The 56,628-nt window shown below is 72.3% G+C and carries 47 protein-coding genes, 1 tRNA gene and 1 rRNA gene (1 of these 49 only partly in view); 20 read left to right on the top strand and 29 right to left on the bottom strand.

The genetic code is table 11. The features are described 5' to 3' along the window. From ACWFQ8_RS23790 to miaA, 5 genes are all read right to left on the bottom strand, one after another. On the bottom strand, positions 1-729 hold the start of the coding sequence (locus ACWFQ8_RS23790; RefSeq protein ID WP_453788268.1) for a M1 family metallopeptidase. It extends 741 nt beyond the left edge of the window; 729 of the gene's 1,470 nt are visible here — the first part of the coding sequence; the start codon lies at positions 727-729; its stop codon lies off the left edge, out of view. Between the two features lie 180 nt (positions 730-909). Next, positions 910-2,991, bottom strand: a complete 2,082-nt coding sequence (locus ACWFQ8_RS23785) for a RelA/SpoT family protein (RefSeq protein ID WP_453788267.1) — start codon at positions 2,989-2,991, stop codon at positions 910-912. 140 nt (positions 2,992-3,131) lie between these two features. After that, on the bottom strand, positions 3,132-4,007 hold the full coding sequence (gene dapF, locus ACWFQ8_RS23780; RefSeq protein WP_453788266.1) for a diaminopimelate epimerase: 876 nt from the start codon (positions 4,005-4,007) through the stop codon (positions 3,132-3,134). Between the two features lie 167 nt (positions 4,008-4,174). Continuing rightward, positions 4,175-4,717, bottom strand: a complete 543-nt coding sequence (locus ACWFQ8_RS23775) for a hypothetical protein (protein ID WP_453788285.1) — start codon at positions 4,715-4,717, stop codon at positions 4,175-4,177. Positions 4,718-4,849: 132 nt separating this feature from the next. Next, the gene (gene miaA, locus ACWFQ8_RS23770; RefSeq protein WP_453788265.1) at positions 4,850-5,788 is read right to left on the bottom strand and encodes a tRNA (adenosine(37)-N6)-dimethylallyltransferase MiaA; all 939 of its coding nucleotides are present in this window, start codon (positions 5,786-5,788) and stop codon (positions 4,850-4,852) included. Positions 5,789-5,952: 164 nt separating this feature from the next. Here miaA and ACWFQ8_RS23765 point away from each other — a divergent pair, with 164 nt between their 5' ends. Together ACWFQ8_RS23765 and ACWFQ8_RS23760 are read left to right on the top strand one after the other, a co-directional pair. Continuing rightward, positions 5,953-6,156: a gliding motility protein gene (locus ACWFQ8_RS23765; RefSeq protein ID WP_453788264.1), complete on the top strand. Its 204-nt coding sequence runs from the start codon at positions 5,953-5,955 to the stop codon at positions 6,154-6,156. 23 nt (positions 6,157-6,179) lie between these two features. Then, the gene (locus ACWFQ8_RS23760; protein WP_453788263.1) at positions 6,180-6,425 is read left to right on the top strand and encodes an antitoxin; all 246 of its coding nucleotides are present in this window, start codon (positions 6,180-6,182) and stop codon (positions 6,423-6,425) included. A 57-nt stretch (positions 6,426-6,482) separates the two neighbouring features. Here ACWFQ8_RS23760 and ACWFQ8_RS23755 read toward each other — a convergent pair whose 3' ends face one another. Both ACWFQ8_RS23755 and miaB read right to left on the bottom strand, forming a co-directional pair. After that, positions 6,483-7,190: a hypothetical protein gene (locus ACWFQ8_RS23755; protein ID WP_453788262.1), complete on the bottom strand. Its 708-nt coding sequence runs from the start codon at positions 7,188-7,190 to the stop codon at positions 6,483-6,485. A gap of 190 nt (positions 7,191-7,380) precedes the next feature. Beyond that, positions 7,381-8,895, bottom strand: a complete 1,515-nt coding sequence (gene miaB / locus ACWFQ8_RS23750) for a tRNA (N6-isopentenyl adenosine(37)-C2)-methylthiotransferase MiaB (protein WP_453788261.1) — start codon at positions 8,893-8,895, stop codon at positions 7,381-7,383. A gap of 102 nt (positions 8,896-8,997) precedes the next feature. Here miaB and ACWFQ8_RS23745 point away from each other — a divergent pair, with 102 nt between their 5' ends. After that, entirely contained in the window at positions 8,998-9,993 is a 996-nt protein-coding gene (locus ACWFQ8_RS23745) for a TAXI family TRAP transporter solute-binding subunit (protein WP_453788260.1), read from the top strand. A gap of 13 nt (positions 9,994-10,006) precedes the next feature. On the opposite strand, the gene ACWFQ8_RS23740 is transcribed toward ACWFQ8_RS23745, so the two are convergent. The 3 genes from ACWFQ8_RS23740 to ACWFQ8_RS23730 all read right to left on the bottom strand — a co-directional run bounded on the left by ACWFQ8_RS23740 (position 10,007) and on the right by ACWFQ8_RS23730 (position 13,450). Continuing rightward, the gene (locus ACWFQ8_RS23740; RefSeq protein ID WP_453788284.1) at positions 10,007-10,990 is read right to left on the bottom strand and encodes an ROK family protein; all 984 of its coding nucleotides are present in this window, start codon (positions 10,988-10,990) and stop codon (positions 10,007-10,009) included. A 330-nt stretch (positions 10,991-11,320) separates the two neighbouring features. Continuing rightward, the gene (locus tag ACWFQ8_RS23735; RefSeq protein ID WP_453788259.1) at positions 11,321-12,733 is read right to left on the bottom strand and encodes a sensor histidine kinase; all 1,413 of its coding nucleotides are present in this window, start codon (positions 12,731-12,733) and stop codon (positions 11,321-11,323) included. Between the two features lie 12 nt (positions 12,734-12,745). Beyond that, the gene (locus ACWFQ8_RS23730) at positions 12,746-13,450 is read right to left on the bottom strand and encodes a response regulator transcription factor (protein WP_453788258.1); all 705 of its coding nucleotides are present in this window, start codon (positions 13,448-13,450) and stop codon (positions 12,746-12,748) included. 329 nt (positions 13,451-13,779) lie between these two features. On the opposite strand from ACWFQ8_RS23730, the gene ACWFQ8_RS23725 reads away from it, so the two are divergent. The 8 genes from ACWFQ8_RS23725 (at position 13,780) to ACWFQ8_RS23690 (ending at position 21,707) form a co-directional block, all read left to right on the top strand. Then, complete coding sequence (locus tag ACWFQ8_RS23725; RefSeq protein WP_453788257.1) at positions 13,780-14,565, top strand: amino acid ABC transporter ATP-binding protein; 786 nt, start codon at positions 13,780-13,782, stop codon at positions 14,563-14,565. 118 nt (positions 14,566-14,683) lie between these two features. Continuing rightward, complete coding sequence (locus tag ACWFQ8_RS23720; protein WP_453788256.1) at positions 14,684-15,520, top strand: glutamate ABC transporter substrate-binding protein; 837 nt, start codon at positions 14,684-14,686, stop codon at positions 15,518-15,520. An 84-nt stretch (positions 15,521-15,604) separates the two neighbouring features. Continuing rightward, a complete protein-coding gene (locus ACWFQ8_RS23715; RefSeq protein WP_453788255.1) occupies positions 15,605-16,279 on the top strand; it encodes an amino acid ABC transporter permease in 675 nt (224 codons plus the stop codon). Further along, on the top strand, positions 16,276-17,142 hold the full coding sequence (locus ACWFQ8_RS23710) for an amino acid ABC transporter permease (RefSeq protein ID WP_453788254.1): 867 nt from the start codon (positions 16,276-16,278) through the stop codon (positions 17,140-17,142). The genes ACWFQ8_RS23715 and ACWFQ8_RS23710 overlap by 4 nt, the downstream gene beginning before the upstream one ends. Before the next feature lie 1,860 nt (positions 17,143-19,002). After that, positions 19,003-20,580 carry an FAD-dependent monooxygenase gene (locus tag ACWFQ8_RS23705; RefSeq protein ID WP_453788253.1) on the top strand — a complete coding sequence of 526 codons (1,578 nt, stop codon included), beginning with the start codon at positions 19,003-19,005 and terminating at the stop codon, positions 20,578-20,580. 32 nt (positions 20,581-20,612) lie between these two features. After that, positions 20,613-20,699 (top strand): putative leader peptide, encoded by an 87-nt coding sequence (locus tag ACWFQ8_RS23700; protein ID WP_311318651.1) that lies wholly within the window; start codon positions 20,613-20,615, stop codon positions 20,697-20,699. Between the two features lie 79 nt (positions 20,700-20,778). After that, positions 20,779-21,321 carry a cysteine dioxygenase gene (locus tag ACWFQ8_RS23695; RefSeq protein WP_453788252.1) on the top strand — a complete coding sequence of 181 codons (543 nt, stop codon included), beginning with the start codon at positions 20,779-20,781 and terminating at the stop codon, positions 21,319-21,321. Further along, positions 21,318-21,707 (top strand): rhodanese-like domain-containing protein, encoded by a 390-nt coding sequence (locus tag ACWFQ8_RS23690; protein ID WP_453788251.1) that lies wholly within the window; start codon positions 21,318-21,320, stop codon positions 21,705-21,707. Before ACWFQ8_RS23695 ends, ACWFQ8_RS23690 begins: the two co-directional genes overlap by 4 nt. A 33-nt stretch (positions 21,708-21,740) precedes the next feature. Here ACWFQ8_RS23690 and recX read toward each other — a convergent pair whose 3' ends face one another. Then, positions 21,741-22,307, bottom strand: a complete 567-nt coding sequence (gene recX, locus ACWFQ8_RS23685) for a recombination regulator RecX (protein ID WP_453788250.1) — start codon at positions 22,305-22,307, stop codon at positions 21,741-21,743. Between the two features lie 3 nt (positions 22,308-22,310). Further along, positions 22,311-23,420 (bottom strand): recombinase RecA, encoded by a 1,110-nt coding sequence (gene recA / locus ACWFQ8_RS23680; RefSeq protein ID WP_453788249.1) that lies wholly within the window; start codon positions 23,418-23,420, stop codon positions 22,311-22,313. Positions 23,421-23,737: 317 nt separating this feature from the next. On the opposite strand from recA, the gene ACWFQ8_RS23675 reads away from it, so the two are divergent. Continuing rightward, entirely contained in the window at positions 23,738-24,211 is a 474-nt protein-coding gene (locus ACWFQ8_RS23675) for a helix-turn-helix domain-containing protein (protein ID WP_453788248.1), read from the top strand. Next, on the top strand, positions 24,208-24,624 hold the full coding sequence (locus tag ACWFQ8_RS23670; protein ID WP_453788247.1) for a VOC family protein: 417 nt from the start codon (positions 24,208-24,210) through the stop codon (positions 24,622-24,624). The genes ACWFQ8_RS23675 and ACWFQ8_RS23670 overlap by 4 nt, the downstream gene beginning before the upstream one ends. A 115-nt stretch (positions 24,625-24,739) precedes the next feature. Here the strand turns inward: ACWFQ8_RS23670 and ACWFQ8_RS23665 are convergent, their stop codons facing one another. Then, on the bottom strand, positions 24,740-26,041 hold the full coding sequence (locus ACWFQ8_RS23665) for a serine hydrolase domain-containing protein (protein WP_453788283.1): 1,302 nt from the start codon (positions 26,039-26,041) through the stop codon (positions 24,740-24,742). A gap of 209 nt (positions 26,042-26,250) precedes the next feature. Here ACWFQ8_RS23665 and ACWFQ8_RS23660 point away from each other — a divergent pair, with 209 nt between their 5' ends. Both ACWFQ8_RS23660 and ACWFQ8_RS23655 read left to right on the top strand, forming a co-directional pair. Continuing rightward, positions 26,251-27,444 (top strand): MFS transporter, encoded by a 1,194-nt coding sequence (locus ACWFQ8_RS23660; protein WP_453788246.1) that lies wholly within the window; start codon positions 26,251-26,253, stop codon positions 27,442-27,444. Positions 27,445-27,526: 82 nt separating this feature from the next. After that, positions 27,527-28,282, top strand: coding sequence for a Clp protease N-terminal domain-containing protein (locus ACWFQ8_RS23655; protein ID WP_453788245.1), 756 nt, complete (start codon positions 27,527-27,529; stop codon positions 28,280-28,282). Here the strand turns inward: ACWFQ8_RS23655 and ACWFQ8_RS23650 are convergent. Together ACWFQ8_RS23650 and ACWFQ8_RS23645 are read right to left on the bottom strand one after the other, a co-directional pair. After that, positions 28,236-29,324 (bottom strand): AI-2E family transporter, encoded by a 1,089-nt coding sequence (locus ACWFQ8_RS23650; RefSeq protein WP_453788282.1) that lies wholly within the window; start codon positions 29,322-29,324, stop codon positions 28,236-28,238. The genes ACWFQ8_RS23655 and ACWFQ8_RS23650 overlap by 47 nt on opposite strands. Positions 29,325-29,493: 169 nt before the next feature. Then, positions 29,494-29,688 (bottom strand): DUF3046 domain-containing protein, encoded by a 195-nt coding sequence (locus ACWFQ8_RS23645; protein WP_453788244.1) that lies wholly within the window; start codon positions 29,686-29,688, stop codon positions 29,494-29,496. An 81-nt stretch (positions 29,689-29,769) separates the two neighbouring features. Here ACWFQ8_RS23645 and ACWFQ8_RS23640 point away from each other — a divergent pair, with 81 nt between their 5' ends. After that, positions 29,770-30,741, top strand: coding sequence for a hypothetical protein (locus ACWFQ8_RS23640; RefSeq protein ID WP_453788243.1), 972 nt, complete (start codon positions 29,770-29,772; stop codon positions 30,739-30,741). Here the strand turns inward: ACWFQ8_RS23640 and ACWFQ8_RS23635 are convergent. From ACWFQ8_RS23635 to ACWFQ8_RS23625, 3 genes are all read right to left on the bottom strand, one after another. Then, on the bottom strand, positions 30,710-31,018 hold the full coding sequence (locus tag ACWFQ8_RS23635; RefSeq protein ID WP_453788242.1) for an AzlD domain-containing protein: 309 nt from the start codon (positions 31,016-31,018) through the stop codon (positions 30,710-30,712). The two genes, ACWFQ8_RS23640 and ACWFQ8_RS23635, sit on opposite strands and share 32 nt — an antisense overlap. After that, positions 31,015-31,716 (bottom strand): AzlC family ABC transporter permease, encoded by a 702-nt coding sequence (locus ACWFQ8_RS23630; protein WP_453788281.1) that lies wholly within the window; start codon positions 31,714-31,716, stop codon positions 31,015-31,017. Before ACWFQ8_RS23630 ends, ACWFQ8_RS23635 begins: the two co-directional genes overlap by 4 nt. Positions 31,717-31,831: 115 nt before the next feature. Then, positions 31,832-32,671 carry an AraC family transcriptional regulator gene (locus ACWFQ8_RS23625; RefSeq protein WP_453788241.1) on the bottom strand — a complete coding sequence of 280 codons (840 nt, stop codon included), beginning with the start codon at positions 32,669-32,671 and terminating at the stop codon, positions 31,832-31,834. An 80-nt stretch (positions 32,672-32,751) separates the two neighbouring features. On the opposite strand from ACWFQ8_RS23625, the gene ACWFQ8_RS23620 reads away from it, so the two are divergent. From ACWFQ8_RS23620 to ACWFQ8_RS23610, 3 genes are all read left to right on the top strand, one after another. Further along, on the top strand, positions 32,752-37,341 hold the full coding sequence (locus ACWFQ8_RS23620) for an ATP-dependent helicase (RefSeq protein WP_453788240.1): 4,590 nt from the start codon (positions 32,752-32,754) through the stop codon (positions 37,339-37,341). A 221-nt stretch (positions 37,342-37,562) separates the two neighbouring features. Further along, positions 37,563-38,357: an Fpg/Nei family DNA glycosylase gene (locus ACWFQ8_RS23615; RefSeq protein ID WP_453788239.1), complete on the top strand. Its 795-nt coding sequence runs from the start codon at positions 37,563-37,565 to the stop codon at positions 38,355-38,357. A 74-nt stretch (positions 38,358-38,431) separates the two neighbouring features. Then, a complete protein-coding gene (locus ACWFQ8_RS23610) occupies positions 38,432-39,202 on the top strand; it encodes an SDR family NAD(P)-dependent oxidoreductase (RefSeq protein ID WP_453788238.1) in 771 nt (256 codons plus the stop codon). Here ACWFQ8_RS23610 and ACWFQ8_RS23605 read toward each other — a convergent pair. The 9 genes from ACWFQ8_RS23605 to ACWFQ8_RS23565 all read right to left on the bottom strand — a co-directional run bounded on the left by ACWFQ8_RS23605 (position 39,150) and on the right by ACWFQ8_RS23565 (position 53,565). Beyond that, on the bottom strand, positions 39,150-39,431 hold the full coding sequence (locus ACWFQ8_RS23605) for a hypothetical protein (protein ID WP_453788237.1): 282 nt from the start codon (positions 39,429-39,431) through the stop codon (positions 39,150-39,152). The genes ACWFQ8_RS23610 and ACWFQ8_RS23605 overlap by 53 nt on opposite strands. A 166-nt stretch (positions 39,432-39,597) precedes the next feature. Further along, the gene (locus ACWFQ8_RS23600; RefSeq protein ID WP_453788236.1) at positions 39,598-39,978 is read right to left on the bottom strand and encodes a helix-turn-helix domain-containing protein; all 381 of its coding nucleotides are present in this window, start codon (positions 39,976-39,978) and stop codon (positions 39,598-39,600) included. A 109-nt stretch (positions 39,979-40,087) separates the two neighbouring features. Further along, positions 40,088-40,642 carry a CinA family protein gene (locus ACWFQ8_RS23595; RefSeq protein ID WP_453788235.1) on the bottom strand — a complete coding sequence of 185 codons (555 nt, stop codon included), beginning with the start codon at positions 40,640-40,642 and terminating at the stop codon, positions 40,088-40,090. Beyond that, positions 40,639-41,295 carry a CDP-diacylglycerol--glycerol-3-phosphate 3-phosphatidyltransferase gene (gene pgsA / locus ACWFQ8_RS23590; protein ID WP_453788234.1) on the bottom strand — a complete coding sequence of 219 codons (657 nt, stop codon included), beginning with the start codon at positions 41,293-41,295 and terminating at the stop codon, positions 40,639-40,641. Before pgsA ends, ACWFQ8_RS23595 begins: the two co-directional genes overlap by 4 nt. Further along, on the bottom strand, positions 41,292-42,788 hold the full coding sequence (rimO, locus tag ACWFQ8_RS23585; RefSeq protein WP_453788233.1) for a 30S ribosomal protein S12 methylthiotransferase RimO: 1,497 nt from the start codon (positions 42,786-42,788) through the stop codon (positions 41,292-41,294). Before rimO ends, pgsA begins: the two co-directional genes overlap by 4 nt. Positions 42,789-42,913: 125 nt before the next feature. Further along, the gene (locus ACWFQ8_RS23580; protein ID WP_453788280.1) at positions 42,914-43,810 is read right to left on the bottom strand and encodes a helix-turn-helix domain-containing protein; all 897 of its coding nucleotides are present in this window, start codon (positions 43,808-43,810) and stop codon (positions 42,914-42,916) included. 233 nt (positions 43,811-44,043) lie between these two features. Next, positions 44,044-46,866: a DNA translocase FtsK gene (locus tag ACWFQ8_RS23575; protein WP_453788232.1), complete on the bottom strand. Its 2,823-nt coding sequence runs from the start codon at positions 46,864-46,866 to the stop codon at positions 44,044-44,046. A 188-nt stretch (positions 46,867-47,054) separates the two neighbouring features. Further along, positions 47,055-47,735: a response regulator gene (locus ACWFQ8_RS23570; protein ID WP_453788231.1), complete on the bottom strand. Its 681-nt coding sequence runs from the start codon at positions 47,733-47,735 to the stop codon at positions 47,055-47,057. A gap of 274 nt (positions 47,736-48,009) precedes the next feature. Continuing rightward, complete coding sequence (locus tag ACWFQ8_RS23565; RefSeq protein WP_453788230.1) at positions 48,010-53,565, bottom strand: HAMP domain-containing protein; 5,556 nt, start codon at positions 53,563-53,565, stop codon at positions 48,010-48,012. Positions 53,566-53,731: 166 nt separating this feature from the next. Here ACWFQ8_RS23565 and ACWFQ8_RS23560 point away from each other — a divergent pair, with 166 nt between their 5' ends. Beyond that, entirely contained in the window at positions 53,732-56,314 is a 2,583-nt protein-coding gene (locus ACWFQ8_RS23560; RefSeq protein ID WP_453788229.1) for a SpoIIE family protein phosphatase, read from the top strand. 143 nt (positions 56,315-56,457) lie between these two features. Here ACWFQ8_RS23560 and ACWFQ8_RS23555 read toward each other — a convergent pair. Both ACWFQ8_RS23555 and rrf read right to left on the bottom strand, forming a co-directional pair. Continuing rightward, positions 56,458-56,530 (bottom strand) — tRNA-Thr (locus tag ACWFQ8_RS23555). Between the two features lie 5 nt (positions 56,531-56,535). Further along, positions 56,536-56,628, bottom strand: a 5S ribosomal RNA gene (gene rrf / locus ACWFQ8_RS23550); the annotation flags it as partial.

The following is a 56,628-nucleotide window of genomic DNA, read 5'->3' as shown; positions in this document are numbered from 1 at the left end:
GGGCACCACGTCGCGCAGCGGCAGGCCGTGCGGTCCGGTGCCGTGGACCACCGCGGAGCGGCCGATGGATACCTGGGCCAGTTCGGTGGCCATCGGGTGCACGGTCCGGTACGTCCAGGTGGTCCCGGCGGCCGAGCGGCGGGCCGGCAGCGCGGCGGGCACCCCGTTGGTGACGGCCGTGAGCCCGGCCGGGGCGGTGATGCGGAAGGTGAAGTACGCCTTGTCGGCGGGGTGGTCGTTGCAGGGGAAGACGCGGTGGGCGGCGTCGGCCTGGTTGGCCATGGCCAGGCCGTCCTCGGTGGGGACCCAGCCGCCGTCGCCGCGCCCGCGCGGGTCACTGGTGTGCCGGACGGTGATGCGCAGGGAGGCTCCTTCGGACACCGCGCGCTCGGGAGTCAGGACGAGGTCCTCCCCCGCGCTCTCGAACCGCGCCGGCCGGCCGTTGACCTCGGCGGAGGCCACGGTGCCGTGGGTGAAGTCGAGGTTGATCCGCTCCAGCGGGCGCAGGGTACGGGCGTCGATGACGGTGACGGCCTGGAGCGGGGTCCGGTTGTCCTGGTACGTGAAGGAGAGGTCGTACGCGAGGACGTCGTAGCCGGGGTTCCCGAGCTCGGGGAAGAGCCGGTCCCCGATGCCCAGGGGCTGCGGCGGGGGCAGCACGGCGGCGACGAGGGTGAGGGAGGCCGCCGCGAGCAGGGCGGCGCGCAGGCGGGGGGAGGTGAGCTGCATCCACCACCGCTACCAGCGTGGGCCGCGCCGCCGCGCACGGCGCGCGCCGGGGCCACCCGAACGGGGTCTTCCGGCGTTGACCCGGCGTCCCTGCGGCGCAGGCGCTCCTCCGTGTCCCGCCGCGGCTCCCGTGCGGCCGGCAGCCGTGCATCCGTGCTGCGGGCGGGCCCGGGTGCGCGGCTACGCCCTGCTGACGTCGTACACGCCCGGCACGTCGCGCATGGCCCGCATCAGCGCCGGCAGTCCCGCCGCGTCCGGCAGCTGGAGCGTGTAGGTGTGCCGGACCCGCTGTTCGACCGGGGCCTCCACGGTGGCGGACACGACCTCGACCCCCTCGCGGGCGATGGCCTCGGTCAGATCGGCCAGCAGATGAGGGCGGCCGAACGATTCAGCGACCAGGGTGACCCGGCAGTCCGCCGTCGCCCGCCAGTGCACGGCGACGGAGCCGCGGCCCACCGCGCGCATCCGGGCCACGGCCTCGCACTGGACCCGGTGCACGGTCACGGCCCCGCCCCTGACCACGAATCCGGCGACCGCGTCCGGCGGGACGGGCGTACAGCACCCCGCCAGCCGGACGGTGGCGTCCGGCAGGTCGGCGACGGCGTTGCCACCGCCGCCCCGGGCCCCGATCACGGAGAGCGGCGCCCGCGCGGCCGTGGTGGTGGCCATCGCCCGGTCGGGGTGGGAGTCCAGCCAGCTGCTGATGGCGATCCGGGCGGCCGGGGTCCGGGCGTGGTCCAGCCACTCGGCGGCGGGCCCCGAGGAGGCGTCCTGCGCGAGCAGGAGCTGCACGGTGTCCCCGTCGGACAGCGGGGAGGACAGGGAGGTGAGGCGCCCGTTGACGCGGGCGCCGATACAGCCGTGGGCCGCTGCGCCGTGCTGCGCGTAGGCGGCGTCGATGCAGCTGGCGCCGGCGGGCAGGCCGAGGGTGCCGCCGTCCGCCCGGAAGACGGTGATCTCGCGGTCCTGCGCGAGTTCGGCGCGCAGCACGCTCCAGAAGGTGTCGGGGTCGGGTGCGGACTGCTGCCAGTCCAGCAGCCGTGACAGCCAGCCGGGGCGCGTCGGGTCCACCCGCTCCTCGTACGGGTCCGCCGCGGCCTCCGGGGTCGCGGCGGCGTACGGATTGCCGAGCGCGACGACCCCCGCCTCCGCGACGCGGTGCATCTGCCGGGTCCGCACGATGACCTCGGCGACGTACCCCTCGGGGGTGGCCACGGCGGTGTGCAGCGACTGGTAGAGGTTGAACTTGGGGACGGCGATGAAGTCCTTGAACTCGGAGACGACCGGGGTGAAGCAGGTGTGCAGTTCGCCGAGCACTCCGTAGCAGTCGGCGTTCTCCCCGACCAGGACGAGGATCCGGCCGAAGTCGGAGCCGCGCAGTTCGCCGCGCTTGAGGGCGATGCGGTGCACGGAGACGAAGTGCCGCGGGCGTACCTGGACCTCGGCGGCGATGCCGGCCTCGCGCAGGACGGTCCGTACGGAGTCGGCGACGGCGGGCAGCGGGTCGCGTTCCCCCGCGTGGGCCGCGATGAGGGCGCGGGTGCTCTCGTACTCCTCGGGGTGCAGGATCGCGAAGACGAGGTCTTCCAGCTCGGTCTTGAGGGCCTGGACGCCGAGGCGTTCGGCGAGCGGGATGAGGACGTCCCGGGTGACTTTGGCGATGCGCTCCTGTTTCTCGGGGCGCATGACGCCGAGGGTGCGCATGTTGTGCAGCCGGTCGGCGAGTTTGATGGACATCACGCGGACGTCGTTGCCGGTGGCGACGAGCATCTTGCGGAAGGTCTCGGGTTCCGCGGCGGCGCCGTAGTCGATCTTCTCGACCTTGGTGACGCCGTCGACGATGAAGCGGACCTCGTCGCCGAATTCCTCACGGACCTGATCGAGGGTCACGTCGGTGTCCTCGACGGTGTCGTGGAGGAGGGAGGCCGTCAAGGTGGTGGTCTCGGCGCCGAGTTCGGCGAGGATCAGGGTGACGGCGAGCGGATGTGTGATGTACGGCTCACCGCTCTTGCGCATCTGGCCCCGGTGCGAGGTCTCCGCGAGGAGGTAGGCCCGCCGCAGGACGGACAGGTCCGCGTCCGGATGGTGGGCGCGGTGCGCCTCTGCCACGTGGCCGATCGCGTCCGGGAGCCGGTCGCGGGACGTGGGGCCGAGCAGGGCGGCGCGCCCGAGCCGGCGCAGATCGAGCCTGGTCCGGCCCCGTCTGCGGAGCTCTGGGCGCGCTTCGGAATGTGCTTCGGGGTTCGTGGCCTCTGCACTCATGGGCACCTCCGGCGGCTTCGACCGGCGGTGGTGGGCATGGGGTGAGCCCTCAGGGCCGGTGCCTGATGTTACCGACCCCACCACGTGGCGCAGTCCACCTCTCGCCGAGCGTGAAACGGATCACCCATTGGAGGGAAGCTTCAGCCGAAAGCCGTTTCGGTGAGCCAGGCCGTGTCGAACTGCCCGGCGGCCACGATCACGGCCGGTCCGGTCATGTCGATCCGCCCGTCGGGGTGCTCGGTGATGACGAGCGTCCCGCCCGGGAGGTCGACGGTGTACGTGGCCGGCTCCCCGGTCGCGGCCGGGTCGACCCCGTCCCGGCGGATGGCGGCCACGGCGACGGCGCACGCGCCGGTGCCGCAGGAGCGGGTCTCGCCGGAGCCGCGCTCGTGGACGCGCATGGCGACGTGCCGGGGGCCCCGGTCGACGACGAACTCGACGTTGACGCCGGTCGGGTAGGCGGAGGCCGGGGTGCAGGGCGGGGCGGTGAGCAGGTTGCCGGCGTCGTCGAGGCTGTCGACGAAGGCCACGGCGTGCGGATTGCCCATGTTCACGTTGCGGGCGGGCCAGGAGCGGCCGCCGACGCTGACCGTGACCTCGCCCTCGGGGAACACGGCGCGGCCCATCGAGACCGTGACGTCGCCCGTCTTGTCGAGGTGCACCCGCTTGACGCCGCCCCGGGTGGCGACCGCGAGGTCGCCGGGCTCGACGTGGCCCGCGTAGTGGAGGTAGCGCGCGAAGACGCGGACGCCGTTGCCGCACATCTCCGCGACGGAGCCGTCGCTGTTGCGGTAGTCCATGAACCACTCGGCCTCGGCGGCCAGGTGCGCCGCCTCGGGGTGCGCGGCGGACCGCACGACGTGCAGCACGCCGTCCGCGCCGATGCCGGCGCGCCGGTCGCACAGCTTCGCGACGGCGGAGGCGGGCAGCTCGACGGTGTTCTCGGGGTCCGGGACGATCACGAAGTCGTTCTCGGTGCCGTGGCCCTTGAGGAAGGAGAGGCTGGTCTGCGTCACCCGCCCATCGTAGCGAGGCCCTGCTCAGCGGGCCGGAGCGGTCCACCGGCCGGGCGGACCGGCTCCACGGTCGTACGGGCGTCACGGGCGTAAGGGGTCCACGGGCGTACGGGCTCCATGGGCGCCCGGGCCCCGTGGTCGTACGCGCGCCGGGACTGCGGGGGCGCTCAGCGCAGCCGGGCGACCCGGTAGACGGCGAGGGCCACGAGCGCGGCGGCCATCAGGGCGTACAGCGCGGCGATGCGCCAGTCGGGACGGCGGCCGCTGCCCCGGGCCGGGAGTCCGGGCCAGGTGTAGCCGACGCGGCGCGCCGCCATCATGCCCCAGCCGCCGGCGCAGCAGCTGATCAGGAAGCCGAGCATGGCGACGACTGCTCCGCCGTCGCCGAACTCGAAGGCGAGCGGGAAGGCGAACATCAGCGAGCCCGTCGCGGCGAGCATCACGATGGGGGCGATCTGCCACAGGCGCAGGCGGCGCTGCGGACGCAGCTCGACCTCGAACTCCGGTCCGGCCGCGGCCGCAGCGGAGTCCGGCGCGTCGGGACCGTCGGGAGTCAGGCGTGCGGGGTCGGCGGGCAGCCCGAGCCCGTCGGGCGTTTCCGGGGCGGCAGCCGAGTCCGGGCCGCCGGGCCCGCCGGAGCCGTCGAGAAGCGTCGGGTCCGCTTCTCGCCGGGTGTCGTCCCGCCCGGTGTCACGAGGGCCGGCCTCCATCGCCACACGCCCTCCCCACTTAGGACTTCGTACGCCGCGTTCACCGCCGGTGGCGTCACCGGCTCGAGTTTGATGATGGCACGTCGCCGACCCCCGAACGGGCGCGCGGGGCGTCCCGATGCCATCACGTGATCAGGCTGTGACCGCTCGTTCGACCAACGACTGCGCGAGTCCGGGGAGTTCCCTCCGGTCTGCGGCGGCGCCGCTGAGCCAGTGCACGCGCGGGTCGCGCCGGAACCACGAGTCCTGGCGGCGGGCGAAGCGCTTCGTGGCACGCACCGTCTCGGCCCTGGCCTCGTCCTCGGTGCACTCCCCCGCCAGCGCGGCGAGCACCTGCTGGTAGCCGAGGGCTCTGGAAGCGGTGATTCCGTCACGCAGGCCGCGAGCCTCCAGCGCGCGGACCTCGTCCACCAGGCCGTCGTCCCACATCCGGTCCACGCGCCGCGCGATCCGCTCGTCGAGCTCCGGTCGGGCCACGTCGACGCCGATCTGCACGGTGTCGTAGACGGACTCGTGGCCGGGCAGGTTCGCGGTGAAGGGGCGGCCGGTGATCTCGATGACCTCCAGCGCGCGGACGATGCGGCGGCCGTTGCTCGGCAGGATCGCGTGGGCGGCGGCCGGGTCGGCCGCGGCGAGCCGGGCGTGCAGGGCGCCGGAGCCGCGCAGGGTGAGCTCCGCCTCCAACCGGGCGCGGACCTCGGGGTCGGTGCCGGGGAACTCCATGGCGTCCAGGGCCCCCCGTATGTAGAGCCCGGATCCGCCGACGAGGACCGGGGTGCGGCCCTGGTCGAGGAGCTTGTCGATCTCCAGCCGGGCCAGGCGCTGGTACTCGGCGACGTTGGCCGTGTCGGTGACGTCCCAGACGTCGAGGAGGTGGTGCGGGACGCCGCCGCGCTCCTCCTTCGTCAGCTTGGCGGTGCCGATGTCCATCCCCCGGTACAGCTGCATGGAGTCCGCGTTGACGACTTCGCCGTCGAATTGGCGGGCCAGGGCTACGCCCAGGTCGGACTTTCCGGCCGCGGTGGGACCGACGACGGCGATGACCCGCGCTGCGGGGGCTGCTTTCCTCACTGCCCCAGTCTCGCAAACACCGGGGCGTGTACCCGATCGGGTGACGTGACGAGGTGGGGCCGGGTTCGTTGCCCTGGCGAGGTTCCGGCCGGGCGCACGGCCGGTGGAGGCCGGTCCGGTCAAGGCGGAACTTCACTCGCACGAGAAACGTTATGGGAGTAGACATGGGCGTTTTTGATCGGTTTTTCCGTCGTAAGGACGAGGTTGCGACCGAGGAGGTCGCGGCCGAGACCCTGACGGCGGAGTCCGTCGGGGCCGAGGGTGGGACGGTTGTCGCGGAGACCCCGGCGGAAGCCGTGGAGATCCCGAAACAGCAGTCCGCCGACGTGGCCGCGGACCGCGAAGCCGGCGAGGGCGCCCGTACGTAGGTACCGCGACTGGAAGGTGACCCATGGGTCTGCTGGACAATCTCAAAGCCAAGCTCGCACCGGCGAAGGGCAAGGTCGGCGACCTCGCCCAGCAGCACGAGGGCAGGATCGGCCAGGGCTTGGAGAAGGTGGCGAAGGCCGTGGACTCCAAGACCAAGGGCAAGTACAGCGGCCAGATCGCCAGCGGCGCGGGCAAGGCCAAGGATGCCCTGGGCAAGATCGCGCACAAGGACACTCCCGGCGGGCCGACGCCGCCGGCGGCCTCCTGACGCGGTCGAGCGAAGGGGCGCGGGATCAGCCGATCCCGCGCCCCTTCGCCATGTCCGTCAGGACCAGGCGGCGACGAAGTAGCCGACGCCGTACGGGGCGTCCTCGTACAGCAGCCGGCCCGCGAGGCCCGCACCGGACGCGGCTCCGGCCAGCACCTGCCAGGGGGCCCGCCCGGCGGCCATGAGCTCGGCGGCGAGCTCGGCGTCGAGGGCGGCTAGCGCGCCCGTATCGGCGGCACCGAGGGCGGCGGCGGCGGTCGCGTCGAAGGCGGCGGCGCGCTCGTCGAGGTAACCGGGGGCCTTGAGCGTGCGGCAGGCACTGCCGTCGCCCAGCACGAGCAGTGCGACCCGGGCGTCGCGGGCGGCGAGTTCCCGACCGGCCGCCAGGCACGCCTCGGTGTCCAGGCCCTCCGCGACCCCGAGCCCCTCGACCGGGGCGGAGCCCCAGCGGGCCCGACCGAGCAGCCAGGCGCCGACGGCGAGCGAGGGCGGCAGCAGGCGCGGCCCCTCCTCGCCCTCCCCGAGCCGTACGTCGGACTCGACCCCGAAGCCCCGGAAGCCGCCCCGGGCTCCCTGGGGGTAGGGCCCTTGGTGGTCCGGGTCGGCGGCACCGACGACGACCAGCAGGTCGGGTCGGGAGGCGGCGAGCACCGCCAGTGCGTCGGAGCAGGCGGTGCGGGCGTCGCCGAGTTCGGCGGCGGCCCCCGCGGCGACCTCCGGCACGAGCAGCGGCGGGGCAGGACAGACGGCGGCGGCTACGAGCATGATCCGCAGCCTAGCCGGACCACCCCCGCACCGAGACCCCAAGACGTCTTCCGACCCGAGGCGGAGGGCCACCCCGGGACGTCCCCGCATGCCGCCAACCCCGCACCGACCAGCAGCCCGGGTCCGACCCGCACCGACCAGCAGCCCGGGTCCGACCCGCACCGAGCCCAGCGACGGGGCCCCCGTCCGGTCAGGACGCCGCGCAGCCTGTCGTCGCCGCCGGCAGGGGCGCCGGGACCCCCAGCGTCGGAATGCCGAGCATGACACCGGCCGGCTGCGCCGGGGCGGCGTTGCGCTTCTCCCACGCGTCACCGGCCCTGGTGCGGCGCACGGTCCGGGTCGGCCCCTCCGCCAGCAGGTGGTGCGGAGCCGCGTACGTGATGTCGACGGTGACCACGTCGCCCGGGCGGACCTCCGCCTGCGGCTTCGTGAAGTGGACCAGGCGGTTGTCGGGGGCCCGCCCCGAGAGGCGGTGCGTGGCGCCGTCCTTGCGGCCCTCGCCCTCCGCGACCATGACCTCCAGCGTGCGGCCGACCTGCTTCTTGTTCTCCTCCCAGGAGATCTCCTCCTGGAGGGCCACCAGGCGCATGTAGCGCTCCTGCACGACCTCCTTGGGGATCTGCCCGTCCATGTCGGCCGCGGGGGTCCCGGGCCGCTTGGAGTACTGGAAGGTGAAGGCGTTCGCGAAGCGGGCCTCGCGCACGGTGTGCATCGTCTGCTGGAAGTCCTCCTCCGTCTCGCCGGGGAAGCCCACGATGATGTCGGTGGAGATCGCGGCGTGCGGAATCGCGGCGCGGACCTTCTCGATGATGCCGAGGAACCGCTCCTGGCGGTACGAGCGGCGCATCGCCTTGAGGATCGGGTCCGAGCCGGACTGCAGCGGCATGTGCAGCTGCGGCATGACGTTCGGGGTCTCGGCCATCGCCGCGATCACGTCGTCCGTGAAGTCGCGCGGGTGCGGGGACGTGAAGCGGACCCGCTCCAGGCCCTCGATCTGCCCGCAGGCCCGCAGCAGCTTGCTGAACGCCTCGCGGTCGCCCAGGTCGGAGCCGTACGCGTTGACGTTCTGGCCGAGCAGGGTGATCTCCGAGACGCCCTCGGCGACCAGGGCCTCCACCTCGGCGAGGATGTCGCCGGGACGGCGGTCCTCCTCCTTGCCGCGCAGCGCCGGGACGATACAGAAGGTGCAGGTGTTGTTGCAGCCGACCGAGATCGAGACCCAGGCGGCGTACGCGGACTCGCGCCGCGTCGGGAGCGTGGAAGGGAAGGCCTCCAACGACTCGGCGATCTCGACCTGCGCCTCTTCCTGGATGCGGGCGCGCTCCAGCAGCACGGGGAGCTTGCCGATGTTGTGCGTGCCGAAGACCACGTCGACCCAGGGGGCCCTCTTGACGATGGTGTCGCGGTCCTTCTGCGCGAGGCACCCGCCGACGGCGATCTGCATGCCGGGGCGCTTCGTCTTCATCGGGGCCAGCCGGCCGAGGTTGCCGTACAGCTTGTTGTCCGCGTTCTCGCGGACCGCGCAGGTGTTGAAGACCACGACGTCGGCGTCGCCGTCGGAGCCCTCGGGCGCCCGGACGTAGCCGGCGTCCTCCAGCAGACCGGAGAGCCGCTCGGAGTCGTGCACGTTCATCTGGCACCCGTAGGTGCGCACCTCGTAGCTTCTCTTCACGTCCACTGCCTGGCTCCGGTCGCTGCTGGTCATACGACAAGGGTAGGTGGTGCCGGGAAGGCCCCGGGCCCCTCGTGGGCCCCGCCCCCGCGGAAGGCCCGTGACAGAACGAGGGGCGGGTGGCAGGATCGCGCCATGCCTCTCGTACCGCCGCGTGTCAGCAGGCGCCATGCCCTGCGGGCACTGGTGGCGGTGCTCGCTGCGCTCGGTGTGCTGGTGTGGTGGCTGGAACCGTTCGCGGAGCCCGAGCTGGAAGGCGAGCTCGCCTTCAGTACGGGCGTACGGACCGGGGTGTACCACCGCTACGGGCAGCTGCTGGAGCAGGAGCTCCGGCGGGACATGCCGGGGATGAAGGTACGGCTGGATCCCAGCGAGGGTTCGCAGCAGAACCTCCAGCGGGTGGCGGCCGGGGAGGCGGACTTCACGGTGGCGACGGCGGACGCGGTCGCCAAGTACCGGATGGACGGCAAGCCGGGAGCGGGACGGTTGCGCGGGCTCGCCCGGCTCTACGACGACTACGTGCAGCTGGTGGTGCCCGCCGGCTCCCCGGTGCAGTCGGCGCGCGACCTGCGGGGCAAGCGGGTGGCGATCGGCCAGCCGGGATCCGGCGTGCGGCTGATCTCGGAGCGGCTGCTGACGGCGGCCAAGCTGGACCCGGCGCGCGACATCACCCCGGTGTCGATAGGGATCGACACCATGCCGACCGAGCTGGAGGCCGGGCGGATCGACGCCTTCTTCTGGTCCGGCGGCCTTCCGACGAGCGCCGTGCGCGAGCTGTCGGAGCGGTTCGACATCCGGCTGGTGCAGCTCGGCGACCTGGTGGAGCAGTTGCAGGGCGGCGGGAGCCCGGCGCGGTACTACCGGGCCGCGGTGATGCCGCAGGACGCGTACAAGCTGGCGCGGAACACCAGCGCGGTGGCGACCGTGGCCGTGCCGAACCTGCTGGTGACCACGGCGGGCACGGACGCCCGGCTGACCGAGCGGTTCACACGGACGGTGATCCTCAGCCGGGACGACATCGGGCGCCAGGTGCACGCGGCGCAGCTGGTGGACCTGCGGACCGCGATCTACACCGACCCCCTGGACCTGCACGAGGGCGCGGGCCGCTACTACCGCTCGGTCAAGCCCTGACGTTCCCCGCCGGTCACGAGGACAGCAGCGTCGTCGCGGCCGCCGCCGCGCCGATCAGGCCCGCGTCGGTGCCCAGGGCGGCCGGGACCACCGTGAGGTTCCGGACGAAGGACAGCGTGGCGTAGCCCGCGAGATGGGTGCGGATCGGGGCGAACAGCGTCTCTCCCGAGGCGGCGACGCCGCCTCCGACCACCGCGATGTCGGTCTCGACGAGGGTCGCGGTGGCGGCGATGGCCGCGGCCAGTGCCCGACCCGCGCGGTCGAAGGCGGCCAGGGCGATCGGGTCGCCGGCCTCGGCCGCCGCGGCCACGCCCGCCGCGGAGGCGTCGCCGGACCCGTCCGCCGCGGCGTCCGGGGTCCAGCCCCGGTCCGCCGCCCAGCGGGCGATCGCGGTGCCGGAGGCGAGGGACTCGACGCAGCCGCGCCCGCCGCAGATGCACGGCTCCCCGTCGAAAGCCACGCTGATGTGGCCGATGTGACCCGCGTTGCCCGTCGGGCCGGGGTGGAGCTGGTTGTTCAGGACGAGACCGCCGCCGACTCCGGTGGAGACCACCATGCACAGGGCGTTCGCGTGGCCCCGGGCAGCGCCGAGCCAGTGCTCGGCCGCGGTCATCGCCACGCCGTCGCCGACCAGGACGGTCGGCACGTCGGCGCCGCGCGCCGCGAGTTCCGCCGAGACCCGCTCCTGGACGGGGAATTCCCGCCACGCCCCGATGTTGACCGGGCTCACGGTGCCCCGGGAGGCGTCCACGGGGCCGGCGCTGCCGATCCCGCAGCGTGCCACCGCACCCCACAGCGGCGAGGCGGCCAGGTCGGCGACGACCTCGGTCACCGCCGCCATCACCGCGTCCGCGTCCGCGCCGCGCGGAGTGGGGCGGCGGGTGGTGGCCGTCATCGTGCCGTCGGGGTGCACCAGCGCACCGGCGATCTTCGTCCCGCCGATGTCGATCGCCACGCTCGGACCGGCCGCGGAGGCGGCGGCCCGCGGAGTGGGCAGGGGGGCGGTGGGGTTGATCACGGTGGCGGCTCCAGGGGGTTTCAGGATTCAGTATGCGCCGGTGGCGGCGCCGTCCTCCGGCCGGGCGGGAGCCTGGCCGCCCGCTCTCCCGGACCCGGGCGGCACCTGCGGGACGGCCCTGCACCTCCCGGCGGTACCGCGCGCGGCCGGGAGCGGGCGGTGGCTTCGAGGTCCGCGCCGGCGACGAGGCGTACGCGCTCTCGGCGCCGGCGCAGGACGACGCTCTCCTGCCGAGCGGCCACCGGCGACCGGTCCTCGCCGAAGCCGGGAAGGGTCGGCCGCCGCTCGCCCGCGTACGGCCCGTGCCGGTCAGCGCGCGTGGGGTTCGGTGCGCGGTACGGCCACGGTCACCCGTAGCCCGTGCGGCGGGTTCGTCTCGTACGAGAGGGATCCGCCGCCCGCGGCGAGCAGGGCCCGGGAGATCGACAGGCCCAGCCCGGAACCCTTGACGTTCTGGTGCCGGCCGCTGCGCCAGAACCGGTCGCCCACGCGCAGGAGCTCCTCCTCGGTGAGACCGGGGCCACGGTCGGCGACGACCACCTGCACGGTCCGTCCGGCCGCGACGACCGACACCTCCACCTCCTCACCCGAAGGGGTGAACTTGAGGGCGTTGTCGATGACGGCGTCGAGCGCGCTGGACAGGGCGACGGGATCGGCCCAGCCGGCGACGGCGGTCCGGCCGGTCCCGGTGAGCCGTACGCCCTTCTCCTCGGCGTAGGGGCGCCAGGCGGCGATCCGCTCGGCGGCCAGGTCGCCGATGTCGGTGAGGCTGATCTCGGCGGAGGTGTGCTCGGCCAGGGCCAGGTCCAGCAGGTCGTCGAGAACCTGCGCGAGGCGCTTGCCCTCGGTCCGCACGGAGGCGATCTCCTCGTTCCCCTCGGGGAGTTCGAGGGCGAGCAGCTCGATCCGCAGGAGCAGCGCCGCGAGCGGGTTGCGCAGCTGGTGGGAGGCGTCCGCGACGAACGCCCGCTGCTGTTCCAGTACCTCTTCGACGTTGTCGGCCATCTCGTTGAACGAGCGGGCCAGCCGCTGGAGTTCCGGCGGGCCGCCGCCGGCCGCGACGCGCGAGTTCATCCGCCCGGTGGCGATGCCGTGGGCCGCCGCGTCCAGGGTCCGTACGGGCTTGAGCACCCAGCTGGTGAGCCGCAGGGCGGCGCCGAAGGCCAGCAGCATGGCGGCGGCGAGGCCGCCCGCGATGACCAGCCAGCCCTCCAGGATCCTGCCGCGCATCAGATCGGTGGGTGATTCGGTGGCGACGACGGCGACCACGTCCCCGTCGAGGACCACCGGGGAGACGACGAGCAGTTTGCCCCGGGTCTGCCAGGGCCAGACCTGGGGCGGATCGTGGCTGCGGCGCCCCGCGAGCGCCTCGTCGAAGGCCTCCCGGCCCTCGCCGGACTTCGGGAGCTCCCACCAGCCCGGGGCGCGGGCCATCGCGTCGTCGTCGCGGAGGAAGATGCCGACGCGGATGCCGTAGAGCTCCTGGTAGCGGGCGAGTTCGTGCTGGAGGGTCGCGCGGCGCTCGTCGGCCCCGCTGGAGCCGGATCCCTCGGCGTCGACGACGAACTGGGCCAGCGCGGCGAAGCGGGCGCTGTCGTCGATGCGGTCGACGACCACCCGCTGCTGCTGCGCGGCGGCCAGGCTCGCGGCGAGCGGGAAGCCGAGTGCGAGCAGCACGCCCGCCATGAGGACGACGAGCAGGGGAAGCAGCCGGGCGCGCACGGTGGGGGGCCGCTAGGGGGCGGCCGGGGTGACGAGCCGGTAGCCCACCCCGCGGACGGTTTCGATGAGGGCGGGCATGCGCAGCTTGGAGCGCAGGGAGGCGACGTGGACCTCCAGGGTGCGCCCGGTCCCCTCCCAGCTGGTGCGCCACACCTCGCTGATGATCTGCTCGCGGCGGAAGACGACGCCGGGCCGCTGGGCGAGCAGGGCCAGCAGGTCGAACTCCTTGCGGGTGAGCGGCACGTCGGCGCCGTCCACGCTGACCCGGCGGGTGGGCAGCTCGATGCTGACCGGACCGAGCCGGACCAGGGCGGGGATGCCGGTCCCGGTGGCGGAGGTCTCCTCGGAGGCGCCGGTGCGGCGGGCGACGGCGTGGATCCGTGCGAGGAGTTCACCGGTGTCGTACGGCTTGACGACGTAGTCGTCGGCGCCCATGTTCAGGCCGTGGATCCGGGACCGCACGTCGGCCCGCGCGGTGACCATGATGACGGGCGTGGCGGTGCGCTTGCGGATCTTCCCGCAGACCTCGTAGCCGTCCTGGTCGGGCAGGCCCAGGTCGAGCAGCACGACCCCGAAGGGCGGCGCGTCGGCGGGCAGTAGGGCCTGCAGGGCCTCCTCGCCGCTGCGGGCGTGGGTGACCCGGAAGCCGTGCCGTGCGAGGATCGCGGACAGGGCGGCGGCGACGTGGTCGTCGTCCTCGACGAGCAGCAGTCTCATGTCGTCCCCCTCTCCTTTCCTCTTCGGTGACTTCTTCGGTGACTTCTTCGGCGGTTTCCCGGGTGGTTCCGTACGCGGGGCCGCCGCGCGCGGTCGGGGGCCACCCTGCATCCACGCCGATACGGACTCCCACGTCAAGAGGGTTCCGGCCCGGCGCGGCTTCCGTTACGCACCCGGTACGACCGCACCTGCGGTCCGGGCGGTGCCGCGCACGGAGCGTATCCGCAGGAGGCCGGATCGTTATGCTCAATTCTCCCTCAGATGTGATGACGATGTGCGCGCCACGTCACTACTGTCCTCCCAACCGAGGAGGACGGAGCAAGAAGCCGATGAGCGGAGTATCAGTGACCAAGGACGTGCAGGACGCGGCCGGTGCCGCGGACGACCTGGTCGTACTGAGCAACGTCAACAAGCACTTCGGCGCGCTGCACGTGCTTCAGGACGTCGATCTGAGCATTGCCCGCGGTGAGGTCGTCGTCGTGATCGGTCCCTCGGGATCGGGCAAGTCCACGCTGTGCCGGACGATCAACCGTCTGGAGACCATCGACTCGGGCACCATCACGCTCGACGGCAAGCCGCTCCCGGCCGAGGGCAAGGAACTGGCCCGGCTGCGTGCGGACGTCGGAATGGTCTTCCAGTCGTTCAACCTCTTCGCGCACAAGACGGTGCTCCAGAACGTCATGCTGGGCCAGCTCAAGGTCCGCAAGACCGACCAGGCCGCCGCCCGCGCGAAGGCGGTCGCCCTGCTGGACCGGGTGGGCGTCGGCTCGCAGGCGGACAAGTACCCGGCGCAGCTCTCCGGCGGTCAGCAGCAGCGTGTGGCGATCGCCCGCGCGCTGGCCATGGAGCCGAAGGTGATGCTCTTCGACGAGCCGACCTCGGCCCTCGACCCGGAGATGATCAACGAGGTGCTGGAGGTCATGCAGCAGCTCGCCCGCGAGGGCATGACGATGGTCGTCGTCACGCACGAGATGGGCTTCGCCCGCTCCGCGGCCAACCGCGTCGTCTTCATGGCCGACGGAAAGATCGTCGAAGAGGCCACGCCCGAGCAGTTCTTCAGCAACCCCCGCAGTGACCGCGCCAAGGACTTCCTGTCGAAGATCCTGCACCACTGACGGTCGCGTCTGGTAGGCATCCGGTGGCGGATCACCACCGCAGCCGTTCCTGTCCGCGGTTCATCCGCCGCAGTCGTCACTCGTCAGCCAACACCGTCTCATCCGAGGGAAGTTCACCATGAAGATCTCCAAGGCCGGTGCGGCCGCGGCCGTCGCCGTCGCCCTCGCCCTGACCGCGACCGCCTGTGGCGGCGGCGACAAGGGTGCCACGGGCAGTGGCACCAAGGACAAGGTCGTCATCGGCATCAAGTTCGACCAGCCGGGTCTGGGCCTGAAGACCCCGGACGGCAAGTACACCGGTTTCGACGTCGACGTCGCGACGTACGTGGCCAAGGAGCTCGGCTACCAGCCCGACCAGATCGAGTGGAAGCAGGCCGTCAGCGCCGAGCGCGAGAACCTGATCTCCAACGGCGACGTGAAGCTGGTCGTCGCCACCTACACGATCAACGACAAGCGCAAGGCGAAGGTCGACTTCGCCGGCCCGTACTTCCTGGCCCATCAGGATCTGCTGGTCCGCGCTGACGACAGCTCGATCACCAAGGCCGAGGACCTGAACAGCAAGAAGCTGTGCTCGGTCGCCGGTTCCACCTCGGCGCAGAACGTCAAGACCAAGCTGGCCCCCAACGCCGACCTGCGCGAGTACCCCGGCTACAGCGAGTGCCTCACGGGCCTCGAGAACAAGTCCGTGGACGCGCTGACCACGGACGGCTCGATCCTGGCCGGCTACGCGGCGCAGGAGAAGAACAAGGGCAAGTTCAAGCTGGCCGGTCTGAAGCTGAGCGACGAGCCCTACGGCATCGGCCTGAAGAAGGGCGACACCGAGCTCCAGTCCAAGGTCAACGCGGCACTGAAGAAGATGGTCGCGGACGGCTCCTGGCAGAAGGCCGTGGACGCGAACCTCGGCCCCGCCGGCTACAAGGCCGAGCCGGCCCCGCAGATCACCGAAGGCAGCTGATTCATCGGTGAGGAACGCCGCCGCACGCCCGTCACGGGGCGGCGGCGTTCCTCACCGGCCATCCTGGGGAGAGCGCAGGGCAACGTGTTCGACTTTCTTACTTCCGGGCAGTACGACGTGCTCGGAGCCTTCTGGGTGACAGTGCAGCTCACCCTCTACTCGGCGGCAGGCTCCCTGATATGGGGCCTCATGCTGGCCGGGATGCGGGTCAGTCCGGTCCCGCTGATGCGGACCTTCGGCACGACGTACGTCAACATCGTGCGCAACACGCCGCTGACCCTCCTCATCCTCGGCTGCTCGCTGGGCTTGGACCAGACCTTGGGCATCACGCTCGGGGGCGGGACCTCCAAGGAGATCGGCTTCAACCTTGCGATCCTGGGCCTGATCGCGTACACCGGCACGTTCGTCTGCGAGGCACTGCGCTCGGGCATCAACACCGTGCCCGTCGGCCAGGCCGAGGCCGCCCGCGCTCTGGGTCTGAGCTTCTTCCAAGTGCTCACCCTGGTCGTGCTCCCCCAGGCCTTCCGGGCGGTCATCGCGCCGCTCGCCAATGTGCTGATCGCCCTCACCAAGAACACCACGGTGGCGGCCACCATCGGCGTGGCCGAGGCGGCCCTGCTGATGAAGGAAATGCTTGAGAACGAGGCGGACGCGCTCTTCGCGGTCTTCGCGGTCTTCGCTCTCGGCTTCGTTCTGCTGACCCTACCGACCGGCCTGCTGCTGGGCTGGGTGGCCAAGCGAGTTGCGGTGAAGCGATGACCTCCCTTCTGTACGACACTCCCGGCCCCAAGGCCAAGGTTCGCAACTGGATCTACACCGGCGTCTTCGCCGTACTTGTCGCGCTGGCCCTGTGGTGGATCCTCGACCGCATGGCTGAGAAGAACCAGCTCGCGGCCGACAAGTGGTCCCCGTTCGTCACGGACAGCCAGATCTGGACGACGTTCCTGCTCCCCGGCCTCGTGGAGACCCTCAAGGCCGGCGTGATCGCCATGGTGATCGCACTGCCGCTCGGCGCTCTCCTCGGCATCGCCCGGCTCTCCGACCACACGTGGGTGCGTGTCCCGGTCGGCGCGGTCGTGGAGTTCTTCCGCGCCATCCCGGTCCTGATCCTGATGATCTTCAGCTCCGCGCTGTACGTCTTGCTCGGCACCGTCAGCTCCGACATACGGCCGCTGTACGCCGTGGTCACCGGACTTGTCCTGTACAACGCCTCGGTCATCGCCGAGATCGTCCGGGCCGGCATCCTGTCGCTGCCCCGCGGCCAGACCGACGCGGCCCAGGCCATCGGTATGCGCAAGGGCCAGATCATGATGTACGTCCTGGTCCCGCAGGCTGTCACGGCGATGCTGCCCGCGCTGGTCAGCCAACTGGTGGTTATCCTCAAGGACACGGCCCTCGGTGGCGCTGTCCTCGGCTTCGCCGATCTGATGTCGATGAACCGTCAGATCTCCGCCAACTACAGCAACACCATCCCGACCATGGTCGTGATCGCCCTGCTGTACATCGCGGTGAACTTTGCCCTGACCTCCCTGGCCTCCTGGCTGGAGAAGCGCCTGCGAAAGTCGAAGAAGGGCACCGGCGCCGTGGTCGGCGCGGCCGACCTCGACGACATGGCCACCTGAGCGAACAGAGCCGGCTGACGCGGCCCTCCCCATCCCGATCGAGGCTCCTGCAGGCCTGACGTGCGGTCAGTCGTAGTGCCCAGCCCGTGTGGTGCGGCGGAACCCTTCCGCCGCACCACACGGCGTTGTCCTGAACGGCGGCGCTGACACGGTTGGGTTGCTTCGGGTTGTCGGACATCTACAGATCTGGCGGCTGACCCCTGGGGGATGTCCGTGGTGCCGAGCACGCCGAGAGAGCAGCCGCCGCCAGCGGCAGGGCCTCGATAGGCAGGCTGGTACACCCCACCACGAACACCCTTCCGGCCCCCTCCATCGTCCGGCCTGTCGCGGCACCGCGGCTTGGTCGGTCTCATTCACGAAGGGGGATCCCATCGCCGCACACAAACGTGCGGTGCTCCATCCGATAAACCGGATGGAGCACCGCATTCATTGTCCCCGCTCCCATATGGTCGCAGCGTGGTGTTCTGTGCGACCACAGGATGCCGCCGAGCGGTTCAACCTACTAGTAGGACCTTGTCCAGATGGCGCCGGACTTGACGGAAGTGTTCGGCGGGCAGGCGGCGAAGGAAGGCCCGCTGCTGGTCCAAGCCACCGCATCGTGAGTGACGTCAGGGCCACCGCCCCAACGATAGCAAGTGACGGTCGCCTTGTAGTGCCCGCCATTGCTGTTACTGCATTGGGCTAACCAACCGCCACCGATCGGTGACCTGTAGTTGGTACACCCGTCCGGCCAGCCCATGGGGGCCGCAGTGGCCACGCCTTGGAGCCCGAGGAACGCCATGGCCGCGCCGGCGAGCACCCCCGCATACAGCTTCTTCATTACCGCTGATCCTTTCTGATTCGATCCGGACATTCTCAGGTGTTGTTCCTGGGAGATGACACTAGGCCCGCTGAATAGGCCCGGTAGGCCCCCTCGCAGTACGCGTAGGAATCTCCGTTCTGCCTCCACGTACCGTAGAACTGCTCCACCCTTCCGGTCTCAGCCTCCCTGCAGTTCGCAACAGCCCGGTAGGATCCGCCGTTATGGTTGTCGCACCAGGTGATGGTCCCCCACTTCCCGGAACCCACCTCACTGCGACAGCCGCTGGGGTGGGCCGTGGCGCCGGATTCGGAAGCCGATGCAGTCCCCCCACTCCCGAGCGACAAGAGACCGACCAGCAACACTCCAAGCGCCGGCGCAGTAACGGTCCGCCGAATGTGAATGCTCATCAGCAAATTCCTTAGCCTTTCTTCTCGATCGGTCAAACCTTGAAGTGCTATTCGACAGGACAATAGGCGGAGCGGTATCGCGCATGCGCCCGACTCCCCGTGCACACGGACGGCGCCTCCGCCTCCTGCACGTCCATGACAATTCCATGGAGGCCGGAGTCGGGCAAGCGAAATAGCGGCCTTCTGAGGATTACTTGAGCATCACACCACCAGGAGACCAAGAGAGGTAGCAGAAAAGATAAATTCCGGTCGAGCTGGCCGAATTCCAGGACAAAGCATTCCGGCCACACGATGACCGGAATGCTTGAGGAAGGAATTCAGGCCGCACGATGACGCGAATCAGTCGCGCCGTCTCCCCAGGCCACAATCTGCCCGGCGGCCATGCGTCACACGGTTCGCCTGCACGCATGCCACCGAAGCTTGGTTCACGAGAAGACGCCCACGAGGGACGGCGCCTCGGGCGACGCGAAGCAGTCGGCTGTCTGCGGCTCGGGGGTCCGCGTCGGTGTGGGTATCGGTGAAATTAGCGCCCTCTTCGACGTTTGTGGTTCCTGTAGCCGCGTCGGTCGCGGGCGGGCGTCACTTGACGCAGGCACCTCCAGTGGGTTGCATACGTTCTGTGATCACATACCGGACATCGGGAGCCGCGCCATGGACCCGGTGATCGTCGTCGGCGCGGGCCCCGTCGGACTGTCCCTGTCCCTCGCCCTGGCCGGCCAGGGCGTGCCCAGCGTCGTGCTCGACGAGGGGCCCGGCAAGGAGGAACCCCGACCGGCCCGGACGGTCGTCCTGCACGCCGACACGGCGGCCATGGCGCACCGGCTGGGCTGCGCGACCCTGCGCGACGAGGGGGCGTACTTCGCCGCATGGCGCACCATGCGGCGGCGCCAACCCGCCCAGCGGATCACCTTCGAGGACCACCCGGCCCCCCTGCACCTGCCGCAGCACGCCCTCTCGCGCGGGCTGCGGGACGCCGCCGGCGCACACCCCCTCGTCCAATTGGTCACCGACAGCAGGCTGGACTCCGTGGAGCAGGACGGCCACGGGGTCACCGCGCACACCACGGGCGCCGAGACCACCTGGTGGCGGGGCAGCTACCTGGTCGGCTGCGACGGCGCCCGCTCCACCGTGCGCAAACTCCTCGGCATCCGCTTCCCGGGCCGCACCGCCGTGGAACGGCACGCCGTCGCCGCGCTGCGCACCGAACTGCCCTGGCCCGGCGAGGCCCTGCTGCACCGCGACCCGCCGCAGGAGGTCACCTCCCGGCCGCTGCCCGACGGGGTGTGGCGGCTGGACTGGCTGCTGCCGGCGCGCGGCGACCTCGTGACCCCCGACGCGCTGGTGACCCTCGTCCGGGACACCCTCGCCGCGTGGTGCGGGGGCACGACTCCCCCGTACGACCTCCTCGACACCGGTGTCCACACCCTGCACCACCGCCTCGCCCGGCGCTGGCGCGACGGCCGCGCCTTCCTCGCCGGGGACGCCGCCCACCTGCTGGGGGCGCTCGGCACCCAGGGCGTGGAGGAGGGGCTGCGGGACGCCGAGAACCTGGCGTGGAAGCTCTCCCTGGCCTGGCACACCGGCGCCTCCGAGGCACTGCTCGACAGCTACGAGGGCGAGCGGCGCACGGCGGTCGCCGCCCGGCTGCGCGCGGCCGACCAGGCGATGCCGGCGCTGCGCTCCGGCGGCGCCCTGCGCACCTACCTCCCCGGGGCGGCGCGGTCCGCCGAGTCCCTGCTCACCGACGGCCACCTGGGGCGGGGTCCGCTGGGCGCGGAGCCGTCGTACGCGCCCCCGGTGGCCGTGCGCGAGGTGCCGACGGCCACGGAACCGGGCGGTCCGGTGGCGAACGTCCCGGTGACGGCACCGGACGGGTCGACCGTCCCGCTGCGCGACCTGCTGGGGCAGGGCCGGCTGCTGGCGGTCCTCGTCGCCCCGGGCACCGGCGTGTGGGACCGGCGCCACTGGCTGGGCGCCGGACTGATGCCCCGGCTCGCGGCGGCGGTCAGCGCCCTCCCGGTCCGCACCGATCTGCTGGTCGCGGACGGCTACCCGGGGGCCCCCGCTCACACCGTGCTGCTCGTCCGGCCGGACGGGCACCTGGCGGCGACCTTCGCGGGGGTGCGCCCGGCGGAGCTGTACGAGGCGGCCGACACCGTCCGAAGGGGGGCGCCCGCGTCCCGGCCCGCGCTCCCGCCGACACCGACGCCGACCGCGGTGATCGATTGACCCCCTCGCGGACTCGTGGTTCACTCGCGGACATGACCGGCAACGACGTACGCCTGTGGCGGAGGGTCCATATGGACCTGCTCCGCTACGCGGGCTGCGTGTGTCGCCCTTCCTGCTGATTCGCCTTCCCCTGCGCGCGCCCCGTGCCGTCACCGGCCCGCGCGCATCTCCGCGAACCCCAGGAACGGTCCTCCGCACATGTCTGCAACCGCGTACGCCCCTGTCCCCGCGCCGGCCGGGACCTCCAGCGGCCCCACCGCCGCCGAGCTGCTCGACTTCGCCCTCCGTACGGCGGCCGACCCCGAGGTCGTCGCCTCGCTGCCCCTCGACCCCGAGGGCCGCACCTGGATTCGGCTGGACGGGCCGCGCGGAAGCGAGGTCTGGCTGATCGGCTGGCCGCCGGGCACCGGCACCGGCTGGCACGACCACGCCGAATCGCGCGGCGCGTTCGCGACCGCCCGGGGCCGACTGACCGAGCACTCCCTGGCCGTGCGGCTCCCCTCGGAGGGATGGCACTCCCTGCGGCTCGCCTCCGGCGTGGACCGCACCCGCAGCCTGGGCGCGGGCACCGGGCGGGCCTTCGTCGAGCACCACGTGCACGAGGTCCTGAACGAGTCCGGCGCCGAGCACGCGATCTCGGTGCACGCGTACTACCCGCCGCTCCCCCTCATCCGGCGCTACAGCCGCAACGGCTCCGTGCTCGACCTGGAGCACGTCGAGCGTCCGGCGGACTGGCAGTGAGCGCCCCGACCGGCATCGACGAGCTGCTGGAGACGATCCGCGCCCGGTACACCCGTCTCGGTCCCCACGAGGCGTACGAGGCCTCCCGCGCGGGCGCCCTCCTGGTGGACATCCGCTACCAGGCGCTGCGCGAGCGGGACGGCCTGATCCCGGGGGCGCTGGTGGTGGAGCGCAACGAACTGGAATGGCGCCTGGACCCCCAGGGCTCCCACCGGGCGGCGGAGGCGACGAGCCACGAGCTCCAGGTGGTGGTGATCTGCAACGAGGGCTACGCCTCCAGCCTCGCGGCGGTCTCCCTCCACGCCCTGGGCCTGCACCGCGCCACCGATCTGACCGGCGGTTTCCAGTCCTGGAAGGCGGCGGGCCTCCCCGTCACCCCGCCCTGACGCCGAGGGGCGGCCGGGGCCGGAAGCCGTCCGTCACTCGCCCGGATGTCCGAGGTCTTCGGCGTCCTCGCCCTCGGCCTCCAGCGCGCGGCGCACCACTCGCAGGGCCATGCCCTCCGGGTATCCCTTGCGGGCGAGCATCCCGGCGAGGCGCCGGATCCGCTTGTCGCGGTCCAGACCCCGGGTGGAGCGGAGCTTGCGCTCCACGAGCTCCCGGGCCGTCCGCTCCTCCTGCTCGGAGTCCAGCAGTTCCAGGGCTTCCGTCACGAGGGTGGCGTGCACCCCCTTGGTCCGCAGCTCCTGGGCGAGCGCCCGCCGGGCCAGGCCTCGGCCCCGGTGTCGGGACTCGACCCAGGCCCCCGCGAAGGCGGCGTCGTCGATCAGGCCCACCTCCTCGTACCGGGAGAGGACCTGTTGCGACACCTCCTCCGGGATGCCCCGCTTCTCCAGGGCGTCCGCGAGCTGGCGCCGGGTGCGCGGGCTCCCCGTGAGCAGGCGCAGGCAGATCGCCCGCGCCTGCTCCTCGGGACTCTGGGGCGGCAGGTCCTGGCGTCCTTCACGGCCGCCCCGGCTCCCACCGCCCCCTTCCTGCTCCCGCACGGGTCAGCTCTTGGCCACGGCGGCCTTGGCCGTCGTCTTGGCCTTCGTCGCCGGGGCGGGCACGGCGGCGGCCGCGTCGGTCGTCTCGGCACCGGCTGCGGCGGTAGCGGCGTCCTTGCGGACCCCCACGCCCAGCTTCTCCTTGATCTTCCGCTCGATCTCGTTGGCGAGATCCGGGTTGTCCTTGAGGAAGTTGCGGGCGTTCTCCTTGCCCTGGCCCAGCTGGTCGCCCTCGTACGTGTACCAGGCACCGGCCTTGCGCACGAAGCCGTGCTCCACGCCCATGTCGATCAGGCCGCCCTCGCGGCTGATGCCCTGGCCGTAGAGGATGTCGAACTCGGCCTGCTTGAACGGCGGCGCGACCTTGTTCTTGACGACCTTGACGCGGGTACGGTTGCCGACCGCGTCCGTGCCGTCCTTGAGGGTCTCGATGCGGCGGATGTCGAGACGTACGGAGGCGTAGAACTTCAGCGCGCGGCCACCGGTGGTGGTCTCCGGCGAGCCGAACATCACACCGATCTTCTCGCGGAGCTGGTTGATGAAGATCGCGGTGGTCTTGGACTGGTTGAGCGCACCGGTGATCTTCCGGAGCGCCTGGCTCATCAGGCGGGCCTGGAGACCCACGTGGGAGTCGCCCATCTCACCCTCGATCTCGGCGCGCGGCACCAGGGCCGCCACGGAGTCGATGACGATCAGGTCGAGGGCACCGGAGCGGACGAGCATGTCCACGATCTCCAGCGCCTGCTCGCCGGTGTCCGGCTGGGACAGGATGAGGTTGTCGGTGTCCACGCCCAGGGCCTTGGCGTACTCGGGGTCGAGCGCGTGCTCGGCATCGACGAAGGCGACGGTGCCGCCGGCCTTCTGCGCGTTGGCCACGGCGTGCAGGGTCAGGGTCGTCTTACCGGAGGACTCCGGCCCGTACACCTCCACCACACGGCCGCGGGGCAGCCCGCCGACGCCGAGCGCGATGTCCAGCGCGGTCGACCCGGTGGGGATGACGTCGATGGGGTCGTTGGGCTTGTCGCCGAGGCGCATGACCGCACCCTTGCCGAATTGCCGTTCAATCTGTGCGAGCGCGGCGTCGAGAGCCTTCTCGCGGTCGGTGCCTGCCATGGGTTCCACCCGGTTTGCTTGAGTCGATCGCTTCACGCCTTTGACGCTAATGCCTGCCACTGACAATGCGCCTCCACGGCCGGTTCGGCTGTGGATAACTATCAGAATGGATGTTCGATTTCCCTGTCAAGCGCGCCACGCCCCGGCGCGCTACGGCTACCACCGTGCCGTCGCCGGACGGATCCGGGCCGACGCCGAGCCGTGGCTCCCCGTGGAGCGGGAACAGGGCTGAACCCGGCCGGTCGGCCGCCGCGGCCTGCGGAGCGGCCGCGCCTGCGGACGGTGGCCGGCGGGTGCCCTCGTGCGATGCTGGGCGCGTGACAATCGAGGACCTCGTCAGGCTGCGGCGGGCACGGGACGCGATGGACCGCGACTACGCGGAGCCGCTGGACGTCCCGGCGCTGGCCCGGGTCGCCCTCATGTCGGCCGGGCACTTCTCGCGCAGCTTCCGCGCCGCCTACGGCGAGACGCCCTACAACTACCTGATGACCCGCCGCATCGAGCGGGCCAAGGCGCTCCTGCGGCGCGGCGACCTGAACGTGACCGAGGTCTGCTTCGCCGTCGGATGTACCTCGCTGGGGTCGTTCAGCTCCCGCTTCACCGAGCTGGTCGGCGAGAGTCCGAGCGCCTACCGGGCCCGCCGGCACGAGGCGGGGGCTCCGATCCCGGCGTGTGTGGCCAAGATCCGCACGCGCCCGCTGCGCAACGGAGAACGCAACGCGGCCGCGACGGAGAACCGGTCAGGAACGGAGAAGCAGAACCCGTCGGCTCCTCGTAACGTCGAGGCATGAACATCAAACTCTCGCAGTGCTTCATCGCCGTCGACGACCACGACAAGGCGATCGCCTTCTACCGCGACGTGCTCGGCATGGAGGTCCGCAACGACGTCGGGTTCGAGGGCATGCGCTGGGTGACCGTCGGGTCGCCCTCGCAGCCGGACGTGGAGATCGTCCTCGAACCGCCGCTCGCCGACCCCAACGCCTCGTCGGCCGACAAGCAGGCGATGGCGGAAATGCTGGCCAAGGGCCTGCTGCGCGGCGTCATCTTCACCACCGAGGACGTCGACGCCACCTTCGAGCGGATCCAGGCCGCCGGTGGCGAGGTCCTCCAGGAGCCGGTCGACCAGCCCTACGGCGTCCGCGACTGCGCCTTCCGCGACCCGTCCGGCAACATGCTCCGCTTCAACCAGCCCCGCACCGGCTGACCCCGCCCCGGCGACGCCCGACGACGCCGGACCTCCGGCGCCGTCCGGGCGCCGCCGGGCGTCCGCGAGGACGCGGACACCGGCGGACGGACGCGGACGGCGGGCGGACGGGGCCTCAGTTCGGCTTCGCCGCGAGCGGCTTGTGGCCCGGGTAGACGTGTCCGGGGCTCACGATGCTCGTGACGGCCTCTCCGAAGAGGGTGCTCGGTTCCTGCCCGTCCGTCTGGACGTCGGTGTTCAGCAGGACGACCATCGTCGCCTGCGCCTCGGGCAGGTAGACGGTCAGCGTCTCGTACCCGGGCAGGGAGCCGTTGTGGCCGATCCAGCCCTGGACGTCGAAGATGCCCAGCCCGTAGCCGTCCCCCGGAACGTTGATCGGCTTCGTCTTCAGGCGCTCGGCCTGCGTCGCGGGGGTCAGCAGCGTGCCCGTGGCGAGGACGCGCGCCCAGGTGCGCAGGTCCTGGAGGTCGGAGATCATCGCTCCGGCGGCCCAGGCCCAGGTGGGGTTCCAGTGGGTGGAGTCCACGAGCTTCCCCGAGGCCGTCTGGTCGGTGTAGCCCTGCGCGTACGGGGCCGGGATGTCCGCGTCCGTGGGGAAGACCGTCCGGCGCAGCCCGGCCGGCACGAGGACCTCCCGCTGGACGACCTCGTGGAGCGGCCGGCCGGTGATCTTCTCCACCACCAGACCGAGCAGGATCAGATTGGTGTTGCTGTACTCGAACTCCGCGTCCGGCGCGAACCGCACCGGGTGCGCGAAGGAGTAGGCGAGCAACTGCCGCGGGGTGAAGGGCTTGTCGGGGTTCGCCTCGAACGCCTTGATGAAGTCGGCGTCCTCGGAGTAGTTGAAGAGCCCGCTGCGCATCCCCGCCAGTTCGCGCAGCGTGATGCGGTCCCCGTTCGGAACACCGGCGACGTACCTGCCGATGGTGTCGTCCAGGCCCACCCTGCCCTGGTCGACCAGCTTGAGGAGCGCGGTGACCGTGAAGGTCTTCGTCTCGCTCCCGATGCGTACGTGGAGGTCCTGGCGCATGGGGGCGCCCGTGGCCTTGTCCGCGACGCCGAAGGACCTGACGTAGCTGCCCTTGCCCGGCGCCCACAGGCCCACGGTCACCCCCGGCACGTTCGCCTCGCGCATCGTGCGCCGCACGGCGGCGTCGAGCTCCGCCGCGACGGCCGGCGTGAGCCGGGCGAACACGGCGTCATCGGGCGACGGGGCCGCCGGAGACGCGGGAGACGCCGGAGACACGGGAGACGCGGGAGACGACGTGGACGAGGGGGAAGGCGGGGTGGGCGCGGCGAAGGTGGAGCGTCCGGCGACCGCCGCCCCGGGCGGGGCCGCCGAGCCGGCGACGGACGGTGCGGCCGGGACCACCAGCACGCCCAGGGCCACGCCCGCCACGCAGGCCCTGCGCAACATCGGATGTGCGTTCCTCACCGAGGGCCTCCTGACCTGTCGTACGACCTGTCGTGGAGCATCGAGCCGCTGCCCGCGGGCGGCGGGAGCGGCAGCACCAGCCTAGGCACGCCCCCTGCGGGTGCGCGCGGCGAGACCCGTCCCCCGCCCGCCCGGCGCGCCGGGCACGCGGCGCCGGGCCGTGCCGGTGCGCGGGGTCTACCGTCGGCGCCATGAACGGTGATCGCCGCAGGTGGCGCCAGTGTCTGCTCAGCGGGGCGGTGTTCGCCGTGTGCATGGCCGGCACCACGCTGCCGACTCCTCTCTACGGTCTCTACCAGGAGAAGTTCGGCTTCTCCGAGCTGATGGTGACCGTGGTGTACGCCGTGTACGCCTTCGCGGTCATCGGCGTGCTGCTGCTCGCCGGCAACGCCTCCGACGCCGTGGGCAGACGGCCGGTGCTGCTGGTCGGGTTGGGCTGCGCCGCCGCGAGCGCCGTCTGCTTCCTGAGCGCCACCGGGCTCGACTGGCTCTACGCGGGACGGCTGCTGTCGGGCCTGTCCGCCGGGCTCTTCACCGGGGCCGCCACCGTGTACGTGATCGAGTCGGCGCCGCCCGGCGGCGCCGCCCGGGCCACGTTCGTCGCCACGGCCGCCAACATGGGCGGGCTGGGGTGCGGTCCGCTGCTCGCCGGGTTGCTCGCGCAGTACGCGCCCTACCCGCTGTACCTGCCGTTCGTGGTGCACCTCGCGCTGGTGGCCTGCTCGGTGGCGGTGCTGCTGTGCCTGCGGGAGACGGTGCGGGAGCGGCTGCCGCTGCGCACCGTACGCCCGCAGCGGCCCGGCCTGCCCGCGCAGGTGCGGGCGGTGTTCGGGCCGGCGGCCATCGCCTCGTTCGTGGGATTCGCGCTCTTCGGGGTGTTCACGTCGGTCAGCCCGGCGTTCCTCGCGCAGTCCCTGGACGTCCACAACCACGCCGTGAGCGGGCTGGTCGTCGCCCTGGCCTTCTTCTCCTCGACCGCCGGGCAGTCGGTTGTCGACCGGGTCGGGGTCGGGCGCTCGCTGCCGCTGGGCTGTGCGGGGCTCCTCCTCGGGCTGGGCCTGCTCGCGGGGGCACTGCGGTGGGAGCTGCTGGTGCTGGTCGTGCTGAGCGCGGTCGTCGGCGGGGTCGGGCAGGGGCTCGCGTTCCGCGGGTCCCTGTCGGCGGTGGCACAGGCATCCCCGGCCGACCGGCGCGCGGCGGTGATCTCGACGCTGTTCGTGGTGGCGTACGCGGGCATCTCGCTGCCGGTGATCGGCGTGGGCGTGCTGGCGGGTCCGATGGGCCTGGAAGGCGCGGGGCTGGTGTTCATCGCCTGCATGGCCGTCCTGGTCTCGGTCGCGGGCGTCTACCTGCTCCGGCGGCCCGTCCGGTCGGCCGCCGGGTGACCGGCCGCCCGACCGAGTGACCGACCGCTCGACTGACAACCAACGGTTGACACCCGCACGACTGTCAACCTACGGTTGCCTCATGACGAGCCCTCCCGTGGAACCCGTTCGCATGACCAACCCGGTACGCCTCGACGACCTCATCGAGGCCATCAAGAAGGTCCACAGCGACACCCTGGACCAGCTCAGCGGCGCCGTCGTCGCCGCCGAGGCCCTCGGTGACGTGGCCGACCACCTCATCGGCCACTTCGTCGACCAGGCGCGCCGCTCCGGCGCCTCCTGGACCGACATCGGCCGGAGCATGGGCGTCACCCGCCAGGCGGCCCAGAAGCGCTTCGTCCCCAAGGCCGACAAGGAGGGCGACCCCGGTCCCGACGCGAACCAGGGCTTCGGCCGCTTCACCCCCCGCGCCCGGAACGTCGTCGTGGCCGCGCAGAACGAGGCCCGCGCCGCCGGCGGCACCGAGATCCGCACCGAGCACCTGGTCCTCGGCCTGCTCGCCGAGCGCGAGGGCTTCGCGGGGCTCGTCCTGCGCTCGCGGGGCATCGAGGCGGACGACCTGCGCGCCGCCGCGACCGCGACCCTGCCCCCGGCCCGGGAGGACGTGCCCGACCTCGTCCCCTTCGACGCGTCCGCCAAGAAGGCCCTGGAGCTCACCTTCCGCGAGGCACTGCGCCTGGGCCACGACTACGTCGGCACCGAGCACATCCTGCTCGCGCTCCTGGAGCAGGAGAACGGCACGGGCCCGCTGAGCGGTCTCGGCCTGGACAAGGCCGCCGCCGAGGCGACCGTCACCGAAGCCGTGGCAGCCGCAATCGGCGACGCGGACGCGCGGTAGACGCGTCCGCCTCCCGCGTCAGCTCGTACCGCTTGACGTACGCCCCCAGGAAGGCCTGCAGCGTGGCGACGGCCGGGATCGCGACGAGCGCCCCGACCGCGCCCAGCAGGGCGGTGCCCGCGATGACCGAGCCGAAGGCCACCGCCGGATGGATGTCGACGGTCCTCGACGTCAGCTTCGGCTGGAGGACGTAGTTCTCGAACTGCTGGTAGACCACCACGAACCCGAGCACGTACAGCGCGTACCAGGGGTTGACGGTGAAGGCCATCAGGACCGGCAGCGCGCCCGCGAGATAGGTGCCGATGGTGGGGATGAACTGGGAGACCAGCCCCACCCACACCGCGAGGGCGGGCGCGTACGGCACCTTGAGGACCGCCAGCACGATGTAGTGCGCGCCGCCCGAGATCAGTGCCATCAGCCCGCGCGAGTAGAGGTAGCCGCCCGTCTTGGTGACGGCGATCTCCCAGGCGCGCAGCACCTCGGACTGCTTCGCGGGCGGCAGTACGGAGCACAGCGCGCGCCGCAGCCTCGGCCCGTCGGCGGCGAAGTAGAAGGAGAACAGACCGATCGTCAGCAGCTTGAAGAGACCGCCGAGCACGGTGGTGGACACGTCGAGCACGCCGGTCGCGCTGTTCTGCACGTACTTGCGCAGCCAGTCGGAGCGCAGCAGGCTGTCCTGGATCTCCAGCCGGGAGAGCTTCGTGCGGAAGGTCCTGTTGATCGCGTCGATCACCGAGTCGAGGGTCCGCGGGAAGCCCTCGACCATCTCGATGATCTGCCCGGCGAGCATGGAGCCCAGCAGGATGAGGAAGCCGGCGCCGACGACGAGCACCGCGAGGAACACCAGGAAGGTGGCGAGCCCGCGGCGCATGCCGCGGGCGGCCATCCTGGCCACCGCCGGCTCGATCGCGAGGGCCAGGAAGAACGCGATCAGGATGTTGAGGAGCAGCCCGATCAGCTGATGGAAGGCCCAGCTGCCGAGCTGGAAGCAGGCGACCAGGGCCAGTACGAGGACCACGGCGCGCGGCAGCCAGCGCGGCATCCGGTCCCCGGGCCGCGGATCTGGGGGCGCGGGCGGCGTTCCTGCGGGCTGTTCGGTCGTTTCATCGTTGGCTGCCACGCGGCCAAGTCTGTCCCACCCGCCGCCCGGACCGCGAAGCAGTGGTCCCGGCCCGCGTCCCACCGGCCGCCGGGGGCGCGCGGGAGCGGTGTCAGCGCAGCGAGGCCGGTACGTCCATCGCCGAACACACCGCGCGCCACACGTCCTTGGCCTCCCAGCCCGCGTCCAGCGCCTGGTGCACGGTCCGGCCGCCCAGCTCCGTCATGACGTGGTCCCGCGCGAAGGAGTCCGCGTAGCCGGCACCGAAGTGCTCCGCCATCCGCTCCCAGAAAGTCGTCAACCGCATGCCTCCAGTATCCCGCTCCGGAGAGTGCACCCGTCCCGTTCGCCCCTCTCGGGCGCGGTACGGCGCCCTACGGTTTCTGCCATGTCTGGAGACGAAGCTCCCCCACCGGCCACCGCCGCCGCGGCCTCGCTGGCCCGCGCCGAGCAGTTCATCTGGCTCACGGCCCGCGTCCTGGAGCAGCGCCGGTTCGCGTTCCACTTCCTCGGTGGGGACGCCGACCCGGTGGACACCGCCCTGGGCTCGTACCTCAACGGGGACGGCGGCTACGGCCACGCCCTCGACCCCGATCTGCGCGGTCCGGTCAGCCAGCCCCTGCACACCGCGCACGCGCTGCGGGTCCTTGACGGCCTGGGCCGCTGCGCGGGGCAGCGGATCGAGCGGCTCTGCCGACACCTCACCCAGGTCTCCACACCGGACGGGGCGCTTCCGGTGGTCCTCCCGGCCCCGGGCCGCTATCCGGCAGCCCCCTACCACCCGATGCGTGACGACCCCGCCGGCGAGCTGCTGACCACGGGGCCGGTCGTCGGCCTGCTGCACCGCAACCGGGTCTGGAACGCGTGGCTCTTCCGGGCCACGGACTTCTGCTGGGACCGCGTCGAGACCCTGCGCGACTCGCATCCGTACGAGGTCCAGAGCGCGGTGGCGTTCCTCGACGGCGCCCCCGACCGGGCCCGCGCGGCGGCCGCGGCGGACCGGCTGGGGCGGCTGGTGCGCGAGCGCCGGCTCGCCGTGCTCGACCCGCGGCGCCGCGAGGAGCACCCGCCCGCGCCCGGCTACGCAGCCGACGAGCACCTCTTCCCGCACGACTTCGCGCGCCGCCCCGAGTCGGTGGCCCGCGCGTGGTTCACGGACGAGGAGCTGGGCCGCTCGCTGGACTTCCTGGCCGCCGAGCAGCAGCCCGACGGCGGCTGGCCGGTGCGCCGCCGCGCCTGGGCACCGGGCAGTTCCCTGGAGCGGCGGCCCATCGCCACACTGGAGGCCCTCCTGACGCTGCGCGCGTACGGAAGGCTCCCGGAGCCCGCTAACCGCCCAGGGCCCGTACGCCCGCGGTGACGGCCACGGCGGCCGCGACCACCACGAGGAACGGCGCCCGCAGCAGCAGGGCGAGGCCGGCGGCGGCGAGGCCGGCGGCGCGGGCGTCGAGGACGAGCTCGTGCCCGGTGCTGAAGGTCTGCTGCGCGGTGAGCGCAGCGAGCAGTGCGACCGGCAGCAGCGCGGCGAGCTTGCGCACCAGCGGCCGCTCCAGCGCACCGGCGGGCACGAGCAGGCCGGCGAGCTTGACGGCGTAGCAGCCGACGACGGTGAGCCCGATGGCGATCCAGACGTTCACGAGCGGCGCCCCTTCATCCACAGCACCGCGGGCGCGGCCAGCGCCGCGATCAGCACGGGCACCCCGGCGGGCAGTACGGGCAGGAAGCCGAGCCCGAGGACCAGCGCGAGCGCGGCGACCGCCCGCTCGGTGGAGGTCTTCAGCATCGGCGCGAGCAGCGCCAGGAAGACGGCGGGTCCGGCGGCGTCCAGACCCCACGCGTCGGTGTCCCCGATGGCCTCGGCGCCGAGCGCGCCCAGCAGCGTGGTGAGGTTCCACAGTACGTAGAGGCTCAGCCCGGTGACGGCGAAACCGAGCCGGGCCGCCTTCCGGTCGGGCTGCGCCAGTGCCACGGCGGTGGTCTCGTCGATGACCCAGTGCGCGGCGAGGGGCCGCACGGCGCGCGGCAGCGCGAGCAGCTGGGACAACCGCAGTCCGTAGAAGGCGTTCCGGGTTCCGAGGAAGAAGGCCCCGGCGGCGGCGGTCAGCGGGTTCCCGCCCGCGGCCAGTGCCCCGACGAGGGCGAACTGCGAGGCCCCGGTGAACACGAGCAGGCTCAGGGCGCAGGCCTGGAGGGCGCTGATGCCGGCCCCCGCGGCGGTCACCCCGAAGGCGAACCCGGACAGCCCGACGGCCACCCCGACCCCGAGGGCGTCCCGCACCACGGCGGCGCGCGGCCGCCCGGCCGGAACCTGCCCGGTGTCCGATTCTCTGATCATCTGCTGCTCTGCCACCCCCCGAAACTATGCGGGCGCGAGCACGGCCGTCTTGTACGTTCTTGCGCCCGCCGGAACCAGCCGCTCCGGATGGCCCGCGCGGGCCGGGGCCCCCGCGTCACGCCGAGCGCCGCTCCCTGCGGTACGCGCCCGGCGGCACCCCCACGATCCGTGTGAAGTGCCGGTTCAGATGCGGCTGGTCGGTGAAGCCGACCGCGACGGCCGCCTCCGCCGGTGCGGCGCCGCCGTCGAGCAGCCGGCGCGCCCGCCGGACCCGGGCGTCGGTCAGCCAGGTGTGCGGCGGCATGCCGTAACGCTCCCGGAAGGCCCGCAGCAGGGCGAACGGACTGGTGCCCAGGCCCGTGGCGAGCTGCTCCAGCGTGGGCGGGTCCGCCATCCTCTCCTCCAGCACGGCCCGGGCCGCCGCCGCGTCCGCCGCTCCCGCGCCGCGTACGGCGCGGGCGGCCAGCGGTCCCGCGTGCCGCTCCAGCATCCGGGCGACCGCCGCGCGCAGCAGGGTGTCGGCGGCCAGCGCGTTCCCGGTTTCCGCCGCCCGGTGCACCTCGGTGATCACCCGCGCCGCGTGCGGATCGGCCACCATCGCGGCGGTGAATCCGGGGGTCCCGCGCCGGAAGCCGATCTCCGCGGCGACCTGGCCGATCAGGCCCCGGGAGGGGTAGAGGGTCGCGTACGCCCACCCCTCCGGGTCCCCGGCCCTGGCGCTGTGCGGCACCTCAGGATTGATCAGGACCACGCTGCCGGGGCCCGCGCGCAGTACGGTGCCGCCCGGCATCCCGATCTCCTCGATGCCGCGGGTGACGGCCGCGATCACGTACCCGTCGTGCGTGTGGCGCGGAAAGGTGTGGCGGACGTAGCGGGCGCGCAGCAGATCCAGGCCGGGCAGCTCGGCGTACCGCCAGTGCCGGGCCCACTCCCGGCGCTCTTCGTCCGTACCCATCCTCCCATTCTGCGCCCCGCCGGACGGTGGCGTTCCCGCAGGTCCGGGCCGTTGTCGGTGCCGGGGTGCACGATGGGGGCATGGCCGGCTCCGCGCTCGACACGTTCTCCCCCGCGACCCGCTCCTGGTTCACGGGGGCCTTCTCCGCGCCCACGTCCGCCCAGGAGGGCGCCTGGCGGGCGATCGGGGAGGGCTCGGACGTGCTCGTCGTGGCGCCCACCGGCTCCGGCAAGACCCTCGCCGCCTTCCTCGCCGCCCTGGACCGGCTGGCCTCCGTACCGCCGCCGGCCGAGCCCGGCAAGCGCTGCCGGGTGCTGTACGTGTCGCCCCTCAAGGCCCTCGCCGTCGACGTGGAGCGCAATCTGCGCAGCCCGCTCACCGGCATCCGCCAGGAGTCGGTCCGCCTCGGCCTGCCGGAGCCGGAGATCCGCGTCGGGATCCGCTCGGGGGACACCCCGCCCGCCGAACGGCGCAAGCTCGCGACCCGGCCGCCGGACATCCTGATCACCACGCCCGAGTCCCTGTTCCTGATGCTCACCTCGGCCGCCCGGGACGCCCTCGCCGGTATCGAGACGGTGATCCTGGACGAGGTGCACGCGGTCGCCGGGACCAAGCGCGGCGCCCACCTCGCCCTCTCCCTGGAGCGGCTGGACGAGCTGCTGCCGCGCCCGGCCCGCCGCATCGGGCTGTCGGCGACGGTGCGGCCGGTGGACGAGGTGGCTCGGTACCTGGCACCGCGCGGCAAGGTGGAGATCGTGCAGCCGCCGTCGGCCAAGGAGTTCGACCTGTCCGTGGTCGTCCCCGTGGAGGACATGGGCGAGTTGGGCGGCTCCCCCGCCACCGAGGGCCGCGAGGGCGGGGACAAGCCGTCCATCTGGCCCCATGTCGAGGAGCGCATCGCCGACCTCGTACAGGCCCACCGCTCCACCATCGTGTTCGCCAACTCCCGCCGCCTCGCCGAGCGCCTGTGCAACCGGCTCAACGAGATCGCGTACGAGCGCGCCATGGGCGAGAAGCTGCCGGAGGGCGCACCGGCGGCCGAGATCATGGCCCAGTCGGGCGCCTCCCTCGGGGCCCCGCCCCTGCTGGCCCGGGCGCACCACGGCTCGGTGTCCAAGGAGCAGCGGGCCCTGGTCGAGGAGGACCTCAAGGCGGGCCGGCTGCCCGCCGTGGTCGCCACCTCCAGCCTGGAGCTGGGCATCGACATGGGGGCCGTGGACCTGGTGGTGCAGGTGGAGTCCCCGCCCTCCGTGGCGTCCGGGCTCCAGCGCGTGGGGCGGGCCGGACACCAGGTCGGCGCGGTCTCCACCGGCGTGGTCTTCCCCAAGTACCGGGGCGACCTGGTGCAGGCGGCCGTGGTCACCGAGCGGATGCGCACCGGCTCGATCGAGTCGCTGCGCGTCCCGTCGAACCCGCTGGACGTCCTGGCGCAACAGCTGGTCGCGATGGTGGCGATGGACACCTGGCAGCTGGACGACCTGCTGGCGCTGGTCCGGCGGGCCGCCCCCTTCGCGGCCCTGCCCGAGTCGGCGTTCACGGCGGTCCTCGACATGCTCGCCGGCCGGTACCCGTCGGACGCGTTCGCGGAGCTGCGGCCGAGGGTCGTCTGGGACCGCGTCGCCGGTACGGTCACCGGCCGGCCCGGGGCCCAGCGCCTCGCGGTCACCTCCGGCGGCACCATCCCGGACCGGGGCCTCTTCGGCGTCTTCCTCGCCGGTTCCGACCCGAAGAAGGGCGGCGGCCGGGTCGGCGAGCTCGATGAGGAGATGGTCTACGAATCACGCGTCGGCGACGTCTTCACCCTGGGCACCACGTCCTGGCGGATCGAGGACATCACCCGCGACCGGGTGCTCGTCACCCCGGCCCCCGGCGTGCCCGGACGGCTGCCGTTCTGGAAGGGCGACCAACTGGGCCGCCCCCTCGAACTGGGCCGCGCGGTCGGCGCGTTCCTGCGCGAGCTCGGCGGCCTCGGCGGCGAGGACGCACGTCTGCGCCTGCTGGCCGCCGGCCTCGACGCCTGGGCCGCCGAGAACGTCCTCGCGTACCTGGCCGAGCAGCGCGAGGCCTGCGGCCACGTCCCGGACGACCGGACGATCCTGGTCGAGCGCTTCCGCGACGAGCTCGGCGACTGGCGGGTCGTCGTCCACTCCCCTTTCGGCGCGCAGGTGCACGCGCCCTGGGCCCTGGCCCTCGGCGCCCGCCTGGCCGAGCGGTACGGGATGGACGCGCAGGTGATGCACGCCGACGACGGCATCGTGCTGCGCCTGCCGGACGCCGACCTGCTGAGCACGGACCTGCTCGACCACGACCCCGGCGCCGCCCCCGCCTTCGAGTTCGACGACGAGCAGGCGCCGCTGGGCGCGGCCGATGTCGCCTTCGACGCGGGGGACGTCACCCGGATCGTCACCGACGAGGTCGGCGGCTCGGCGCTCTTCGCCTCCCGTTTCCGCGAGTGCGCGGCGCGCGCGCTGCTGCTGCCGCGCCGCAGTCCGGGCAAGCGCACCCCGTTGTGGCAGCAGCGCCAGCGCGCCTCCCAACTGCTCCAGGTGGCCTCGGAGTTCGGTTCGTTCCCGATCGTGCTCGAAGCCGTACGCGAATGCCTCCAGGACGTCTTCGACGTGCCCGGCCTGACCGAGCTCATGGGGGACATCGAGGCGCGCCGCGTCCGCCTGGTCGAGGTCACCACCCCGGAGCCCTCCCCCTTCGCCCGTTCCCTGCTCTTCGGATACGTCGCCCAGTTCCTCTACGAGGGCGACTCGCCCCTCGCCGAACGCCGGGCCGCCGCCCTGTCGCTGGACTCCCGGCTGCTGGCCGAGCTGCTCGGCCAGGCCGAACTGCGCGAGCTGCTCGACGCCGAGGTACTGGAGGAGCTGGAACGGGAGCTCCAGTGGCGGACCGAGGACCGGCGGGCCAAGGACGCGGAGTCGGTGGCCGACCTGCTGCGGCTGCTGGGGCCCCTGACGGAGCCCGAGCTGGTGGAGCGCGGCGCGGATCCGGCCTGGGCGGGCGAACTGGGCGCGGCCCGCCGCGCCATCCGGGTGCGGATCTCCGGCGCGGACCACTGGGCGGCGATCGAGGACGCGGGCCGGCTGCGGGACGCCCTGGGCACCGCGCTCCCGGTCGGGGTGCCGGAGGCGTTCACCGAACCGGTCAAGGACCCGCTGGGCGATCTGCTGGCCCGGTACGCCCGCACCCGCGGCCCGTTCACCACGACGGCCGCGGCCACCCGGTTCGGTCTGGGCACGGCGGTGACCGAGGGCGCCCTGCACCGGCTCGCGGCCGTCGGGCGCGTGGTCCAGGGCGAGTTCCACCCGGCGGGCATCGGCCAGGAGTGGTGCGATGCGACGGTGCTGCGCAGGCTTCGCCGGCGCTCCCTGGCGGCGCTGCGCCAGGAGCTGGAACCGGTCCCGCCGACCTCGCTGGCCACCTTCCTCCCGCAGTGGCAGCACCTGGGCGGGGCGCTGCGCGGCATCGACGGCCTGGCCCGCGCGGTCGAGCAGCTCCAGGGCGCCCCCGTGCCCGCCTCGGCACTGGAGCGCCTGATCCTGCCCTCGCGCGTCAGCGGATACTCCCCGGCCCTTCTGGACGAGCTCACCACGACCGGTGAGGTGCTCTGGGCGGGCGCCGGGGCGCTGCCGGGCAAGGACGGCTGGGTCTCCCTCTACGTGGCCGAGGCCGCGCCCCTGCTGCTCCCGCAGCCGCACCCGCTGGAGCTCGGCCCGCTTCACCTGGCGCTCCTGGACACGCTCTCGGGCGGGTACGGGCTCTTCTTCCGCCAGCTCACCGAAGCCGTCCGGGCCGCCCATCCGGAGGCCTCCGACGCCGACCTCTCCACCTCCCTGTGGGACCTGGCCTGGTCCGGCCGCGTGACGAACGACACCCTGGGCCCGCTGCGCTCCTTGCTCGGCTCCGGCCGCACGGCGGGCTCCACGGCCCACCGCGCCCGGCGCACCGTCCCGCGCGGGCGGTACGGCACGCTCGGCGCGACCATGTCCCGTACCGGGCCGCCCACGGTCTCTGGCCGCTGGTCGCTGCTGCCCGCCGCGGCCCCGGACCCGACGCACCGGGCCCACGCGCTGGCCCGCACCCTGCTGGACCGCCACGGCGTGGTCACCCGGGGCGCGGTGGCGGCGGAGGGCGTGGAGGGCGGTTTCAGCGCGGTGTACCGCATCCTGTCCGCCTTCGAGGACAGCGGTCAGGCGCGCCGGGGGTACGTGGTCGAGGGACTGGGCGCGGCCCAGTTCGCGATGGACGGCGCCGTGGACCGGTTGCGCGCCGCCGAGCGGACCCCGCCGCCGCTGGCGGCGGTGGTCCTGGCCGCCGCCGATCCGGCGAACGCGTACGGGGCCGCCCTGCCCTGGCCGGAGCCTCCGGCGGGCGCCACGCACAAGCCCGGCCGCAAGGCGGGCTCCCTGGTGGTCCTGGTCGACGGCGAGCTCGTCCTGTACCTGGAGCGCGGCGGCAAGACGCTCCTCGCCTGGGCGGAGCCCGAGGACCCCCGCCTGACCGCCGCCGTCGCGGCCCTCGCCGCGGGCGCCCGCACGGGCACCCTCCCGGCCCTGACGGTGGTGCGCATCAACGCCACCGCGTCCCTCACCTCCCCGCACGGCCCGCCCCTGGAATCCGCCGGCTTCCACGCCACCCCCCAGGGCCTCCGTCTCCGCCCCTGACCCCACCGCCGCTTCCGCCCGGGGCCCGAGTCGCAGCAGCGGGGGCCCGGGGCGGAGCCTCGACCTCAGCCCCGCCGCGCATCCAGCCCCGCCGGCGTTCGAGGCACGGGGTCCGGGGCGGCACCCCGGCAGCGGCGCCGCAACCGCCCACGGCCCGCGCCACCCCACCGGCACAGCCATCGGCACAGCCGCAGCCACCGCCGCCACGCGACAATCACCCCATGCCCGAAGGAGACTCCGTCCACCACACCGCCTCCCGCCTCCACGCCGCCCTCGCGGGCAAGCCCCTCACCGGCAGCGACCTCCGCGTCCCCCGCTTCGCCACCGCCGACCTCACCGGCCGCACCACCCTCGACGTCACCCCCCGGGGCAAGCACCTCCTCACCCGCTTCGACGGCGGCCTCACCCTCCACAGCCATCTCCGGATGGACGGCGCCTGGCACGTCTTCGCCTCGGGAGAGAAGTGGCGCGGCGGCCCCGCCTACGAGATCCGGGCCATCCTCGCCACCGCCGACCGCACCGCCGTCGGCTATCGCCTCCCGGTCCTGGAACTGATCCGCACCGCCGACGAGGACCGCGTCGTGGGCCACCTCGGCCCCGACCTCCTCGGCCCCGACTGGGATCCCGCCCGCGCCGCCGCCAACCTGCTGGCCGCCCCCGACCGCCCCCTCGGCGAGGCCCTGCTCGACCAGCGCAACCTCGCGGGCATCGGCAACATCTACAAGGCCGAGGTCTGCTTCCTGGCCCAGGTCACTCCCTGGACCCCGGTCGGCGCGCTCCCCGAGTCCGTCCTCCCCCGCCTGGCCGCCGCCGCCCACCGCCTGCTGGCCGCGAACATCGGCGACCGACCGGGCCCCCGCAACACCACCGGCAGCCGCCGCCCCGGCCAGGACCTCTTCGTCTACGGCCGCGCCCACCGCCCCTGCCTGCGCTGCGGCACCCGCATCCGCGTGGCCCAGCAGGACGACCGCCCCACGTACTGGTGCCCGCACTGCCAGAGCGGCCCCACCCCCTGAGACCGGCTCCGGGAACGGATCCACCGCACCCCGCCCCATTGACGGTCCGTCAGATACGCCCGTACCGTCCCCGCATGCCCACACCCACAGCTCCGTACGACCTCACCGGCCGTACCGCTCTGGTCACCGGCGCCGCCAGCGGTATCGGCCGCGCCACCGCCGTCCTCCTCGCAGGGGCGGGCGCGCACGTCCACTGCGCCGACCGCGACGCGCCGGGCCTCGCCGAGACGGCCGAGCTCGCCGCCGAGACCGGCGGCTGCGCGACCGTCCACGCCCTCGACGTCACCGACCGGGCGGCGCTCCGCAGCGCCGTGGCCGCGGCGGGCACCCTCGACATCGCGGCCGCCATCGCCGGGGTCATGCACACCAGCAGTGTCCTGGAGACGGCCGACGAGGACCTCGACCGGGTCCTCGACATCAACTTCAAGGGCGTCCTGCGCACCTGCCAGGAGGCCGCGCGGGCCATGATCGCCGCGGGCCGCCCGGGCTCGATCATCACCATGGCCTCCGGCGCCGTGGACGCCGCCCGGCCCGGCCTGCTCTGCTACAGCGCCGCCAAGGCCGCCGTGGTCCAGCTGACCAGGACCCTCGCCACCGAGGCCGGCCCGCACGGTATCCGGGTCAACGCCGTCGCACCGGGCTGGATCCGCACGCCGATGACCGATCGGCACGGCCGGGAGGTCCAGGAGCGGACCGAGGCGCTGATGATCCGCATGTCCCCCCTGCGCCGGGTCGGCGAGCCGGAGGACGTCGCCCGGGCCGTGCTCTACCTCGCCTCGGACGCCTCGTCCTTCATGACGGGCCAGATACTTCGCCCGAACGGTGGAGTGTCGATGCCCTGGTGACCTCGGCGGTCACCGCGTCCCCGCCCGCCGCACGCCGAGCCCGGCGCACCGGCCGCGGGACGCAGTGCACCGGCAGCAGACCCAACCCCCAGCCGCCCACGGCCACCGCGCCCTCGACGGGCCCGGCCTCCTCGGGGGCCAGCACCATCCGCAGCACGGCCCACCACCACAGGGCCCCCACCGCCAGCGCGAGCACCAGGGCCGCGGGCACGGGCAGTAACCGCCGCACGGCTACCTCCCAGGGACCGGAACCCGCACGGCCCCATACTCCCGCACCCCCCGCGCCCCCGCACCCACAATGCCCACCCGCCGCACGACCGGGGGCACAGCACGGGGCCCCGGCCGGTGCTCGATGCACCGACCGGGGCCCCGGCCACACTCACAGGCTCACGCACTCACGCGGCTACGACATTCACCGCTTCCGCAGGCGCCTTGATGGTCACCCGCTCCGGTCCGGCCGTGACCGAAGCCATGGAGACCGAATTGAGCATCGGGCGGACCGGCGCAGGCACCGGTTCGCTTGCCGCGGCCGACTGTGCCAGTTCGGCCAGCGACAGTTCGTCGCTGACTTCGCGCATCAGCTCGGACATCCGTACGTCCAACGCGTCGCAGATCGCGGAGAGCAGCTCGGAGGATGCCTCCTTCTGCCCCCGCTCCACCTCGGAGAGATAGCCGAGCGAGACTCGGGCCGACGAGGAGACTTCGCGCAGAGTACGGCCCTGGCGCTGGCGCTGCCGACGCAGCACGTCACCCAGCAGGCGACGGAGCAGAATCATCGGTGGCTCCCTCCTCTGACCGTGTAGCCGCATCCTTCACGCCCCACCGTACCGCCTCGCGCCGCGGCCGTGCGGGGAGCGATGTCGTGTTCACTCAGGGCTGCAAACATCAAATCCCCCCGTTCTGTTCCGTATCCTGCCTCCGCGCATTCTCGCGGAGTTGGCTCCACAGAAGTTCCAGCACTGTGCGTGCACTCTCCCTACGAATTTCCGTGCGGGAGCCGTTCAACCTCAGCCGGGCCGTTTTCCTGCCCCCGGGGCCGTCCACGGCGATGAAAACCGTGCCCACGGGCTGCCCGTCCTGCGGGGCCGGTCCGGCCACTCCGGTGGTCGCGATCCCCCAGGAGGCGTCCATGACCCGCCGCACGCCGGCCGCCATCTCCTCGGCGACCCGCGCGTTCACCGCACCCTCGGCGGCGAGCAGCGCGGCGTCCACGCCCAGCACCCGGTGCTTGAGCTCGGTGGCGTAGGCCGTGACCGACCCCCGGAAGGACCGGGAAGAGCCGGGGACTGCCGTGAGCTCGGCGGCGACCATGCCGCCGGTCAGCGATTCCGCGACCGCGACCGTCTGGCCGCTCCGCGCGAGCAGCCGCAGCACCTGGGTCGCCGCATCCGCCGCACCGTCCGCGCCCCGCGGTCCCGGAGCGCCCCCCGCCGCGGTCACCGCTCGGCCCGCTCCGCCTCGATGCCCCGGCGGCGCAGTACGACCGCCTGGCGGATGTAGTCCAGACCGGTGACGACGGTCAGCACGACGGCGACCCCCATCATCCAGAAGCGCAGGGTCGCCAGCGGCCCGGTCAGCGCGAGGACGTACATGCCCACAGCCGTGCCCTGGGCCAGGGTCTTCAGCTTGCCGCCCCGGCTGGCCGGAATCACGCCGTAGCGGATCACCCAGAACCGGAGCAGTGTGATCCCGAGCTCCCGCCCGAGGATCACTCCGGTCACCCACCAGGGCAGGTCGCCCAGCCAGGACAGGCAGATCAGCGCGGAGCCCATGATCGCCTTGTCGGCGATGGGGTCGGCGATCTTGCCGAAGTCGGTGACCAGGTTGTACGTCCGGGCCAGGTGGCCGTCGAAGATGTCCGTGATCATGGCAACGGCGAACGCCGCCCACGCCCAGGCCCGCCAGGCCGGGTCGTACCCGCCCTGGGCGAGCAGCAGGAGGACGAATCCCGGCACGAGCACGAGCCGGATCATCGTCAGGATGTTGGCGATGTTCCAGAGGCTGGCCTGATCGACCGCCGCGGTCCCCAGCTTCGCGCCGGGCACGGGCCGACGGCCGGTCCCGCCCGCCGCAGATGCCGGGACTCCGGTCATCCGGTCGCCTCCTCAAGATCCAGGCCCAGGGGCTCGGCCACCAGGTCCACGCCCAGGGTGCCGACCACCTTCGCGGTGACGATGCGCCCGGGGACCAGGCCCGTACCGTCGGTGAAGACGACCTGCCCGTCGGTCTCGGGGGCCTGGTGCGCGGCGCGCCCGTAGGCACCCTCGCCCTCGTCGGCCTCGTCCAGCGGGACGACGGTCTCGACGAGTACCTCCAGGGTCTCCCCGATCCGCTCCTCCGCGCGCTGCGAGGTGAGTTCCTCGGCGAGCCGCTGCATGTGGGCGAGCCGCTCGGCGATGGTCTCCTCGTCCAGCTTGTCCTCGTACGTGACGGCCTCGGTGCCGTCCTCGTCGGAGTAGCCGAAGACGCCGATGGCGTCGAGCCGCGCGTGGGTGAGGAAACGCTCCAGCTCGGCGAAGTCCGACTCCTTCTCGCCGGGGAAGCCGACGATGAAGTTGGACCGGACGCCGGCCTGCGGGGCCTTGGAGCGGATGGTGTCCAGCAGTTCCAGGAAGCGGTCGGTGTCCCCGAAGCGGCGCATGGCGCGCAGCACGTCGGGGGCCGAGTGCTGGAAGGACAGGTCGAAGTACGGCACGACCTTGGGGGTGGAGGTGAGGACGTCGATCAGCCCGGGCCGCATCTCGGCGGGCTGGAGGTAGCTGACGCGGATGCGCTCGATGCCGTCCACCGCGGCCAGCTCCGGCAGCAGGGTCTCCAGCAGCCGGATGTCGCCGAGGTCCTTGCCGTACGAGGTGTTGTTCTCGGAGACCAGCATGACCTCCTTCACACCCTGCTCGGCGAGCCAGCGCGTCTCGCCCAGTACGTCGCCGGGGCGGCGGGAGATGAAGGAGCCGCGGAAGGACGGGATGGCGCAGAAGGAGCAGCGCCGGTCGCAGCCGGAGGCCAGCTTGACCGAGGCGACGGGGCTCTTGTCGAGGCGGCGGCGCAGCGGGGCGCGCGGCCCGGAGGCGGGCGCCAGTCCGTCGGGGAGGTCCGCGGGGGCCTCGGCCACCGGCTCCTGGGCGTGGCCGGGGAGCGCCACCTCGGCGTCCTGGCGGGCCGCGGGGCTGATCGGCAGCAGCTTGCGCCGGTCGCGCGGGGTGTGGGAGGCGTGGATGCCGCCGTTGAGGATGGTCTGCAGGCGGTCGGAGATGTCGGCGTAGTCGTCGAAGCCGAGCACGCCGTCGGCCTCGGGGAGCGCTTCGGCCAGCTCCTTGCCGTAGCGCTCGGCCATACAGCCGACGGCGACGACGGCCTGGGTCTTGCCGTGATCCTTGAGATCGTTGGCTTCCAGCAGGGCGTCTACGGAGTCCTTCTTGGCGGCTTCGACGAAGCCGCAGGTGTTGACGACGGCTACGTCCGCGTCGGCGGCGTCCTCGACGAGCTCCCAGCCATCCGCCGCCAAGCGGCCTGCGAGCTCCTCCGAGTCCACCTCGTTACGGGCGCAGCCAAGAGTGACAAGGGCGACGGTACGGCGTTCGGGCATGGACTCAAGACTACTTCGTCCCGACACCCGCCCCCGCCCCAAGTCCCCCGCAGCAAGATCCCCGGGGTGCGGCGCGGCACCCCGGGGATCCGGAATCACATGTTCGGCCCGGATGAGAGCCGGGATCAGCCCGCCTGGGGTTCGCCCGGGAGCGGGTCCTCCTTGGTGTAGGTGAGACGTTCCACCTGCCCCGGCTGGAAGTCGTCCTTGATCTCCTTGCCGTTCACGAAGAGCTTCACCGCGCCGGCGTCGCCGAGCACGAGGTCGACGGACTCCTTGTCCGTGAAGGTCTTGGACTCACCCTGGGCGAGGGTGCCGTCGAAGAGCAGCCGACCGCTGTGGTCCTTCGCGGAGATCCAGCTCTCGCCGGTGTCGGCCGTCAGGACGACCGTGACGAGGTCCTTGGGCGCGGCGGCGATGGCGCTGTCCGAAGGCTCCGGCTTGGGGGCCTGCGGGGTCTGCTGGGGCTGGGCGGCGGGCTTTCCGCCGCTCTGCTTCGGTGCGGGCTGCGGGGCGGCGGAACCTTCCGCCACCGGCCGCTTGGCCTGCCCGTCGCCGCCGCTGAACGCGGTGAAGCCGACGAAGCCGATGACGGCGACGATGGCGGCGACCATGGCGGCGGTCCAGTTGGGCCGCTGCCGCTCGGGGCGGATCCGTTCCGCTTCGAACATCGGCGCGGCGGGGGTGGGTGCCGGCCGGCCGCCGTGGGCCGCGTCGTAGCTCTCGATCAGGGGTGCCGGATCGAGCTGCACGGCGCGGGCCAGCGTACGGATATGACCGCGGGCGTAGACGTCGCCGCCGCACCGCGTGAAGTCGTCCTCTTCGATCGCGTGCACGATCGGAATGCGCACGCGGGTGGTGGAACTGACCTCGTCGACTGTGAGCCCGGCGGCGATCCGGGCCTCCTTGAGGGCCGTCCCGATGGACGGTCCTTCGACGGGACGCTCGACGATGCGGTCCTCGGACCGGTCGTCGGTCGAAGGCCGCTCTTCTTCGGGGGAGTTGGAGTTGCCGATGGACACGTGGGCGCCTTTCGAGCGTGTAGCCACCTGCTGGATGTTCAGTCTAGGGGGGTGACGAAAGGGTGGAGCAACCGGAGGGTGCTGTTCCTACGCCATCCGAATGGCGAGGGGACATCTCCCCGGTGCGGCGGCCCCGCGTGCTGCCGATGTCGTGCGCGGTACCGTCACCCCGTTCAACTGGACGCGGGCCCGAGGGAAACGGTTGCCCGCCCGATCCCTCGGGCCCGCGCGCCTCACGGGTGAGCCTCTCCTCGGATGACGGCGAGCACTCCGTCCAGCTCGTCGGCCTTGAGCAGTACGTCCCGCGCCTTCGAGCCCTCGCTGGGTCCGACGATCCCGCGCGACTCCATCAGGTCCATGAGCCGGCCGGCCTTGGCGAAGCCCACCCGGAGCTTGCGCTGGAGCATGGAGGTGGAGCCGAACTGGGTGGAGACCACCAGTTCGGCCGCCTGGCACAGCAGGTCCAGGTCGTCACCGATGTCCTCGTCGATCTCCTTCTTCTGCTTCTGACCGACCGTGACGTCGTCCCGGAAGACGGGGGCCATCTGGTCCTTGCAGTGCTGCACGATGCCGGCGATCTCGTCCTCGGTGACGAAGGCGCCTTGCAACCGGACGGGCTTGTTCGCGCCCATCGGCAGGAACAGCCCGTCGCCCTTGCCGATCAGCTTCTCGGCGCCGGGCTGGTCCAGGATGACCCGGCTGTCGGCGAGGGAGGAGGTGGCGAACGCGAGCCGCGAGGGCACGTTCGCCTTGATCAGGCCGGTCACCACGTCCACCGAGGGCCGTTGGGTCGCCAGCACCAGGTGGATACCGGCCGCGCGCGCCAGCTGCGTGATCCGCACGATGGAGTCCTCCACGTCGCGCGGAGCCACCATCATCAGATCCGCGAGCTCGTCGACGATCACCAGCAGGTACGGGTACGGGCTGAGCTCCCGCTCACTGCCCGGCGGCAGTTTGATCTTGCCGTCCCGGATCGCCTGATTGAAGTCGTCGATGTGCCGGTAGCCGAAGGCGGCCAGGTCGTCGTAGCGCAGGTCCATCTCGCGCACGACCCACTGCAAGGCCTCGGCGGCCCGCTTGGGGTTGGTGATGATCGGCGTGATCAGGTGCGGGATGCCCTCGTACGCCGTCAGCTCCACCCGCTTGGGGTCGACCAGGACCATCCGCACGTCCTCCGGGGTGGCCCGCACCATGACCGAGGTGATCAGGCAGTTGATGCACGAGGACTTGCCGGAACCGGTGGCGCCGGCGACCAGGACGTGGGGCATTTTGGCGAGGTTGGCCATGACGTAGCCCCCCTCGACGTCCTTGCCGAGCGCGACCAGCATCGGATGGTCGTCCTCGGCCGCGTCCGCCAGCCGCAACACGTCACCGAGGTTGACCATCTCCCGGTCGGTGTTCGGGATCTCGATGCCGACCGCCGACTTGCCCGGGATCGGGCTGATGATCCGCACGTCCGGGGAGGCCACGGCATAGGCGATGTTCTTCGCCAGCGCGGTGATCCGCTCGACCTTGACCGCCGGGCCGAGCTCCACCTCGTAGCGGGTGACCGTCGGGCCCCGGGTGAAGCCGGTGACCTTCGCGTCGACCTTGAACTCCATGAACACGTTGGTCAGCGAGGCCACGACGGCGTCGTTGGCGGCGCTGCGGGTCTTGCCCGGACCGCCCTTCTCCAGCAGGTCCAGGGAAGGCAGTGCGTAGGTGATGTCCCCGCGCAGCTGGAGCTGCTCGGCCCGCGGCGGCAGGGCCTGGGCCGGCGGCGGAGTCTTGGTCAGGTCGGGCACCGACAGCGTCCCGGAGGCCGCCGCGGTGGTGGCGTGCGGCTCCCCCGCGCCGGGCCCGGACGCGGCCGGCCCGGCCGGCTCCGCGGACCGCGCGGGCGCGGTGGACGCCGGCGGTACGGGACGCCCCGCGCGGGCGGGCGGCACGGGAGCGGTGGGCTCCGCGCCCTCCCGCTCGGGAGTGATCCCGTGCGTGAGGTCGGCGACCAGCGGGGAGGGCGGCAGCCCCCCGTACACGGCCCCGTCCAGTGCGGCGGCGGCCGCCGCGGCCACGTCCACGGCGTCCATCTCGCGGTCCATGGCGGGCCGGGCCGAGGCCCGGCGGGGCCGGCGCCGGCGGGCGAGCGCCTCGTCCTCGGCCGCGTCCACCGGGTCACCGGAACCGGCACCCGCGCCGGAGCCCGCCCGGGCCCGCCAGCGCGCGGGGTCGTGCCGGTCCGCAACGGGCGCCCCCTCGGCCTCCCCGTAGCCCTCGTCGTACTCGTTCGGCGCGATGATCCCGAGCCTGATGCCCAGCCTGCGCAGCCGCTGCGGGATCGCGTTGACCGGGGTCGCGGTGACCACGAGCAGGCCGAAGACGGTGAGCAGGACCAGCATCGGCACGGCCAGCGGCGCGCCCATGGTGAAGATCAGCGGCTTGGAGGCGCCCCAGCCGATGAGCCCGCCCGCGTCCTGCATGGCGGTGGTGCCCTCGTCCCGGCCGGGCGCCCCGCAGGCGATGTGGACCAGGCCCAGCACCCCGATGACGAGGGCGGAGAGGCCGATGCCGATGCGGCCGTTGGCGTCCGTCTGCTCGGGATGGCGGATGAAGCGCACCGCCATCACGCCGAGCAGGATCGGCACGAGCAGATCCAGTCGCCCGAAGGCACCGGTGACCAGCATCGTGACCAGATCGCCGACGGGACCGCTCAGATTCGACCAGGTTCCGGCGGCGACGATCAGCGCGAGGGCGAGCAGCAGCAGCGCGACGCCGTCCTTGCGGTGGGCGGGATCCAGGTTCCTGGCCCCTTGACCGACCCCGCGGAAGATCGCCCCGACCGCGTGGGCGCAGCCCAGCCAGACGGCGGCCAGCAACCGCACCACACCGCTCGTCGGAGACGGCGCGGGCTTGGCCGCGACCTTCTTCACCGGGGCGCGCCTGGCCGCAGCGGCCTTCTTCGCCGGAGGCTTGCGCGCGGGAGCAGCCTTCTTCGCCGGCGCCGTCGTACGGCCGGTGCGGCCCTTCGCGGTGCCCGCCGTGCTCTGGGAACCCTTGCCGGACGTACGTGAGGCCATGGGGCCGAGGTTACCGGTGCGCACCCCGGTGGACACGCGTGCCCACCCCTTCACCCGTTCGTGTCGCTCTTCGGGCAGCCGCTTTGACGCCCCGCCAGAGCTGACGCGCCACCAGACCGCACCCGGGCAGGACCCCTTGCGGACGCCCCGCGGACGGGCGGGGAGCGGCGGGACGGGGAGGTCGGGATCTAGCCCTGAGCGGGCAGTACGGCTCCCCCGCCCGTCCCGGGCTCCAGCGCGTCGAGCGCCCTGCGCAGGCCGGTGAGCTTGCGCTCCAGATGGGCCGCGGTCGCCACCACCGCCCCGTCGGCCGACTCCTCGCCGAGCTGCTTGGTCAGCGCCTCGGCCTGCTCCTCGACCGCCGCGAGCCGCGCCGACAGCTCGGCCAGCAGCCCGGCCGTCTCCTTGCCCGCGTCCACCCCGTTGGAGCTGCCGCCCTCCAGCTGGAGCCGCAGCAGCGCCGCCTGCTCCCGCAGTTGGCAGTTCTTCGTGTACAGCTCCACGAAGACCGAGACCTTGGCCCGCAGTACCCACGGGTCGAAGGGCTTGGAGATGTAGTCGACCGCACCCGCCGCGTAGCCGCGGAACGTGTGGTGCGGACCGTGGTTGATCGCGGTGAGGAAGATGATGGGGATGTCCCGCGTCCGCTCCCGCCGCTTGATGTGCGCGGCCGTTTCGAATCCGTCCATCCCCGGCATCTGCACATCCAGCAGGATGACCGCGAAATCGTCCGTCAGCAGCGCTTTGAGCGCTTCCTCCCCGGACGACGCCCGCACCAGTGTCTGATCGAGCGCGGAGAGGATGGCCTCCAGCGCCAGCAGATTCTCCGGCCGGTCGTCGACCAGGAGGATCTTGGCCTTCTGCACCATGCCCTGTCCTCCTCGCCCCGGCATGGGGCCTCCCCGGCTCCGGGCGCCGGCCTGTGCGCCGGGCCCCGCCCCAGAGGACGGCATCCTTGCGCCGTCCGTCCTTGTGCCGGTCATCGTAGCCCCAGTCCCGAGATCGCCACACCCTGTCACCGAGATGTCACTGTGCACGTAGCAGAAACGTGGTGGGAGAGCAGAAGGTTCCCCGTTCACCGCTCTTCCACACCGCTACGGCCGCGGTCAGTCAGCCGTGCACCTCACTTCGCCCGCCGGGCGATCACTTCCCGCGCATCCACTGCTCCATCACCGACAGCAGGTAGTCCGGGTCGACCGGCTTGGTGACGTAGTCGGAGGCACCCGAATCGATGGCCTTCTCGCGGTCGCCCTTCATCGCCTTCGCCGTCAACGCGATGATCGGCAGCCCCGCGAACTGCGGCATCCGCCGGATCGCCGAGGTCGTCGCGTACCCGTCCATCTCGGGCATCATGATGTCCATCAGCACGACCGTCACGTCGTCGTGCTGCTCCAGGACCTCGATGCCCTCCCGTCCGTTCTCCGCGTACAGCACCGCCAGCCCGTGCTGTTCCAGCACGCTGGTCAGCGCGAAGACGTTGCGGACGTCGTCGTCCACGATCAGCACCTTCTCGCCGTGGAAGTCGTACGTCCGGGGCACCACCGGGAGTTCCTCGTCCGCGCTCCCCCAGCCGTCCTCGGCGCCCACCGCGTTCGGCTGCCCCGGCACCGCCGCGGACCGCCCGTCCGCGTCGCCCAGCGCCTTGCGCCGGCGCCGGAACAGCGCGCCGCCGCCGTGGCCGCCGCCCTGGCCCGGCTGCCCGTTCTCGGACCGCGATCCGGACAGCGCGGCCCTCGCCGGCTGCGCCTGGACGGGCGCCCCGGTCGCGGGCGGCGCCGCCGGGCCCGCGGGCAGCGCGGGCCGCGTCTGCTCCGCCTGCCGGCGGTACAGCTCCCCGCGGCCACCGCCGGGCCCGGGCGGCGCGTACCCCTGCGGCGGCAGCTCGCTCGGGTGCAGCGGCAGGTACAGCGTGAAGGTGGACCCGCGGCCCGGCTCGCTCGCCGCGTGGATCTCCCCGCCCAGCAGCCGGGCGATCTCCCGGCTGATCGACAGGCCCAGGCCGGTGCCGCCGTACTTGCGGCTCGTGGTCCCGTCCGCCTGCTTGAACGCCTCGAAGATCACCAGCATCTTGCTCGCCGCGATCCCGATCCCGGTGTCCGTCACCGAGAAGGCGATCAGGTCCGCGTCGGCCTCCCGCAGCGACCCGGCCTCCAGCAGCTGCTCCCGGATCGCCGAGGGCACGTCGGACCCGGCCGGCCGGATCACCAGCTCCACGGCTCCGGTGTCGGTGAACTTCACCGCGTTCGACAGCAGGTTGCGCAGCACCTGGAGGAGGCGCTGCTCGTCCGTGTGCAAGGTGGCGGGCAGCTCCGGGGAGACCCGTACCGAGAAGTCCAGCCCCTTCTCCGCGGTCAGCGGGCGGAAGGTCGCCTCCACGTAGTCCACGAGCTGGACCAGCGCGATCCGGGTCGGCGAGACGTCCATCTTGCCGGCCTCGACCTTGGACAGGTCCAGGATGTCGTTGATCAGCTGGAGCAGGTCCGAGCCCGCCCCGTGGATGGTCTCGGCGAACTCCACCTGCTTCGGCGAGAGGTTCTCGTCCGCGTTGTCGGCGAGCAGCTTGGCCAGGATCAGCAGCGAGTTGAGCGGCGTGCGCAGCTCGTGCGACATGTTGGCCAGGAACTCGGACTTGTAGCGCATCGAGACCGCGAGCTGCTCGGCGCGCTCCTCCAGGACCTGCCGGGCCTCCTCGATCTCGGTGTTCTTCACCTCGATGTCCCGGTTCTGCCGGGCCAGCAGCTCCGCCTTCTCCTCCAGCTCGGCGTTGGCGGCCTGGAGGGCCTTCTGCCGGTTCTCCAGCTCGTCGGAGCGCTCGCGCAACTGCTCGGTCATCTCCTGCGACTGCTTGAGCAGCATCTCCGTCTTGGAGTTGACGCTGATGGTGTTGACGCTCGTACCGATCATCTCGGCGATCTGGCTGAGGAAGTCCTTCTGGATCTGGGTGAACGGCGTGAAGGAGGCCAGCTCGATGACGCCGAGCACCTTCCCCTCGAAGAGCACCGGCAGCACGATCACGTGCGCCGGCGGTGCCTCCCCGAGTCCGGAGGAGATCTTCAGGTACCCGGGCGGGGTGTTCTCGACCAGGATCGTCCGCTTCTCCTCGGCGACCGTCCCGATCAGCCCCTCCCCCGGCCGGAAGGACGTGGGCACCTGGCCGCCCGCGTACGCGTAACTCCCGCGCATCCGCAGCTCGTACGAACCGTCCGCGCCCCCCTCCGTCCCGATCTCGGTGGTGCCTCCGGCCGGCAGCGCCAGGAAGAACGCGCCGTGCTGCGCGGACACCACTGGGGTGAGCTCGCTCATGATCAGCGAGGCCACGTCGTCGAGCTCCCGACGCCCCTGCATCAGGGCGGAGATCCGGGCGAGGTTGCCCTTGAGCCAGTCCTGCTCCTTGTTGGCCAAAGTGGTGTCGCGCAGGTTGACGATCATCGTGTTGATGTTGTCCTGGAGGACCTGGATCTCCCCCGCGGCGTCCACGTCGACCTTCAGGCTCAGATCGCCGCGGGTCACCGCCGTGGCCACGGCCGCGATCGCGCGCACCTGCCGGGTGAGGTTCCCGGCCATCTCGTTCACGGATTCCGTCAGGTCCCGCCAGGTCCCGTCGACGTCCCGCACGCGCGCCTGACCGCCCAGGATGCCTTCCGTACCCACTTCGCGGGCGACCCGCGTGACCTGGTCCGCGAAGGACGACAGCTGGTCGACCATCGTGTTGATGGTGGTCTTGAGCTCCAGGATCTCGCCGCGGGCATCGATGTCGATCTTCTTGGTCATGTCGCCCTTGGCGATGGCGGTCGTGACCATGGCGATCTGCCGCACCTGACCGGTCAGGTTGGAGGCCATGAAGTTCACCGAGTCCGTCAGGTCCTTCCACGTCCCGGACACCCCGGGGACGTGCGCCTGACCACCCAGGCGGCCCTCCGTACCCACCTCGCGCGCCACCCGGGTCACCTCGTCGGCGAAGGACGACAGGGTCTTCACCATCGTGTTGACCGTGTCCGCGAGCTGCGCGACCTCGCCGCGCGCCTCGACCGTGACCTTCTTCGTCAGGTCGCCGTTGGCGACCGCCGCCGAGACCTGGGCGATCCCGCGCACCTGGGCCGTCAGGTTGCCGGCCATCGTGTTGACGTTGTCGCTGAGGTCCTTCCAGATGCCGGTCACCCCGCGCACCCGGGCCTGACCGCCCAGGATGCCCTCGGTACCCACCTCGCGGGCCACCCGGGTCACCTGCTCGGCGAAGGAGGACAGCTGGTCGACCATGGTGTTGACCGTGGTGACCAGTTCGAGGATCTCGCCCTTGGCGTCGACCGTGATCTTCTTGGAGAGGTCGCCCATCGCGACCGCCGTGGTCACCTCGGCGATGTTGCGCACCTGCGAGGTCAGGTTGTTGGCCATGAAGTTGACGGACTGCGTGAGGTCCTTCCAGGTGCCGGAGACACCCTTCACCTCCGCCTGACCGCCGAGGATGCCCTCGGTACCCACCTCGCGCGCGACGCGGGTCACCTGCTCCGCGAAGTTCGAGAGCTGGTCCACCATCGTGTTGAGGGTGTTCTTCAACTCCAGGATCTCGCCCCGCGCGTCCACGTCGATCTTCTGCGACAGGTCGCCGCGCGCCACCGCCGTGGCGACCTGCGCGATGTTGCGCACCTGCGAGGTCAGGTTCCCGGCCATGCCGTTCACGGAGTCCGTCAGATCCCGCCAGACACCGGCCACGCCCGGCACCTGCGCCTGACCGCCGAGCCGGCCGTCCGTACCCACCTCGCGCGCCACGCGGGTCACCTGCTCCGCGAAGGCCGAGAGCTGGTCCACCATCGTGTTGATGGTGTTCTTCAACTCCAGGATCTCGCCCCGCGCATCCACATCGATCTTCTGCGACAGGTCACCGCGCGCCACCGCCGTGGTCACCTGGGCGATCTGCCGCACCTGGGAGGTGAGGTTCCCGGCCATGAAGTTGACGGAGTCGGTCAGCTCCTTCCAGGTACCGGAGACACCCTCCACCCGCGCCTGACCGCCGAGCCGGCCCTCCGTACCCACGTCCCGCGCCATCCGCGTGACCTGGTCGGCGAAGGACGACAGCTGGTCCACCATCGTGTTCACGGTGTTCTTCAGCTGGAGCATCTCGCCGGAGACGTCCACGGTGACCTTCTGCGACAGGTCGCCGTTGGCCACCGCCGTCGTCACCTGCGCGATGTTGCGGACCTGCCCGGTGAGGTTGCGGAAGGCGGTGTTCACCGAGTCGGTGAGGTCCTTCCACGTACCCGCGGCCCCCGGCACCTGCGCCTGACCGCCCAGCTCACCCTCGACGCCGACCTCGCGGGCCACACGCGTCACTTCCGCACCGAAGGACTGGAGCTGGTCCACCATCGTGTTGACGGTGTTCTTCAACTCCAGCATCTCGCCGGCCACGTCGACCGTGACCTTCTGCGACAGGTCGCCGTTGGCCACCGCCGTCGTCACCTGCGCGATGTCCCGCACCTGCGTCGTCAGGTTGCGGAAGACCGTGTTCACCGAGTCGGTGAGGTCCTTCCACATACCCGCGGCCCCCGGCACCTGCGCCTGACCGCCCAGCAGGCCCTTGGCACCGACCTCACTGGCCACACGGGTGACCTCGTCCGCGAAGGTCCGCAGCGTCTCGGTCATCTGGTTGATCGTTTCGGCGAGCTGCGCCACCTCGCCCCGCGCGCTCACCCGGACCTTCTGCGACAGGTCGCCGTTCGCGACCGCCGTCGTGACCTGCGCGATCCCGCGCACCTGGGCCGTCAGGTTCCCGGCCATGGTGTTGACCGAATCCGTCAGGTCCTTCCACACGCCGGCGACCCCGGGCACCTTCGCCTGGCCGCCCAGCTCCCCCTCCGTACCCACCTCGCGGGCGACCCTCGTCACCTCGGAGGAGAACGAGGACAGCTGGTCCACCATCGTGTTCACGGTGTTCTTCAGCTGGAGCATCTCGCCGGCCACGTGCACCGTGACCTTGCGCGACAGATCGCCCTTCGCCACCGCCGTCGTGACGAGAGCGATGTCACGCACCTGAGCGGTGAGCCGGTACGCCATCGTGTTGACGGAGTCGGTCAGATCCTTCCAGGAACCCGACATACCGCGCACCTGGGCCTGACCGCCCAGCTTGCCCTCGGTACCCACTTCGAGCGCCACGCGCGTCACCTCGTCGGTGAACGCGGACAGCTGGTCGACCAGGTTGTTGACGGTGCGCCCGACCTTCAGGAACTCCCCGCGCAGCGGATGCCCCGCCCCCTCGGCGGCCTGCGTGCGCAGATCCATCCGCTGGTCCAGATCGCCCTCGGCGACCGCCGACAGCACCCGGCCCACCTCGGACACCGGTCGCGCCAGATCGTCCACCAGCTGGTTCGAGGCGTCGATCGCGGCCGCCCAGGAGCCCTCGCACGCACCTGTTTCCAGCCGTTCGCTGAGCTTGCCCTCCCGGCCCACCATCCGCCGGACCCTCGACAACTCCCCGGTCAGGTGGAGATTGCGGTCGGCGACCTCGTTGTAGACGGCGGCGATCTCCGCCATCACGCCTTCGCCGGACACCGTCAACCGCTTGCGGAAGTTCCCGTCCCGCATCGACACCAGGGCCGTGAGCAGCCGGTTCAGGGCCGCGGTATCGACCTCCGTCGTACCACTGCGCCGGGAGCGGCCGCCCTTCGGCCGCGTTCCCGTACGCCGCACCGCTGCGCCAGACTCCACCGTGTCCCTCCCGAAAGGGTCGACCACTGTTCCACCGGACGCCGGACTCCGCGAGCCGGCTCTCCAAGCCTGCCCAGTGTTTCACCCCGGCCGAACCCGGCCATAACATCTCGGCACCATCGCACACCCGCCGTACCCTGCGGGTGGATTCCCCGACGAGGGCACCATGCCGACCGCGAAGGTAAGTAACCTGGCACCCGATGTCCAACCGCGTCGAAGGAGAATCGTGATCACGGCACGGGCGGCTGCCAGTTTCGACCCCCTGGGGCGTTCGGTCGCCGCGGCCCGCGCGTTCGTCCGCGACACCCTGCAGGGCTGGGGCTTCGCGGACATCGTCGACGACGCGGTGGTCCTCACCAGCGAGCTCGTCACCAACGCCGTGGTCCACGCGGGGACCCGGGCCGAGGTCCTGTGCCTGCGCGCCGAGGACGGCGTACGGGTCGAGGTCGCCGACCGGTACCCCGAGCGCGAGCTCCCGCTCCAGCTCCCGGGCGAGCGCCCCTACGCTGACCCCGACCGTGAGAACGGCCGGGGCCTCATGCTCTGCGCCGCCCTCGCCACCCGCTGGGGAGTCGAGTACACCGCGGCCCACAAACACGTGTGGTTCCGCCTCGACCTACCCGACCGGCCGGTCGGTACCCGATCCGCGGGCCCGGTCGTTCCCGACCAGCTGCTCCCCCTCGCCGACAGCCGCGTGCGCGTCGCCGTCCTCCAGATCGACGCGGCGGGCATCGTCTCCGGCTGGAACGAGGACGCCGAGCACGTCTTCGGCCACCCGGCGGAGAAGGCCATGGGCCGCCCGCTCTCCGAGCTGGCCGCCTGGCCGCAGACCCCCGGCACCGGCACGGGCATCGCCGAGGCCCTGCGCCTGTCCCGCTGGGAGGGCAGCTACGGCATCCGCGGCGCCGATGGCCGGGTCATCCCCGTCTACGCCTCCCACCTGCGGGTGCGCGACGCCCACGGCGAACCGTCGATCGTCTGCCTGCTCGTCCACGACGACGAGCGCGCCCTCCTTCAGACCCCCGCACGGGTTCCCGCCTCCGACGGCCACCTCACCGAGCCGCGCGCCGCGGACCCCTTCGAGGTGTTCATCGGCTCCCCCGCCCCCGAGGACCTGGACGGCCTCCTCCAGCGCACCGTCGAGCGGGCCCGCGACCTCCTCGACGCCGACGCCGCCTTCCTGCTGCTGGCCACCGACGACGAGACGGAGCTGGAGGTGCGCGCCACGACCGGCCTGCCCTCCACCCGCCAGCGCTTCGCCCGCGTCCCCATCGAGGCCGGCACCCACCGCTACGGCTCCGCCCGCATGCCCGCCGTCCACGACGACCTCGCCGCCGTCTCCGGAGCGGTCCCGCTCCTGGAGAACACCGGCATGCGCTCCGTGGTCACCGTGCCGCTCAAGATCGAGGGCCGGCTCACCGGCTCCCTCGGCGTCGCCGCGGAAACCCCCGGCCGCTACACGAACGAGGACGCACTGCACCTCCAGTTCGCCGCGGACCGGATCGCCCTCGCCGTCGAGTCGGCCCGCCTCGGCGAGCTGGAACGCCTGCGCCGGGGCTCACTCTCCTTCCTCGTCGAGGCCTCCGACCTGCTGGCCGGCACCCTCGACCGGGACCAGACCCTGGCTCTCATGGCCCAGATGACGGTCCCCACCCTGGCCACCTGGTGTGCCGTCTACACCATCGCCGACCAGTCCTCCGACCCGTACCTCTCCTACGTCCTGCACGAGGACGAGGACCGCATCGACGGACTCAAGGCCCTGCTCTCCCGGGTCAGCCCGCCCGAGCCGGTCCGCGAGGCCGGCGCCCGCCCCTGGCCGGAGACGGCCCTCGCGGTCGGCGGCGAGACGGTCGTGCTGCCCCTGCTGGCCCGCAACCGCGTGATCGGCCTGCTCACCCTGGGCAAGCCGAGGGAGGAGCACTTCCGCCAGGAGATCCTCGAACTGGCGGAAGACCTCTCCCGCCGCGCCGCGCTCGCCCTCGACAACGCCCGCCTCTACTCCGAGCGCACCGCGATCAGCCGCTCCCTCCAGCGCAGCCTGCTGCCGCCGGGCTCACCCGCGGTCCCGGGCATGGAGGTCGACGTCATCTACCGCGCGGCCGGCGAGGGCAACGAGGTCGGCGGCGACTTCTACGACGTCTTCCCGATCCGCGACGGCGTGTACGGCTTCGCCATCGGCGATGTCTGCGGTACGGGCCCGGAGGCGGCGGCCGTCACCGGCCTGGCCCGGCACGCCCTGCGCCTCCTGGCCCGCGAGGGCCTGGGCGGCCCGGCCGTACTGGAGCGGCTCAACGCGGCGATCCTCGACGAGGGCGCCCGCAGCCGTTTCCTCACCCTCCTGTACGGAGAGCTCCACCCGCAGACCGACGGCAGCGCCCTGATGAAGGTCGTCTGCGCCGGCCACCCGCTGCCGCTGCGCCTGCGCACGAACGGCGAGGTCACCCCGGCCGCGGACCCCCAGCCCCTGCTGGGCGTGATCGACGACCTGGAGCTCTACGAGCAGACCATGACCCTGGACCCGGGCGACGTCCTGCTGTGCGTCACGGACGGCGTGACCGAACGCCGCGAGGGCAGCCGCATGCTCGGCGACGACGGCCTGGCCGAGGTACTCACCACCTGCACCGGCCTGACCGCCGGCGCGGTCGCCTCACGCATCCTGCGCGCGGTGGAACGCTTCGCCGCGGAACCGGCCTCGGACGACATGGCCATCCTCGCCTTCCGGGTCCCGCAGCAACGCGAGGGCGAGTAGCCACGGGCCGGTTCGCGACCTCACCCGCTCCGTCACCCGCTCTTTCACCCGCCCCGGATTCTCGGGAGCGGGTGAATCCGGTCCATCGGACCCCGGAACGCAAGAAAGGCCCCCGCCAAGAGGCGGGGGCCTTTCTTTGTCAGAGCCCTTTAACGGAATCGAACCGTTGACCTTCTCCTTACCATGGAGACGCTCTACCGACTGAGCTAAAAGGGCGGGTTGTTCGGCGGCGTCCTACTCTCCCACAGGGTCCCCCCTGCAGTACCATCGGCGCTGAAAGGCTTAGCTTCCGGGTTCGGAATGTAACCGGGCGT

Source organism: Streptomyces sp. NPDC055254, assembly GCF_053606025.1.
Note: the sequence above shows the minus strand (reverse complement) of the source record. Positions and strands in the feature narration are given on the sequence as shown.

Excerpts from the sequence above, each read along its gene's own strand:
- ACWFQ8_RS23785 (WP_453788267.1), bottom strand. The coding sequence starts at position 2,991 with ATGAGTGCAGAGGCCACGAACCCCGAAGCACATTCCGAAGCGCGCCCA.
- ACWFQ8_RS23775 (WP_453788285.1), bottom strand. The coding sequence starts at position 4,717 with ATGGAGGCCGGCCCTCGTGACACCGGGCGGGACGACACCCGGCGAGAA.
- ACWFQ8_RS23765 (WP_453788264.1), top strand. The coding sequence starts at position 5,953 with ATGGGCGTTTTTGATCGGTTTTTCCGTCGTAAGGACGAGGTTGCGACC.
- ACWFQ8_RS23760 (WP_453788263.1), top strand. The coding sequence starts at position 6,180 with ATGGGTCTGCTGGACAATCTCAAAGCCAAGCTCGCACCGGCGAAGGGC.
- ACWFQ8_RS23755 (WP_453788262.1), bottom strand. The coding sequence starts at position 7,190 with ATGCTCGTAGCCGCCGCCGTCTGTCCTGCCCCGCCGCTGCTCGTGCCG.
- miaB (WP_453788261.1), bottom strand. The coding sequence starts at position 8,895 with ATGACCAGCAGCGACCGGAGCCAGGCAGTGGACGTGAAGAGAAGCTAC.
- ACWFQ8_RS23745 (WP_453788260.1), top strand. The coding sequence starts at position 8,998 with ATGCCTCTCGTACCGCCGCGTGTCAGCAGGCGCCATGCCCTGCGGGCA.
- ACWFQ8_RS23730 (WP_453788258.1), bottom strand. The coding sequence starts at position 13,450 with ATGAGACTGCTGCTCGTCGAGGACGACGACCACGTCGCCGCCGCCCTG.
- ACWFQ8_RS23725 (WP_453788257.1), top strand. The coding sequence starts at position 13,780 with ATGAGCGGAGTATCAGTGACCAAGGACGTGCAGGACGCGGCCGGTGCC.
- ACWFQ8_RS23720 (WP_453788256.1), top strand. The coding sequence starts at position 14,684 with ATGAAGATCTCCAAGGCCGGTGCGGCCGCGGCCGTCGCCGTCGCCCTC.
- ACWFQ8_RS23710 (WP_453788254.1), top strand. The coding sequence starts at position 16,276 with ATGACCTCCCTTCTGTACGACACTCCCGGCCCCAAGGCCAAGGTTCGC.
- ACWFQ8_RS23705 (WP_453788253.1), top strand. The coding sequence starts at position 19,003 with ATGGACCCGGTGATCGTCGTCGGCGCGGGCCCCGTCGGACTGTCCCTG.
- ACWFQ8_RS23700 (WP_311318651.1), top strand. The coding sequence starts at position 20,613 with ATGACCGGCAACGACGTACGCCTGTGGCGGAGGGTCCATATGGACCTG.
- ACWFQ8_RS23695 (WP_453788252.1), top strand. The coding sequence starts at position 20,779 with ATGTCTGCAACCGCGTACGCCCCTGTCCCCGCGCCGGCCGGGACCTCC.
- recA (WP_453788249.1), bottom strand. The coding sequence starts at position 23,420 with ATGGCAGGCACCGACCGCGAGAAGGCTCTCGACGCCGCGCTCGCACAG.
- ACWFQ8_RS23670 (WP_453788247.1), top strand. The coding sequence starts at position 24,208 with ATGAACATCAAACTCTCGCAGTGCTTCATCGCCGTCGACGACCACGAC.
- ACWFQ8_RS23665 (WP_453788283.1), bottom strand. The coding sequence starts at position 26,041 with ATGTTGCGCAGGGCCTGCGTGGCGGGCGTGGCCCTGGGCGTGCTGGTG.
- ACWFQ8_RS23660 (WP_453788246.1), top strand. The coding sequence starts at position 26,251 with ATGAACGGTGATCGCCGCAGGTGGCGCCAGTGTCTGCTCAGCGGGGCG.
- ACWFQ8_RS23655 (WP_453788245.1), top strand. The coding sequence starts at position 27,527 with ATGACGAGCCCTCCCGTGGAACCCGTTCGCATGACCAACCCGGTACGC.
- ACWFQ8_RS23650 (WP_453788282.1), bottom strand. The coding sequence starts at position 29,324 with ATGCCGCGCTGGCTGCCGCGCGCCGTGGTCCTCGTACTGGCCCTGGTC.
- ACWFQ8_RS23645 (WP_453788244.1), bottom strand. The coding sequence starts at position 29,688 with ATGCGGTTGACGACTTTCTGGGAGCGGATGGCGGAGCACTTCGGTGCC.
- ACWFQ8_RS23640 (WP_453788243.1), top strand. The coding sequence starts at position 29,770 with ATGTCTGGAGACGAAGCTCCCCCACCGGCCACCGCCGCCGCGGCCTCG.
- ACWFQ8_RS23630 (WP_453788281.1), bottom strand. The coding sequence starts at position 31,716 with ATGATCAGAGAATCGGACACCGGGCAGGTTCCGGCCGGGCGGCCGCGC.
- ACWFQ8_RS23625 (WP_453788241.1), bottom strand. The coding sequence starts at position 32,671 with ATGGGTACGGACGAAGAGCGCCGGGAGTGGGCCCGGCACTGGCGGTAC.
- ACWFQ8_RS23620 (WP_453788240.1), top strand. The coding sequence starts at position 32,752 with ATGGCCGGCTCCGCGCTCGACACGTTCTCCCCCGCGACCCGCTCCTGG.
- ACWFQ8_RS23615 (WP_453788239.1), top strand. The coding sequence starts at position 37,563 with ATGCCCGAAGGAGACTCCGTCCACCACACCGCCTCCCGCCTCCACGCC.
- ACWFQ8_RS23610 (WP_453788238.1), top strand. The coding sequence starts at position 38,432 with ATGCCCACACCCACAGCTCCGTACGACCTCACCGGCCGTACCGCTCTG.
- ACWFQ8_RS23600 (WP_453788236.1), bottom strand. The coding sequence starts at position 39,978 with ATGATTCTGCTCCGTCGCCTGCTGGGTGACGTGCTGCGTCGGCAGCGC.
- pgsA (WP_453788234.1), bottom strand. The coding sequence starts at position 41,295 with ATGACCGGAGTCCCGGCATCTGCGGCGGGCGGGACCGGCCGTCGGCCC.
- rimO (WP_453788233.1), bottom strand. The coding sequence starts at position 42,788 with ATGCCCGAACGCCGTACCGTCGCCCTTGTCACTCTTGGCTGCGCCCGT.
- ACWFQ8_RS23575 (WP_453788232.1), bottom strand. The coding sequence starts at position 46,866 with ATGGCCTCACGTACGTCCGGCAAGGGTTCCCAGAGCACGGCGGGCACC.
- ACWFQ8_RS23570 (WP_453788231.1), bottom strand. The coding sequence starts at position 47,735 with ATGGTGCAGAAGGCCAAGATCCTCCTGGTCGACGACCGGCCGGAGAAT.
- ACWFQ8_RS23560 (WP_453788229.1), top strand. The coding sequence starts at position 53,732 with ATGCCGACCGCGAAGGTAAGTAACCTGGCACCCGATGTCCAACCGCGT.